At 30.8% G+C, this 57,671-nt stretch carries 59 protein-coding genes (2 of these 59 only partly in view); 54 read left to right on the forward strand and 5 right to left on the reverse strand.

The genetic code is table 11. The features are described 5' to 3' along the window. From BN1865_RS19030 to BN1865_RS15290, 11 genes are all read left to right on the forward strand, one after another. Nucleotides 1–773: the 3' portion of a GNAT family N-acetyltransferase gene (locus BN1865_RS19030; RefSeq protein ID WP_050638116.1), read on the forward strand. Its footprint begins 64 nt before the window's first position; only the last 773 of its 837 coding nucleotides appear in the window; its start codon lies off the left edge, out of view; its stop codon occupies nucleotides 771–773. A 90-nt stretch (nucleotides 774–863) separates the two neighbouring features. Continuing rightward, nucleotides 864–1,484, forward strand: a complete 621-nt coding sequence (locus BN1865_RS15245; RefSeq protein ID WP_050638117.1) for a TetR/AcrR family transcriptional regulator — start codon at nucleotides 864–866, stop codon at nucleotides 1,482–1,484. A 66-nt stretch (nucleotides 1,485–1,550) separates the two neighbouring features. Beyond that, nucleotides 1,551–2,249, forward strand: coding sequence for an ABC transporter ATP-binding protein (locus tag BN1865_RS15250; RefSeq protein WP_050638118.1), 699 nt, complete (start codon nucleotides 1,551–1,553; stop codon nucleotides 2,247–2,249). A gap of 9 nt (nucleotides 2,250–2,258) precedes the next feature. Continuing rightward, the gene (locus BN1865_RS15255; protein ID WP_050638119.1) at nucleotides 2,259–4,505 is read left to right on the forward strand and encodes an ABC transporter permease; all 2,247 of its coding nucleotides are present in this window, start codon (nucleotides 2,259–2,261) and stop codon (nucleotides 4,503–4,505) included. 99 nt (nucleotides 4,506–4,604) lie between these two features. After that, nucleotides 4,605–5,375 (forward strand): MurR/RpiR family transcriptional regulator, encoded by a 771-nt coding sequence (locus tag BN1865_RS15260; protein WP_050638120.1) that lies wholly within the window; start codon nucleotides 4,605–4,607, stop codon nucleotides 5,373–5,375. Next, the gene (locus BN1865_RS15265) at nucleotides 5,359–6,909 is read left to right on the forward strand and encodes a hypothetical protein (RefSeq protein ID WP_050638121.1); all 1,551 of its coding nucleotides are present in this window, start codon (nucleotides 5,359–5,361) and stop codon (nucleotides 6,907–6,909) included. Before BN1865_RS15260 ends, BN1865_RS15265 begins: the two co-directional genes overlap by 17 nt. 396 nt (nucleotides 6,910–7,305) lie before the next feature. Further along, nucleotides 7,306–8,184, forward strand: coding sequence for a DUF4261 domain-containing protein (locus BN1865_RS15270; protein ID WP_050638122.1), 879 nt, complete (start codon nucleotides 7,306–7,308; stop codon nucleotides 8,182–8,184). Nucleotides 8,185–8,202: 18 nt separating this feature from the next. After that, entirely contained in the window at nucleotides 8,203–8,949 is a 747-nt protein-coding gene (locus BN1865_RS15275) for a hypothetical protein (RefSeq protein ID WP_050638123.1), read from the forward strand. 161 nt (nucleotides 8,950–9,110) lie between these two features. Next, on the forward strand, nucleotides 9,111–10,592 hold the full coding sequence (locus BN1865_RS15280; protein ID WP_050638124.1) for a UbiD family decarboxylase: 1,482 nt from the start codon (nucleotides 9,111–9,113) through the stop codon (nucleotides 10,590–10,592). 12 nt (nucleotides 10,593–10,604) lie between these two features. Next, on the forward strand, nucleotides 10,605–11,330 hold the full coding sequence (locus BN1865_RS15285; RefSeq protein ID WP_050638125.1) for a DUF554 domain-containing protein: 726 nt from the start codon (nucleotides 10,605–10,607) through the stop codon (nucleotides 11,328–11,330). A 1-nt stretch (nucleotide 11,331) separates the two neighbouring features. Next, a complete protein-coding gene (locus tag BN1865_RS15290; RefSeq protein WP_050638126.1) occupies nucleotides 11,332–11,892 on the forward strand; it encodes a UbiX family flavin prenyltransferase in 561 nt (186 codons plus the stop codon). 26 nt (nucleotides 11,893–11,918) lie between these two features. Here the strand turns inward: BN1865_RS15290 and BN1865_RS15295 are convergent, their stop codons facing one another. Beyond that, nucleotides 11,919–12,797, reverse strand: a complete 879-nt coding sequence (locus BN1865_RS15295; protein ID WP_050638127.1) for a LysR family transcriptional regulator — start codon at nucleotides 12,795–12,797, stop codon at nucleotides 11,919–11,921. A gap of 77 nt (nucleotides 12,798–12,874) precedes the next feature. Here BN1865_RS15295 and lpdD point away from each other — a divergent pair, with 77 nt between their 5' ends. The 30 genes from lpdD (at nucleotide 12,875) to BN1865_RS15450 (ending at nucleotide 42,018) form a co-directional block, all read left to right on the forward strand. Beyond that, the gene (gene lpdD / locus BN1865_RS15300; protein WP_082190041.1) at nucleotides 12,875–13,183 is read left to right on the forward strand and encodes a prenylated flavin chaperone LpdD; all 309 of its coding nucleotides are present in this window, start codon (nucleotides 12,875–12,877) and stop codon (nucleotides 13,181–13,183) included. Between the two features lie 120 nt (nucleotides 13,184–13,303). After that, a complete protein-coding gene (locus BN1865_RS15305; RefSeq protein ID WP_050638129.1) occupies nucleotides 13,304–13,651 on the forward strand; it encodes a TIGR04076 family protein in 348 nt (115 codons plus the stop codon). A 17-nt stretch (nucleotides 13,652–13,668) separates the two neighbouring features. Beyond that, nucleotides 13,669–14,142 (forward strand): hypothetical protein, encoded by a 474-nt coding sequence (locus BN1865_RS15310; RefSeq protein WP_232780415.1) that lies wholly within the window; start codon nucleotides 13,669–13,671, stop codon nucleotides 14,140–14,142. Nucleotides 14,143–14,319: 177 nt separating this feature from the next. Beyond that, nucleotides 14,320–15,036: an SMI1/KNR4 family protein gene (locus tag BN1865_RS15315; protein WP_050638131.1), complete on the forward strand. Its 717-nt coding sequence runs from the start codon at nucleotides 14,320–14,322 to the stop codon at nucleotides 15,034–15,036. Nucleotides 15,037–15,076: 40 nt separating this feature from the next. Beyond that, nucleotides 15,077–15,451 carry a hypothetical protein gene (locus BN1865_RS15320; RefSeq protein WP_198527293.1) on the forward strand — a complete coding sequence of 125 codons (375 nt, stop codon included), beginning with the start codon at nucleotides 15,077–15,079 and terminating at the stop codon, nucleotides 15,449–15,451. Nucleotides 15,452–15,516: 65 nt separating this feature from the next. After that, entirely contained in the window at nucleotides 15,517–15,777 is a 261-nt protein-coding gene (locus BN1865_RS15325) for a TfoX/Sxy family DNA transformation protein (RefSeq protein ID WP_050638133.1), read from the forward strand. Nucleotides 15,778–15,852: 75 nt separating this feature from the next. Then, nucleotides 15,853–16,776 carry a hypothetical protein gene (locus BN1865_RS15330; RefSeq protein ID WP_050638134.1) on the forward strand — a complete coding sequence of 308 codons (924 nt, stop codon included), beginning with the start codon at nucleotides 15,853–15,855 and terminating at the stop codon, nucleotides 16,774–16,776. Nucleotides 16,777–16,900: 124 nt separating this feature from the next. Continuing rightward, nucleotides 16,901–17,908 (forward strand): virulence RhuM family protein, encoded by a 1,008-nt coding sequence (locus tag BN1865_RS15335; RefSeq protein ID WP_050638135.1) that lies wholly within the window; start codon nucleotides 16,901–16,903, stop codon nucleotides 17,906–17,908. Nucleotides 17,909–17,957: 49 nt separating this feature from the next. Beyond that, nucleotides 17,958–18,497, forward strand: a complete 540-nt coding sequence (locus tag BN1865_RS15340; protein WP_050638136.1) for a DUF7010 family protein — start codon at nucleotides 17,958–17,960, stop codon at nucleotides 18,495–18,497. 61 nt (nucleotides 18,498–18,558) lie between these two features. Further along, nucleotides 18,559–19,119 (forward strand): DUF5714 domain-containing protein, encoded by a 561-nt coding sequence (locus tag BN1865_RS15345; protein WP_050638137.1) that lies wholly within the window; start codon nucleotides 18,559–18,561, stop codon nucleotides 19,117–19,119. A gap of 127 nt (nucleotides 19,120–19,246) precedes the next feature. Next, nucleotides 19,247–19,564: a hypothetical protein gene (locus BN1865_RS15350; protein ID WP_050638138.1), complete on the forward strand. Its 318-nt coding sequence runs from the start codon at nucleotides 19,247–19,249 to the stop codon at nucleotides 19,562–19,564. A 63-nt stretch (nucleotides 19,565–19,627) separates the two neighbouring features. Next, nucleotides 19,628–20,971 (forward strand): transglutaminase-like domain-containing protein, encoded by a 1,344-nt coding sequence (locus BN1865_RS18825; RefSeq protein ID WP_232780416.1) that lies wholly within the window; start codon nucleotides 19,628–19,630, stop codon nucleotides 20,969–20,971. A 57-nt stretch (nucleotides 20,972–21,028) separates the two neighbouring features. After that, nucleotides 21,029–21,388, forward strand: a complete 360-nt coding sequence (locus BN1865_RS15360) for a hypothetical protein (protein ID WP_050638139.1) — start codon at nucleotides 21,029–21,031, stop codon at nucleotides 21,386–21,388. A 47-nt stretch (nucleotides 21,389–21,435) separates the two neighbouring features. Next, nucleotides 21,436–21,843 carry a DUF6678 family protein gene (locus BN1865_RS15365; protein WP_050638140.1) on the forward strand — a complete coding sequence of 136 codons (408 nt, stop codon included), beginning with the start codon at nucleotides 21,436–21,438 and terminating at the stop codon, nucleotides 21,841–21,843. Between the two features lie 47 nt (nucleotides 21,844–21,890). After that, nucleotides 21,891–22,643, forward strand: coding sequence for a GNAT family N-acetyltransferase (locus tag BN1865_RS15370; protein WP_050638141.1), 753 nt, complete (start codon nucleotides 21,891–21,893; stop codon nucleotides 22,641–22,643). A gap of 113 nt (nucleotides 22,644–22,756) precedes the next feature. Beyond that, a complete protein-coding gene (locus BN1865_RS15375) occupies nucleotides 22,757–23,221 on the forward strand; it encodes a helix-turn-helix transcriptional regulator (protein WP_050638142.1) in 465 nt (154 codons plus the stop codon). A gap of 697 nt (nucleotides 23,222–23,918) precedes the next feature. Continuing rightward, nucleotides 23,919–24,482 carry a restriction endonuclease subunit S gene (locus BN1865_RS15380; protein ID WP_232780417.1) on the forward strand — a complete coding sequence of 188 codons (564 nt, stop codon included), beginning with the start codon at nucleotides 23,919–23,921 and terminating at the stop codon, nucleotides 24,480–24,482. Nucleotides 24,483–24,486: 4 nt separating this feature from the next. Next, on the forward strand, nucleotides 24,487–27,552 hold the full coding sequence (locus BN1865_RS15385; protein ID WP_050638144.1) for a type I restriction endonuclease subunit R: 3,066 nt from the start codon (nucleotides 24,487–24,489) through the stop codon (nucleotides 27,550–27,552). Between the two features lie 38 nt (nucleotides 27,553–27,590). Further along, complete coding sequence (locus BN1865_RS18110) at nucleotides 27,591–28,835, forward strand: restriction endonuclease subunit S (protein WP_082190011.1); 1,245 nt, start codon at nucleotides 27,591–27,593, stop codon at nucleotides 28,833–28,835. Nucleotides 28,836–28,855: 20 nt separating this feature from the next. After that, the gene (gene fic / locus BN1865_RS15400; RefSeq protein ID WP_050638145.1) at nucleotides 28,856–29,464 is read left to right on the forward strand and encodes a protein adenylyltransferase Fic; all 609 of its coding nucleotides are present in this window, start codon (nucleotides 28,856–28,858) and stop codon (nucleotides 29,462–29,464) included. 59 nt (nucleotides 29,465–29,523) lie between these two features. Further along, nucleotides 29,524–31,146: a type I restriction-modification system subunit M gene (locus BN1865_RS15405; RefSeq protein WP_050638146.1), complete on the forward strand. Its 1,623-nt coding sequence runs from the start codon at nucleotides 29,524–29,526 to the stop codon at nucleotides 31,144–31,146. A gap of 101 nt (nucleotides 31,147–31,247) precedes the next feature. Next, nucleotides 31,248–31,637 (forward strand): type I restriction-modification system subunit M N-terminal domain-containing protein, encoded by a 390-nt coding sequence (locus BN1865_RS15410; RefSeq protein WP_050638147.1) that lies wholly within the window; start codon nucleotides 31,248–31,250, stop codon nucleotides 31,635–31,637. A 25-nt stretch (nucleotides 31,638–31,662) separates the two neighbouring features. Next, nucleotides 31,663–32,697: a type I restriction-modification system subunit M gene (locus BN1865_RS15415; RefSeq protein WP_304438557.1), complete on the forward strand. Its 1,035-nt coding sequence runs from the start codon at nucleotides 31,663–31,665 to the stop codon at nucleotides 32,695–32,697. Continuing rightward, nucleotides 32,694–33,743, forward strand: a complete 1,050-nt coding sequence (locus tag BN1865_RS15420) for a restriction endonuclease subunit S domain-containing protein (RefSeq protein ID WP_198527294.1) — start codon at nucleotides 32,694–32,696, stop codon at nucleotides 33,741–33,743. The genes BN1865_RS15415 and BN1865_RS15420 overlap by 4 nt, the downstream gene beginning before the upstream one ends. Nucleotides 33,744–34,648: 905 nt before the next feature. Then, nucleotides 34,649–35,509: an alpha/beta hydrolase gene (locus BN1865_RS15425; protein WP_050638150.1), complete on the forward strand. Its 861-nt coding sequence runs from the start codon at nucleotides 34,649–34,651 to the stop codon at nucleotides 35,507–35,509. Nucleotides 35,510–35,602: 93 nt separating this feature from the next. Then, nucleotides 35,603–36,889: a PTS sugar transporter subunit IIC gene (locus BN1865_RS15430; RefSeq protein WP_050638151.1), complete on the forward strand. Its 1,287-nt coding sequence runs from the start codon at nucleotides 35,603–35,605 to the stop codon at nucleotides 36,887–36,889. Then, nucleotides 36,882–37,610: a ChbG/HpnK family deacetylase gene (locus tag BN1865_RS15435; RefSeq protein WP_050638152.1), complete on the forward strand. Its 729-nt coding sequence runs from the start codon at nucleotides 36,882–36,884 to the stop codon at nucleotides 37,608–37,610. Before BN1865_RS15430 ends, BN1865_RS15435 begins: the two co-directional genes overlap by 8 nt. 81 nt (nucleotides 37,611–37,691) lie before the next feature. Next, nucleotides 37,692–38,819 (forward strand): GGDEF domain-containing protein, encoded by a 1,128-nt coding sequence (locus BN1865_RS15440; RefSeq protein ID WP_050638153.1) that lies wholly within the window; start codon nucleotides 37,692–37,694, stop codon nucleotides 38,817–38,819. 245 nt (nucleotides 38,820–39,064) lie between these two features. Continuing rightward, complete coding sequence (locus BN1865_RS15445; protein WP_050638154.1) at nucleotides 39,065–40,498, forward strand: 6-phospho-beta-glucosidase; 1,434 nt, start codon at nucleotides 39,065–39,067, stop codon at nucleotides 40,496–40,498. Between the two features lie 116 nt (nucleotides 40,499–40,614). Further along, nucleotides 40,615–42,018 (forward strand): glycoside hydrolase family 1 protein, encoded by a 1,404-nt coding sequence (locus BN1865_RS15450; RefSeq protein ID WP_050638155.1) that lies wholly within the window; start codon nucleotides 40,615–40,617, stop codon nucleotides 42,016–42,018. 14 nt (nucleotides 42,019–42,032) lie between these two features. Here the strand turns inward: BN1865_RS15450 and BN1865_RS15455 are convergent, their stop codons facing one another. Then, on the reverse strand, nucleotides 42,033–42,578 hold the full coding sequence (locus BN1865_RS15455; RefSeq protein ID WP_050638156.1) for a TetR/AcrR family transcriptional regulator: 546 nt from the start codon (nucleotides 42,576–42,578) through the stop codon (nucleotides 42,033–42,035). Between the two features lie 159 nt (nucleotides 42,579–42,737). Between BN1865_RS15455 and BN1865_RS15460 the strand changes: the two genes are divergently transcribed. From BN1865_RS15460 to BN1865_RS15480, 5 genes are all read left to right on the forward strand, one after another. Beyond that, nucleotides 42,738–43,004, forward strand: a complete 267-nt coding sequence (locus BN1865_RS15460) for a hypothetical protein (protein WP_050638157.1) — start codon at nucleotides 42,738–42,740, stop codon at nucleotides 43,002–43,004. Nucleotides 43,005–43,130: 126 nt separating this feature from the next. Then, on the forward strand, nucleotides 43,131–44,111 hold the full coding sequence (locus BN1865_RS15465) for an asparaginase (protein WP_050638158.1): 981 nt from the start codon (nucleotides 43,131–43,133) through the stop codon (nucleotides 44,109–44,111). Next, nucleotides 44,101–44,976 carry a DMT family transporter gene (locus BN1865_RS15470; protein ID WP_050638159.1) on the forward strand — a complete coding sequence of 292 codons (876 nt, stop codon included), beginning with the start codon at nucleotides 44,101–44,103 and terminating at the stop codon, nucleotides 44,974–44,976. Before BN1865_RS15465 ends, BN1865_RS15470 begins: the two co-directional genes overlap by 11 nt. Beyond that, nucleotides 44,966–45,511: a uridine kinase family protein gene (locus BN1865_RS15475; RefSeq protein WP_050638160.1), complete on the forward strand. Its 546-nt coding sequence runs from the start codon at nucleotides 44,966–44,968 to the stop codon at nucleotides 45,509–45,511. Before BN1865_RS15470 ends, BN1865_RS15475 begins: the two co-directional genes overlap by 11 nt. Nucleotides 45,512–45,555: 44 nt before the next feature. Beyond that, a complete protein-coding gene (locus BN1865_RS15480; RefSeq protein WP_232780418.1) occupies nucleotides 45,556–45,942 on the forward strand; it encodes a hypothetical protein in 387 nt (128 codons plus the stop codon). Between the two features lie 11 nt (nucleotides 45,943–45,953). Here BN1865_RS15480 and BN1865_RS15485 read toward each other — a convergent pair whose 3' ends face one another. Next, nucleotides 45,954–46,532 (reverse strand): ATP-dependent Clp protease proteolytic subunit, encoded by a 579-nt coding sequence (locus BN1865_RS15485; RefSeq protein WP_050638162.1) that lies wholly within the window; start codon nucleotides 46,530–46,532, stop codon nucleotides 45,954–45,956. Between the two features lie 296 nt (nucleotides 46,533–46,828). Here BN1865_RS15485 and gap point away from each other — a divergent pair, with 296 nt between their 5' ends. After that, nucleotides 46,829–47,845 carry a type I glyceraldehyde-3-phosphate dehydrogenase gene (gene gap, locus BN1865_RS15490; protein WP_050638163.1) on the forward strand — a complete coding sequence of 339 codons (1,017 nt, stop codon included), beginning with the start codon at nucleotides 46,829–46,831 and terminating at the stop codon, nucleotides 47,843–47,845. Between the two features lie 106 nt (nucleotides 47,846–47,951). Here gap and BN1865_RS18475 read toward each other — a convergent pair whose 3' ends face one another. Both BN1865_RS18475 and BN1865_RS15495 read right to left on the reverse strand, forming a co-directional pair. Continuing rightward, entirely contained in the window at nucleotides 47,952–48,119 is a 168-nt protein-coding gene (locus BN1865_RS18475) for a hypothetical protein (protein ID WP_157844079.1), read from the reverse strand. Nucleotides 48,120–48,121: 2 nt separating this feature from the next. Beyond that, complete coding sequence (locus tag BN1865_RS15495; RefSeq protein WP_232780323.1) at nucleotides 48,122–49,573, reverse strand: ISL3 family transposase; 1,452 nt, start codon at nucleotides 49,571–49,573, stop codon at nucleotides 48,122–48,124. A gap of 269 nt (nucleotides 49,574–49,842) precedes the next feature. On the opposite strand from BN1865_RS15495, the gene BN1865_RS18480 reads away from it, so the two are divergent. The 7 genes from BN1865_RS18480 to uvrA form a co-directional block, all read left to right on the forward strand. Then, a complete protein-coding gene (locus BN1865_RS18480; RefSeq protein ID WP_157844080.1) occupies nucleotides 49,843–50,076 on the forward strand; it encodes a hypothetical protein in 234 nt (77 codons plus the stop codon). A gap of 360 nt (nucleotides 50,077–50,436) precedes the next feature. Then, complete coding sequence (locus BN1865_RS15500; protein ID WP_050638164.1) at nucleotides 50,437–51,216, forward strand: ZIP family metal transporter; 780 nt, start codon at nucleotides 50,437–50,439, stop codon at nucleotides 51,214–51,216. A gap of 40 nt (nucleotides 51,217–51,256) precedes the next feature. After that, the gene (locus BN1865_RS15505; RefSeq protein ID WP_050638165.1) at nucleotides 51,257–51,625 is read left to right on the forward strand and encodes a metal-dependent transcriptional regulator; all 369 of its coding nucleotides are present in this window, start codon (nucleotides 51,257–51,259) and stop codon (nucleotides 51,623–51,625) included. Between the two features lie 257 nt (nucleotides 51,626–51,882). Beyond that, a complete protein-coding gene (locus BN1865_RS15515; RefSeq protein WP_050638167.1) occupies nucleotides 51,883–53,319 on the forward strand; it encodes a S41 family peptidase in 1,437 nt (478 codons plus the stop codon). A gap of 13 nt (nucleotides 53,320–53,332) precedes the next feature. After that, nucleotides 53,333–55,306, forward strand: a complete 1,974-nt coding sequence (gene uvrB, locus BN1865_RS15520) for an excinuclease ABC subunit UvrB (RefSeq protein ID WP_050638168.1) — start codon at nucleotides 53,333–53,335, stop codon at nucleotides 55,304–55,306. Then, on the forward strand, nucleotides 55,306–56,652 hold the full coding sequence (locus tag BN1865_RS15525) for a CCA tRNA nucleotidyltransferase (protein ID WP_050638169.1): 1,347 nt from the start codon (nucleotides 55,306–55,308) through the stop codon (nucleotides 56,650–56,652). The genes uvrB and BN1865_RS15525 overlap by 1 nt, the downstream gene beginning before the upstream one ends. After that, nucleotides 56,639–57,671, forward strand: partial view of an excinuclease ABC subunit UvrA gene (gene uvrA / locus BN1865_RS15530; RefSeq protein WP_050638170.1) — the 5' portion only. 1,793 nt of this gene lie beyond the right edge of the window; 1,033 of the gene's 2,826 nt are visible here — the first part of the coding sequence; it begins with the start codon at nucleotides 56,639–56,641; its stop codon lies off the right edge, out of view. Before BN1865_RS15525 ends, uvrA begins: the two co-directional genes overlap by 14 nt.

A 57,671-nucleotide genomic window follows, 5' to 3' on the forward strand; every position in this document is an offset into this window, starting at 1 on the left:
ATTCAAGAATTCATGAAGATTTGAGTCAAACAATAAACTATCCTCGCTGGCCTCGAGGAATTTATCCAACTGAAGAATCTGCTCAAGAAGCAATGGATAAAAAAGAACTCTATGTTTTAAAGGAAAATCAAACAATCATTGGTTCAGTTATTTTAAATCATGATCAAGATTTAGGATATGAAAATGTAGATTGGCAAGTTGCTGCAAAAGAAGATGAAGTTATGGTTGTTCATACGCTTGCGATTGATCCTAGATTGAAAGGAAAAGGATATGCAGGAATTATGATTCAAAAAATCAAGTATCTTGCAAGACAACAAAACTGTTTAGCTTTACGTTTAGATTTAACGCAGGGGAATTTACCAGCAAGAAATTTATATCAGAAACATGGTTTTTATTTTACAGGTATTGCTGATTTACATCGTCAAAGTGCTGGTATAGATTATAGTGAAATGTTTGAATATAATTTGAAAAAGCCACATGATCAATTAGAAATGATTGAAAAAGTGGTAGATGATTTTGTGACAGAACGTGATTGGCATAAATATCATACAGCAGATAATCTAGCTAAATCAATTATTATTGAAGCAGCAGAATTATTGGAATGTTTTCAATGGGATGATGAATATGATCAGGAACATGTTTATGAGGAATTGGCGGATGTCATGATTTATAGTTTTCAATTGGCTCAGTTTTTTGATGTTGATGTGAAAAAGATGATTTGTTCAAAGATGCTTAAAAATAAAATGAAGTATCCTGTTGAAGAGAATTTATAATGATTATATGAAATATTTTAAAGTCTATGGATGTCCTTGACACAAGATACTGTTAATGATAAGATAACAGTGTTATGTGAGGTGGGAACTATGGTTCATAAAGATGATACAAGAGAAAAGTTACTAGCATGTGCAAAAACTGAATTTTTAGAATGTGGTTATCAAAAAGCATCACTTCGTCACATATGTAAAGAAGCAGGTGTGACAACAGGTGCACTTTATTTTTTCTTTAAAGATAAAGCCGATCTTTATGAGACATTAGTTCATGATTTTGCATCTGAAATGATGGAAATGTTAAAGAATCATACAACTCAAGAAGATCAAATGTATCAACAGACTTTTCAATATGAAAAGGATTTTGATATTGCATTTGGACAACAGTTAATTTCTGCTTATTATGCTCATCAGGATATTGGACAACTATTGATTCATTGTTCACAAGGAACACCGTATGAGCATTACTTTGACCAGATTATTGATTTTTTAGAAGAACATAACCGTAAAGTGATAAGTCATTTGACAGGAATAAGCCAGTCAGTTTTTAATGAATGTACTATGCATTGGTTGTCTCATTTACAAGTCGAAGCATTCTTGCATGTTTTATCTCATGATTTTAGTGAAGAAAAAGCACTTGCACAAATAGAAATTGTTGTGACTTTTTTAAGAGGTGGATTTAATGCACTGATGCAAGAAGCATTACAAAGGAAGTAATTCCTTTTCTTTTTCAACATAACATAACACTGTTATGTTATTCAAAATATGATAGGAGGGGTTTGAATGTATTTAGATATGAAAGATATTAAAAAGTTTTATGGTCAAGGTGAAAGTCGCATGATGGTTTTAAAAGGGATTCAATGTTCAATTGAAAAAGGTGAGATATGTGTTTTGTTAGGACCTTCTGGTTCAGGAAAGTCAACATTATTAAATTTAATTGGTGGAATTGAAGAGATTGATGAAGGAAATCTTTTCGTTGGTCAACAGGATTTAACTGTGATGTCTTCAAAAGAGTTGGGACACTATCGTCGAAAAACATTGGGATTTATTTTTCAATCCTATCATCTTGTTCCTAATTTAACTGTTAAAGAAAATATTGAATCTGGAGCTTATTTAAGTTCTTCTCCGATTGATGTTCAAGAACTTTTGCAAAAATTAGGATTAGAGGAACATAAAAATAAATATCCTAATCAGCTATCAGGTGGGCAACAACAAAGGACTGCAATTGGACGTGCACTCGCAAAAAATCCAAGTCTCTTATTGTGTGATGAACCTACCGGAGCTTTAGATTATTATACATCAAAAGATATTTTGCAACTTTTGGAAAGAATGCATCAAGATTATGGGACAACAATTCTTATTGTGACACATAATGATGCAATTGCTAAGATGGCTCATCGGGTTATATATTTAAAAGATGGTCAAATCATTGATATTCAGGTAAATCCTCATCCTATGGCAGCGAAAGATATTGAATGGTAGGTGAGAATGATGAGAAATCCACTTAATAAGGCTCTTAAAAAAGAGTTTAAACAAAATATAGCAAGATATTTATCAATTATGATTATTTTGATTGTAATGATTAGTGCTGTTTCAGGCTTTTTAACAGTTGCTTACGGATATCAAGATGTTTTAAAAGATAATCAGATATCTAGTCATGTTGAAGATGGACAATTGACTGTTACAAATAAAATCAATCAAAAAACAATTCATGAAATTGAAGAAAAATCTTTACAACTCTATGAAAATTTCTACAGTCAACAAGAAATAAATGATGAGACAACACTTCGCTTATTTAAAAATCGTGACTATGTCAATCAAGCAACAGTGCATAGTGGTCGTTTACCAAAAAATAATCATGAAATAGCACTAGATAGACTTTTTGCAGTCAAGAATAACTATGAAATTGGAACAACAATTCGCATTAATCATTATAGTGTGACCATTGTAGGATTGATATCTGTTCCTGATTATAGTTCCTTAATTGAGAAAAGCAGTGATTTAATGATGGATCCTATTCATTTTGGAATTGGAATTGTAGATGATAAAAGTTTTGATAAATATAGTGAGTTCAATATCAATTATCAATATAGTTATATCAATACATCACCACTTAGTGAAAAACAAAATTATGATCAGTTAACCAAACTGAAAGATATTTGTCAGCAAAATGGTTATCAGATTACACAGATGTTAACATCTGAGATGAACCAATGTATTTCGTTTCTTCCTAATGATATGGGAAGTGATATTCCCATGATTCAAACATTACTTTATATTATGGTTGTTATTCTGGCATTTATTTTTGTGGTGATTAGTCAGACAATTATTGAAGAACAAGCTCCAGTTATAGGAACATTATTATCTAATGGATATACCAAAAGAGAAATCGTTCATCACTATATGTTATTACCTATGATCATAACAATAATTGCATCTATTATTGGGAATATTATAGGATATACACTATTTCCACCATTGTTTATGGATATGTATAAGAATAGTTATTGCTTACCACCATTAGATATTCATTTTATGAAGGAAGCATTTATCTCAACAACTTTCATTCCTTTTATTTTTATGATGGTTGTTTTGTATCTGATATTAAATTATAAAATGCGTATTTCACCTTTACGCTTTTTAAGACGTGATTTACGTAAATATAAAAAACGAAAATATATTCATTTAAAAGAGAAATCGTTTATAAAACGTTTTCAAAAACGTATTATTATCCAAAATAAAGGAACATATGTTATGTTGTTTTTAGGTATCTTTTTTGCCAGTTTCATCTTTCTGTTTGGTTTTATGATGACACCGTCAATCAATCGATATCTTGATCATATGGAAAAAAGTATTCATGCTCATTATCAATATATTTTAAAGGCTCCATTGGAAATTAAAAATGCGGAAAAGGCAACAATGACCACTTTAAAAACCTATTATCAACAAGGCGATTTGAATTTGGATGTAACACTTTATGGATTAAGTGAGGATAGTCAATATTATCAAATGGATTTGCCAACTCAAGAGAATCATATAATTTTGAGCTATGATTTAGCACATAAAATGAATGTTCAAAAGGGTGATATGATTCGTTTCACGAATCCTTATACAGAAAAAAATTATGATTTGATTGTTGATGGTATGAATGAAGATAGAGGAATGCTTGCAGCCTTCACATCACAAGAATTGTGTAATAAACTTTTAGCAGAAGATCATGATTATTTTAATGCTTATCTTTCAGACCAAAAATTGGATATTGATGATATGTATATTTTATCAACAATAACAAAAGACGATATGATAAAAATTGGTGAACAGATGACAACAACCTTTGCACAATTGATTCCTATTATGACAAGCGTTTCTTTAGTTGTTTATTTTGTGGTTATCTATATATTGACAAAATTGGTATTAGATCGTAATACACTTTATATGTCATTTTTAAAAGTGATGGGATATGAAAATAAAGAAATTAAAAAACTCTATTTACAGGCGACAACCTTTATTGTCGTCATTTCTTTAATAGTTTCGATACCATTATGTAGCATTGGTTTAAATCAATTGTTATTATTTGCATTTATGCAATTTTCAGGTTATATAGAAGCTTATATTCCTTATGAATTGTATGGACTGGTATTTATTGTAGGATTATTGACTTATTTTATTGTCAATTATATTTTAACAAAACAAATTGAAAGAGTGAATTTAGGTGAGTCATTAAAAGATATGGAATAACACGATGTGTTATTCTTTTTGCAATATTTTTCTTTTTGAAATTAGTTTTGGAATGTATTCACAAATAAGGTATAATAAAGAAGTAAAGAGGAGGATATTATGGACTTTTTATCAAATATTAATTTAAAGAAAAATACTTTAACAAAGAATGAATTAAAAGCATGTGAATTGATTTTGAATGATTTAAATAAGGTACAGATGTATTCATTAACAGAAATGTCAGAAAAGATTCATATCACCAAAACAACAATACTGCGCTTTTGTCAAAAGATGGGATATAGTGGATATACTGAATTTAGATATGACTGTGTTAAATATGTGAATAGTTTAAGCAATGCTGAACGAGTTATTGAAGATGAAAATGAGAAGATTATTAATGTTGAAAAGATATATATGGATACAATTAAATTGTTGCATTATACATTAAAAGATGAAGATTTGAAACTTTTAGCAAATATGATTATAACAGCAAGAAAAGTCAGATGTGTAGGAGAGATTAATTCTGAAGTTACATGTTTGCAGTTAAAATATGCTCTTGCAATGTATGGTATCGATGCTGATGTTTTACCAGGAACAGCCAATGTCAAAGCAATTGATCTTATCACGAATCATCAGGATTTATTAATTGTCATGTCAGCGAGTGCGAATAGCCATATTGTTAAGGAAGCTTATAATTTAAAAGAAAATAATGGCTGTAAGATTGCTATTGTGACAATGAATCCTTCAACATCATTAGAAAGTGAATCAGATCTCTTCTTATTACTTCCAAGTGTTGCGCCATTAAAGAATAAGTCATTGTTGGATAGTGTCCCAATTTATTCGATCTTTGTGGAAATATTATTGCATTATTTAAATGAAAATGATCAATAAAATGTTTTCTCATCAACGTAAGATTCCTGATTATATCATAGAATCTCTTGAAATATTAGAAACCCATCCCAAAGATTGGTTATCTCTTTATGCAAGAGCATATCAGGCTTTAAGTTATGATCATCCAGAGGCAATCATTCGACTTGGTAAAATTGGATATCATTATCTTTCAGGTTTAACAATTCCACAAATCTTAAAAGTTGAAGAACAATGGCGTAGTTATACGTCTATGCTTTGGTCAATCAATTGGCAAGATATTGATATACAGGCAATGTCTATATATTTTGACAATGACATAGGCTATGAGAGTTTACTGATTATGGGAAGTTTTCATCCAAGTGGTTATTTTAGAGAAAAATGTTTAAAGTTATTATCTGCTTATCCTCATACATTATCTTTTATATTCATGAGAATGAATGATTGGGTACCAGAAGTTCAAAATGCTGCTTATCGAATCACAAAATCTCAATTATCTGAGTGTACAATAGAAGAATTCATTGAATTATCTTATGTTTTTATGAAAGTAAAAAAATCTTTGCGACGTCAACAAGATCAATTTGATGATATGGAAAAGCTTTATATAACTTATTTAAAAGAATGTCTTACTCTTTTGGATATCCATTATTTGTGTCATTTAGATGTTTTTATTCGTAAGACTTTTTATCAAATTTCAATTGAACATTCTCTTTTATCCATTGATATTGTTGAAGAATTATTAACGAGAGAAAAAGATTCTTTCTGTTTGTTGATGTTAACAAGATATTTGTTACAAAGTGAACAGTTAGATATGAGTCAGCTGCAATTGTATTTACATCATCCTACTTTTTATGTAAGAAAAGAAGCAATTTTTCGTTATTATGCTATTGTTCAAAATGTTTGGGATGGGATTGAAGACTTCTTGTTAGATAAAAGTTATGCAATAAGAGACTACATTCGTTTTCTTTTGAAAAAACATACGGAGTTTGATTGTTTATCTTTTTATCTTCAACATCTCAATTATCGAGTAGGAATATTAGGTGTTGGTGAATGTGGAACGCAGCAGGACATCCCAGTTTTAATACCATTTTTAGAGCATCATGATGAAAAAATAGTCAAAGTGACGATTCAGGCATTAAGTCATTTGATGAAAGACAATGGATTTCAAATTTATTGGCGTTTCTTATTAGATGAGAGGGTATCATTATCAAAAGCTGCTTATCAATCAATTATCAAATATAAAGTTCATTATGGAGCAAAGTGTGTTTATGAAGAATATTTAAAAGTTTCTTGTGAACATCAAAAACGTTATTTGTTACGGATTTTGTTAGCAGAAGATTCTTGGGAAAGATTGCCATATTTATTAGCAATGTATAACTATCCAGATGAAAAATTTTGTCATCATATTCAAATCAAAGTGAGCCAGCGCAATCCTTATAAACATGTTTCTCAAACATTAAAAGCAGATATTATTGATAGTTTGACTCATCAAGATAATCATATTCCCCAAGCGGTTATTGATTCAATCATGTTTGATTTAAAGTTTGTATGTAAATAATTATATACTAGAGATATAAAAGTTAAAATTTCGTTTAAAAATATCATAATTCATCGAAATAAATATATAAAATAAAAAGTTATTTTGTTGTATCGAAATAACTTTACTATTTGTAGGAAAAAGAAAGTGCTTGAATGTAAATTTGGAAGATTTATTTAATTATCTGAAGCGTGTTTAATCTATGGATAAGATTAATCATTCTTGCAGTGGAATTATTCATATAAGTATTATTGATTTTTTTGGTGATGAAATATAGAAAGTATAAAGATTCTTGATATTGATTTTACAAGTATTTTGGTGACTTTTGTTTCATAGATGAGTAAGTTGATTTATGAAGATAATAGGAAGAAATAAAGATCCAATATAGAGTTGGGTTCATTAGGGAGGACATAACATATGAAAGAGAAAAGACAATCAGTTCGTATGGATGAATTTGCAGAAAAATTCGCCAATGTTTATTATATAAAATTGTTATTTAAAGAAACTATCAAAATACCACATGAGATATTATATACAAAGTTAAAAGAACATTTTGGTGAAGTTGATAAAGTTTCAACTGGAGAATTATCGACTTATGCATTACGCAAGCATGTTGTCACTTATCAAGGTGGAGAGCAGGTACCAATGCAAGTTATGATTACCAATGTTATTCCTTTTGATCAGACAACTATTCCTGAAATGGCACTTTATCAATGTTGGACATGTGATGATGCAAAGGAACTTTTACAGGAGTGTCAATATGAACTTATGGTTGGTGATTTCATGGCTGGAGGACTTGATCACATAGAAAGAAGTCAGATTCTTTCTCAATATATTGATATTTTATTAGAACTTCTACCAGAATGTGTTGCATTATATTGGCCTCATTCTCAAAAGTTGATGCCAGTTACAGCTTATTTACAAAGTCAATGGAATAATCCAGATTTGCATTTCTTAGATGGTGGATTAAATGTCCGTTTTTTCAATATTCAAGATAGTGAAGATATGCTGGTAGATACAACAGGATTGATTTCATTAGGAATCCCAGATTTACAAATACATTTTCATGGTTTAGATCATCATTTTGTGATTCAATATATTCATAATTTTGCATCTTATTTGTTTATGAATGGTGATGTTATTAAAGATGGAGAAACCATGGATGGACGTGATGAAAATGAACGTTGGGTATGTCAACATGAAGAGAGTCTCATTGCCCCTAAACGAGTTGTCTTGGATATTAATGCGAATCAGTTTGCAGCTGGAAATAGAAATCAAAATGATTCTATTCATTAACGATAAAGTAGGTGAAAAATGAAAAAACAATTTGGTTTTGTTAAAATAAAAAGTGGCACACATAAAGGGAGAATAGCTCGTTATATTGGTCATGATGAAAAAGGAAAAGCTCAAATAACTTTTAGTTATGATCAAGATTTTTTAACATGGCCCATCTCTTCACAAGTTTCGCAAAATGTTCTTGATGATGATATATCTTTAATTGATATTATAGATCGTTATTATGATGTTGTGGGTGATTTAAATAAAATATCATTAAAAGGTCATCCTAAGATAAAAAAGTATTCTGCAAAACATAATGAACTTATTTGTGAAAGTCATTTGTTACGTTGTTTGTTAAAGGAATATACAGCGATTCATCAACTTCAATTTAAAGAGAAGGAAACAAATATATATATGATGAGTTCTTTTCAAGATTTACTCCTCGTGAATGATTTGATAGCTGAACTATCTTTTAATCATTGGCATGTTTGTCATAATGATCATGAAATACATCATGGTTATCAGCTGGAACAAGCTTTGTATATGTGTAGTCAGTTTGTATTTGTTTTATCACAACATTATGATAAAAAAGATATGTATCAAGAATATCAGGAAATTTTAGCCAAGAAGAATGATTTGCAACAGGTGATTATTATCACTCTTGATCAGGAAATTCATTTAAATGAAGATGATTTGTATATTGATAGAAAGAGTGATAGCGATACACTTCGTAGAAAAGTTATCGAGTTAGAAAAAAGATTTATAAATTGTGATAGTCATTAATGAAAGTATAATTGAAAAGTTATACTTTTTTCTATTCCATTTTGGAATAGAAAGCATCTAAAGAAGAATTGTTTGAGAAGCTTTGTAAGTGTTAAGATAGATAAGGCTAAGAGGGGAAAACAGAGTTGTACCTTCAAAATCATATAGAGAAGGAGAAATATATGTCAAAGAAAAAAGTGAATGATTTACGTTCAGCCTTAGAATTGTTACAGTCTATTGATGGGCAATTGGTTGAAACAGATATAGAAGTTGATCCATTAGGAGAGTTATCAGGTGTTTATCGTCATGTGGGAGCAGGAGGGACAGTTATGCGTCCAACTCAAGAAGGTCCTGCCATGATCTTTAACAATGTGAAAGGTCATCCAGGAGCAAAAGTGGCGATTGGGTTACTAGCAAGTCGTACCAGAGTAGGATATCTATTAGATTGTCCATCAGACAAATTAGGCTTCTTATTAAAAGATTCAGTAAACAATCCAATAAAACCGATTGTGGTTCCTCAAGAACAGGCAAAATGTCAGGAAGTGAAATATTTTGCTGATGATCCTGATTTTGATATTCGTCAATTGGTACCTGCACCAACGAACACTTTAGAAGATGCAGGACCTTATATTACACTTGGAATGTGTTATGCATCTTCACCTGAAACAGGTGAATCTGATGTTACAATTCATCGTATGTGTTTCCAATCTAAAGATGAAATATCTATTTTCTTACAACCAGGAGCACGTCATATTGGATATTTTAGAGAATTAGCAGAAGCGAAAGGTGAAGCTTTACCTATTTCAATTAGTATTGGTGTTGATCCAGCAATTGAAATTGCATCATGTTTTGAAGCACCAACGACACCTCTAGGATATGATGAATTACAAGTTGCTGGCGCAATAAGAAATGAACCAGTTGAACTTGTTCAATGTTTAACAATTGATGAAAGAGCAATTGCGAATGCTGAGTATGTCATTGAAGGAGAAATATTACCAGGAAGACGTATTCGAGAAGACATCAATTCTCACACAGGAAAAGCTATGCCAGAATTCCCAGGATATTGTGGACCTGCAAATCCAGAGTTACCAATTATTAAAGTTAAAGCTGTCACAACGAGAAAAAATCCAATTATGCAAACATGTATTGGACCAAGCGAGGAACATGTTTCAATGGCAGGAATTCCGACAGAAGCCAGTATTTTAACAATGGTAGATAAAGCAATGCCAGGGAAGTTACAAAATGTTTATTGTGCTTCTAGTGGTGGTGGAAAATATATTGCAGTCATGCAATTTAAAAAATCTGTTCCATCGGATGAAGGTCGACAAAGACAAGCCGCTTTATTAGCATTTAGTGCTTTTGCTGAATTGAAACATGTTTTCCTTGTTGATGAAGATGTTGATCCATTCGATATGAAAGATGTGATATGGGCAATGACAACACGTTTCCAGGCTGATTTAGATTTGATTACGATTCCTGGTGTACAATGTCATCCTTTGGATCCATCAAATGATCCCCAGTATTCTTCACATATCAGAGCACGTGGTATTGCTTGTAAGGCAATTTTTGATTGTACAGTTCCATTTGATCAAAAAGATCGTTTTGAAAGAGCAAAGTTCATGGATGTTGATGTCAAGCATTGGCTACCAGATATGTTTAAGTAAGGAGGAAGAAAAATGCCTACAGGAGTGATTATTAATGCTTGTTCCGTTTTATTTGGTGGAATAGCTGGAGCATTAGTTGGACATAAACTAAGTCCAAAATTTAAAACAGAGATTAATCTTATTTTTGGTGTTTGTTCGATGGGGATGGGAATCAGTTCAATTGGACTGATGAAAAATATGCCTGCTGTTATCTTTGCGATTATTATTGGAACAGCAATCGGATTATTGTTACATTTAGGGGATTGGATTCAAAAAGCAGCAACTTTGATGCAAAAACCAATCGCTAAAGTTTTTAAAAACAGTTCTGAATTAAGTGAAGAGGAGTTTTTAACACAATTAGTGACAATTATTGTTTTATTTTGTGCTAGTGGAACAGGTATATATGGCTCTTTAACTGCTGGAATGACGGGTGATAATTCTATCCTCATTTCAAAATCAATTCTTGATTTCTTCACAGCAGCCATCTTTGCCTGCAACTTGGGATATGTTGTTTCTGTTATTTCCATTCCTCAATTCTTTATTTTCTTTGTATTATTTTTATGTGCTGGTTTCATCTTCCCAATGACTTCACCAGATATGATTGCTGATTTTAAGGCGTGTGGTGGCTTTCTCATGTTAGCAACTGGTTTTAGAATGGTTAAACTCAAGAATTTTCCAATTGCTGATATGATCCCTGCAATGGTCATTGTCATGCCATTAAGTTATATTTGGATGGCTTATATTATGGCGTTGGTGTAATATGAAAAAAATTGTTGTGGGAATAAGTGGAGCGAGCGGAATGCCACTTGCTATTCATTTATTAAAAGTGTTACGAACAAATCCAGACGTTGAAACCCATTTGGTTATCAGCACTGGTGCACAAATGACAATCTTGCAAGAAACGAATATGGCAATTGCTGATGTACTGGCTTTAGCTGACTATGTTTATGATAACCATAATGTTGCAGCAAGTATTGCCAGTGGAACGTTTGAAACAGCAGGGATGATTGTTGTGCCATGTTCAATGAAGACAGTTGCAGGAATTGCGCATGGGTATTCTGATAATTTACTATTGCGAAGTTGTGATGTGACAATTAAAGAACAAAGACAATTAATATTAGTGACCAGAGAATCACCTCTGTCACCAATCCATTTAGAGAATCTGACACATTTATCTAGATTACATCATGTCATGATTATGCCGCCTATGCTAACATACTATAACTTACCTCAAACAATTGAAGATATGGAAATACATATGATTGGTAAAATCCTTTCTCAATTTGGTATTGAAGTTGATCAGTTTAAACGCTGGCAATAAGAAAAGCAGCCTTCATGACTGCTTTTCTAAAATTTTATGGGTTGTAAAGTTTGAACAAATTTTTCAATAGCATCTCTATGTTGAGAATTTAATGAATAATAAAGTTGAATATCACCATGAATATTTTCAGTGAATGGAAGAATTTTGACTTGATTGAGATGAAAGATATGTAATGATTTTTTCATTAATAATGCAATCCCATTGTTTTCACTAGCCCCGCTTAAAATGGTTTCCATTCGTCCATGTCTATTAATAATAGGATCAAAGCCAGCTTGATGACATGCTTCTATTGCAAGATTAGAAATGCTCGTATAAAGAGGTGGCAATAACAATTTTTCATCTTTTAACTGGGCTATTGATAATTGTTGAAGATGTGATAAAGGATGTTGTTTAGAAACAGCAGCGACTAAACTATCTTCATAAAGTAATATATGCCCAAAAGAATCAAGTTCTTCATAATGTCCTCTTAAAATATAAATATCATAATCATGATAATCTAATTTATGATGTAAGTCACGCTCTTCAATTTCATCTATTATCAAATGAATATGGGGATATTTTTGGGTAAATTCATTTAATTTATGTGCCAAGTCATAATGTGAGAAGATTGGAAGCATGGCTATTTTGATTGTATTATGTTGTTTATCTTTTATGGAGTGTAAATGGTCTAACATTTTTTCATGGTCTTTCAAAATGACTTTTACATCTTTTAAAAGGAGTTGACCTTCATGTGTAAGAGTAATCTGACGATGACTGCGATCAAAAAGCAAAAGACCTAGTTCTTCTTCTAATTTGGCAATTTGTTTAGATAAGGCAGATTGTGTGATGTTCATTTCTATTGCAGCTAGTGAAAATGTTTTATGAACACTCACTGCATAGAAATATTGTAATTGTTCAATAGTCATAATATTCACCTATTCCTTAGAAAAATATTTTATCATAATTTGTAAAGAAAGGAAAAGAAAAGATGAGAGAGAATCGTATGGAAAGGACATTCAAATGGCTGGGGAATGACCTGGTTATTTGTGTCTATAATCAAAATGCACATATTGGTAGTATCGTCACTGGACAACCTTATATTAAGGAAAATGAAGTTCATGTCACTTTGAATACATGGAATCAATTAGGACATAAGGATGATATCATTGCAACAATGTATGTGAAGGCAGCAGTCAAGAAGTATCGTTGTGTTGTGAGTTGTATTTGTGGAATTCATTTAGATAATATAACTGATGCACAAATGCAGGCGATATTTGATTGGGTACAAGAAGATATAAAAACATTGTCATAATCACTTTCTATAATAAGAGAAGTGATTATTTTTTTCAGTTAGAAAAATAGTCTTTTCATTATATAGGTATGCTATAATATATGTATATTTTGCAGTTGCAAAAGAGAGGGGAGAATTATCATGAAAAAATGGTATGATGAGGAATATGAATGGGAAATTGAAGTTATTGGATTTCTTCGCAGTGATCATACAGAACGATATTGTCGTAATGGAGAAGAAATAGGGGATAAGTATACATGTACATATGGTTGCCCCGTAAATCAGGATGGGCAGGGTATCTGTTCAAAAGTCATGACAGTGATGTTTCCTATTATGGAAGCTGTCAGAAGTGGTGGGGATTTAAGAAATATCGGTGGCGATACTCCATATAGTAAAGATATCGTTTGTCCAGATGGCTGTGTTTTGTTTAGAATGACAGCAAAGAAACTTGATAATGAGAATTTTTATAAAGGTAAATTTTTTGATTAAGACAATTATCAAAAAGAATGGAGATGAAGGATATGCAGGATTTCTTTCAAGCATTAATAAGTGATAAAAAAAGTGAGGCAATTCCTCAAGAATATAATTATTTTGAAAAGTTAATTGGACAATGGCAAATAGATTATTTTGATAGTCAGATTTCACATGTTATAAAAGGTGAGTGGCATTTTGCATGGGTGCTTGAAGGAATGGCTATCCAGGATATAATTATCTTGCCTGAATATGAATATGGAACATCATTACGTATTTATAATCCTAATACACATGCATGGGATGTTGCTTACGGATATACAGGAAAAATAATCCGACTTGAAGCGAAAAAGCAAGATGATCAAATTGTTCTTACATTTATAGATGACGAGACAAGAAAATGGGTTTTTGTTAAGATTGAGGATAATTATTTTCATTGGCAAAATATTACAGTAAAAGATGATGGTGAATGGCAGATAAATGCAGAAATATATGGTAAGCGTATGTAATGAATGACCATATCAAAGAATGAAGAGAATATTTATAGGTATCATATTATGTTAAATTAAAAAAGTGTGTAACATATGAAATATTGACTAAGTTTTTATTGAAATGTGATGAAACTTAAATAGTTTAGAGAAAAGATGTCTGTAGATATGAAGATGAAGGGGAGGAAAAACAAGCATATGAATATAGAAAATGAACAAGAGTTTATTCAAGGCGCCTTTTTTGAGTTATTAAATAAAGGATGGATAAAAGGGGATTTGAAGCCATCACTTATAACAAAACAAGATATTGAAAAATTAGAAGAAAAATATCAAATAGAGATACCATCACTTTATAAAGAATTTTTAATGGCCTATCAACTTCCAAAATCAATTGTTAATGATCATTTATTTAAAATAAGTGGTATAGTTAATAGGGATAAAGTTGAGGGATTGGAGCCATTATGGTTAATATTAAATCGTATTAAAGATGTAAAATCTTTAGAAAAAATAATTGATGAGTTCAGGTCAATAGCTATTGATTATTGTGAAGCACCAGAAGGTTCCTATCTTCATTTTTTACCTATTGGTGATTGGGGCGCAGGATGGGGACCATTGTGTATTGATTTGAAACTTGCAAAAAAGAAAGCAAATAAAGATGATGAATCAACATGGTCACTTGTTTGGTTTGATCATGAGGAGTTTGATTGGAAAGAAGAATATTTAAAAGAAGATGGATTACTGTATGGAAGACCTGCAGTTCCAGATTTTCAAACATTATTAGAATGGTATTTCATAGGTACACTTGAACAGGAGTTTGAAAATCAATATCAGTTAAAGTTGGATGTTCAAAAACTATCAAGCTTTGAATTTTGTGGATCCTATTGGGAAGATAAATGGAAAGATAATGATATGTAATGAGATATTATAAATGAGAATTTTATGGAGGAAAAGAAATATGGATTTCATGAATGAACTTTTGAATTGTCTTAACCGCATTGACTACGATGCATTTGATGAAGACTATCTAGATGAATGTCTTGACAGTAGAGATTGTGACCCATTTGATACTGAATGGTGTCGAGTTGATGAAGAAATAAAAGCATTGAAAAATGCTCAGAGCTATACTCATAAAAATAAAGAAGAACAAGATAAAATAAGAGAAAAAGCATTCATGATAATTGAGGAAAATATCGAGGGTGAACTGTCGGATTATGTTTCCGATGATTTTGGATTAATTTATGACAGTATTGTATTAAACTATAAAGATGAATGGCTTAATAAACTTATTGCAGCATATAAAAATAAAAAAATTCCTACTGGAGAACTTTAATGCAATTCTAGTTTATAGAAGTTATAAAGATGAGAAAGAATGAAAATTTGCAAAGGAGATATTTTATGGGAAGTTTAGATAGTATGTTAAACATTGGAAAAGAAATGAAAACAAAACTTTTTTCAATTGGTGTTGCTTCATCAGAAGATTTAATGAGGCTAGGGAGTAAAGAGGCGTTTTATCGATTAAAAAAACAATATCCAAATGTATGCTTAGTTCATCTATATGCATTACAAGGTGCTATTGATAATGTTGATTATGATAAACTTTCAGATGAAGTTAAAGTTGATTTAAAGCGATTTAGTGACAGTATTAAAGAAAAATAGAAGTGTACAAATTCGAGTTTCCTGATGAAGAGTGATGAAAATTAGAATTTGTAAAAGAAAGACAGGTATTGAGTCATGGGAGCATGGATAAACTTTTCTAATGTTATTAATATAGGAAACAAAACAACATCTAACGGTGTTATTAATACATTATCTTATAAAGATATAGATAAAAATAAAATTCAAGAAATTGTAAATAACAATAAAATTGAAGTGCTTCAAATTGAAAGTAATTTACCTAAAAAAGCATTTAATGTTATTGATAAAATATTAGAATTAAGACCAGATATCTCATTTAGAGTATTTAATATTATGGGAGATAATACTTTTGATTTAGATGATCTTTCTAATATGAAATATTTAACAAAATTAAAGTTAGATGGACATCTAGCAAATAATCCTAAAGCAATTGAGATTGAAAAGGTTTGTAACCTTAGTAACATTAAAGAATTATCAGTTAATTTATTTGATTTAAAAGATTATAGTTTTATTAAAAATTTAAATCCCAATCTTGAAAGTATTACAATAATTGCTGATACAATGAGAGGCACACCATTATTTGATTGTAAGTGGCTATTGCCATATAGAAATCTTAAAAATGTTTTTCTGGGAAAAAAAGCAAGGAAAAATTTAAAAAAAATTAATGAATTACCGAATTTAAATAGATTGATTCTTCGAGGAATAAAAATTGATGACTTTTATTTTTTAGAAAATACTAATATAGAATTATTATCGATACTATGGTGTAGTGTAAATGATTTTAATTCAATAGAAGTTTTAAAAAAATTAAAGTATTTGGAATTATGGAGAATTCCAAAGTTAGAAGATATTTCTATCATTGAAAAAATAGAAAGTTTAAAAAGTTTGAAATTACAAGATTTAAAACATCTACAAGTATTACCAGATTTTTCTAGTATGGATAATTTAAAAGATATATCTATAATAAATACGCCAATTGATAAATCTAAAATACCATCTAAAATAAAAATTTTAAAATAATTACTCGTTCAATTAAAATTTATAATATATAATTCATAGAATGATTACAAGTATTATATGAGCAGTAATGAAAGAGGATTTTGGTTGTTATTTTCAGTAGTTATTTAAAAGGAGGAACATATTAATGAAAAATAAATTCCAGTTTTTAATTTATAAAATTCCTAATGATGAAATGTCAGTAAATGCGCTAATAAAAGATGAGACAATTTGGTTGACTCAAAAAGGAATGGCAGAATTATTTGGAGTTGGTATTCCTGCAATAAGTAAACACCTAAAGAATATATTTGATGAGCAAGAATTAGATGAAAAAGTGGTTATTTCCAAAATGGAAATAACCACTCAACATGGAGCAATGAGTGGCAGGCAACAAAAAAAACTAACACGATTTTATAATTTAGATGCCATTATATCAGTTGGGTACCGAATTAATTCAAAACGAGCTACAAATTTTAGAATATGGGCAACAAGTATTTTAAAGGAATATATGATAAAAGGATTTGTGTTAGATGACGAAAGATTGAAACAGGGTGAAACAGCGTTTGGAAAAGACTATTTTAGAGAACTTCTTGAAAGAGTACGTTCAATTCGCGCGAGTGAAAGAAGAATATGGCAACAGATCACCGATATATATGCTGAATGTAGCATAGATTATGATAGTGAGTCCCCAACTACTCGTGATTTTTACGCAATGGTTCAAAATAAGTTTCATTATGCTATTACTGGTCAGACTGTTGCAGAGATTATTTTTTCAAAAGCAGATCATAATGAGGATAATATGGGATTAACAACATGGAAAAATTCTCCTGATGGACGTATTTTAAAAAGTGATGTTACTATTGCTAAGAACTATCTAAGTGAAAAACAAATAAGACAATTAGAACGTACTGTCACTGGATATTTTGATTATATTGAAGATTTAATTGAAAGAGAAACCACTTTTACTATGAATGATTTTGCGATAAGTATTAATGAATTCTTATCTTTTAGAAAATATGATATATTACAAGGTAAAGGTTCTATTTCAAAGAGTCAAGCAGACAAGAAAGCTATATTAGAATATGATGATTTTAATAAACATCAACATATAATATCGGACTTTGATAAAGAACTTAAAAAGTTAATAAAAAAATAGGTGCTTTGATTTATTAGATAAATTAGAATTTGTAAAGGAGATAAACGCTATGAATTTAGAGGAGTTAAGAATAGATTGTGCAATAAAGCAAAAGAAAGGTATTCATTTTATTTCAGCTTCTATTATTATCTGGATTTTAGTAACAGTGATACAAATATTAGATTTACCAATTCTTACTAAGAACTTGTTTACATTTTGTTGTACTGCGCCATTATTACCTTTAGCATTTTTGATGTCTAAATTTTTCAAAATTCAATTTCAAGACAAAACGAATCCACTAAATAATTTAGGTATATTATTTTCAATTAATCAAATGTTATATTTGTTAATTGCAATGTGGGTTTATCCAACAGTACCAGAGAAAATGCTCATGGTTATTGCCATGATTTTTGGGGCGCATTTGTTGCCTTATGGCTGGCTATATAAATCAAAATCTTATGTATTTATGTCTGTTATTATTCCTATTGCATCATTAATTGTGGGCTGCTATTCTACAAGATATGTGTTAGCGTTGATGATGATAGTTTTTGAAATTATATTTACAGTATTGCTCATAATAGAAAATAGGAAAATAAGAAGTTTAACATAACATTGCTACAAATTACAGATTATGGAAATTATAAAAATTTATACGTATAGAGGATAAATATATGGACGAAAAATATAAGTTAATAAAAAATGAATGTCTAAATTCAGATATAAGAAATCCAATTGAATTGATTTTAAGTATAATGAAGAAAGATTATATTCATATGCATGGACCAGAACATCATGTATTAGATGGTTCTTGCTTTTTAACAGCTATGCATAATGCAGGTGTTGAATTTGATTTAGATAAAGCATTAGATGAAATGATAGTGAGAGGTCAGAAAATGCCAGGGGCTACCTGTGGTCAATGGGGAATGTGTGGTTCTTCTGCTTCTGTTGGAGCAGCGTTAGCAATTATTCATGAAACTGGACCTTTAAGTCATAATCAATATTACAAAGATAACTTAAATTATGTGTCAAAAGCATTGGGAAAAATTGCAGATATAGGTGGTCCAAGATGTTGTAAAAGAAATGCATTTTTATCTATATTAACTGCTATTGATTTTGTTAAAGAGCAATATGGAATTGAATTAGTTAATCAAGAAGTCAAATGTACATTTTCAAATAAAAACAAGCAATGCATAGGTATAAGATGTCCGTTTTATAAGGATGGAACAGAATGATTAAGTGCTATTTTTGAAATAGATATAGTAGTCATCAGGGGATATCATGTTGATTGTTTATATCTTCCTTGTTTGCATAGAGAAGATCTAACTGGTGATAAAATTTGTAAATGTGGAGAGAAAAGATATGAAAAACAAAGAGGAGATGCAAAAGATTATTACATTTGGTGATTATACAATTTTAATTGAACTTCCTAATAGGAATAAAGATTTAAGTTATTCAAAAGACAATAATATTATTTGTTTTAAATCAGGAAAAGTCGTTTGGCAAATACAGCAATTGCTTGAAGAATTTTCAATAAATAATCATTTAAATTACTTTAGTGATATATATTTCGATATTACAAAAGAAGATAATGGCGAATTAAAATGCATTGGTTTTACAAATCATTGTATTATTGATGTATATCAACAAAAGATTATTTCCATTATCAATAATCGTTAAATTATCATTTGTGGAATTGGATAAGCAGATGTAAAATATTGTGTTGAAAAGGACGTTACAGATATGACAAGAGAACAACAAAGACAATTAAGAGAACTAAAGAAAACATTACCTAAGATATTGAAAGAAAAAATCAAGAAATATAAATTTAAGAAAAAAGATTATATGATCTGGTTTCAAAAAGAGGATATGTTTTTAACATGTTTGATAAATGTTGGCTTTACAATGGATGGAAGATTTATCTGTGATACAAAAGAAAATATTAAACCTCTTTGGATTGATGATTTGTTGTGGAATTTCTTAAATATGTCAAATAATAAAAAAGAGCCATTGAGCTTACGTGCCGTTGGTGCTTTTACTGTACATGGTGTAGAGATATATCAAAGGTATGATGAATTACCAAATGGAAGCTTACAAGAATTAGAAGAATATGTTGAGGAGTATTTGGAGCATTTTTATCAAACTATTCAGACAATTCAATTAGATTCATTTTATGAGGGTATTTCCAATTCACCTTATCACGAAGAATTAAGAATTGCTTTAACTTATGTATATCATCAACAATATGATAAAGCTATCTCGTATCTTGAAGATAAAGGAGATGGCATTTTCTGTAATTGTAATTTATGGATTCATGACGGCATCAGAGAATTTTGTGAGAGTCAATTATCTAATCATCAAATTGGAATTTATAAGGAAGAACAAATGGAACAGTTTTTAAAAGAAACACCTATGCTCAATTTTTCTGCACATAATATTCAGCAATTGATAACGAAGAGAGAATGGAATAGGGTTGATGAATATCAGAGAGTAAAACAAATCTATAATTTTGTCCGTGATGAAATTCTATTTGGTTATAATGTAGATGATAGTATTCCTGCATCAAAAGTACTTGATGATGGATATGGACAATGCAACACAAAGGGAACTTTATTTATGGCTCTGCTTCGAGGAGTTCATATTCCTTGTCGAATACATGGTTTTACTATTGATAAGAAATTACAAAAAGGAGCAATGACAGGTCTTATATACAAACTTGCTCCTCAAGATATTTTTCATAGTTGGATTGAAGTCTATCTAGATGGGATATGGTATGAATTAGAAGCATTTATATTGGATAAAAAGTACCTTTCACAATTACAGCGTATAAACTCACAATGTACAGGTGCTTTTTGTGGCTATGGTGTCGCTGTGAAGAATTTTCATAATCCTGTTATAGATTTTGAAAAAAACAATACTTATATTCAAAGCGAAGGCATTAACCAAGATTTTGGAAATTATGATTGTCCAGATGATTTGCTTAAAGAACATCATCAAGAAATGTCGGTACTGAAATCTTTTTTATATAGAAATATGGGAAGACATTTCATGAATAAAAATATCAGAAAAATCAGAAATGCAAAATGATAATTCTTATAGATTTGATTTAAAACTAATAAATGAGGATTAAGGAGTACTATAGAAATGGATTTGATACAATTAAAAATAAAAAATGATCATTCAATTATTAAATACATTAAAATTATGAGAAAGTTTGATAGTTCTCTATCTGTTGGGACTATAAAAAAGAGGATAGAAGACAATGATTTTGTGATAGCATTTGATTTAGAGTATTATGATGTTGTAGAAGATATTAATGGAATTGATAAAAAAGAACTTTTTGACAATATGATAAATGAGCTCAGTCAGGCAGGAGCAGAAATTGATATATATCAAAATGAAGAGTTAATAACCTTAGAAGTTTTTCATAATTGGCTAGAATCATTAAAGCAAACAAGTCAACAAATAGAATGTGATATAGATAGAGAGTTAAATTCTCATTGAGTGAAAGAATAATGATAATAAGTAGAGAAGAGTATGGGTGATAAAGAATGCCAAAATGTTTAAAGGAAAAAGTTCAACGCATTATCAGTGAACGTCATTTATGTAGTTATATGAATAATACGAAATGGAATGAGTTAGTTACAGCAATCAAACAAGAAATGCCATTTCCTCCACCATTTGATATAAAATATCTCACCGAAGAGAATACGTTTTGTCATTATCTTGATGACGGTGATGTTGATTATTGTGGTGATTGGAGTAGTGCATTTCCACCTCAAGAGTATTATTTTCAGATTGAATGGATTCATGTTCGTCCTCGTTATTTAAAATATCGTGGGAGATTGGTTGAACCAGAAGTTATTGATGGGAGTGAGATATTTGAATCTATCTTAAAAAGATATCATATTTTCTATGAAGAAAAAGATGGATTATATTGTATCTATGGTTATCGTTAAATTTGAATTATTTATCAATAATGATTAAAGATGAAAAGGAGACTTATATGAATCATGATTTTATTAATTTAACAACAGAGAATCTTGCTGATGAACATCTATGTTGTATTATTCGTAGTAAAAAAATTCATCCAGGAATAGAAGCAAAAAAACAATGGTTATCTGAACGATTAAAAGAAGGACATGTTTTTAGAAAACTCAATGAAAAAGCAACAGTTTTTATTGAGTATGCACCACTTGAAACAGCGTGGGTTCCTATTGTTGGAGATAATTATTATTATGTATATTGCTTATGGGTTTCTGGAAATTATAAGGGACAAGGCTATGGCAAAGAGTTAATGGAGTATTGTTTGACAGATGCCAAAGCAAAAGGGAAATCTGGAATTTGTATGTTGGCATCAAATAAACAAAAACATTGGCTTACAGATCAAGCTTTTGCTAAAAAATTTGGATTTAAAGTTGTAGATACAACTGATTATGGATATGAATTACTTGCTCTTTCATTGGATGGAACATTGCCACAATTTACCCAGAATGCGAAGAATGGTGTGATTGATCGTCAAGAATTAACAATTTATTATGATATGCAATGTCCTTTTATCTATAAAAACATAGAAATTATTAAAGAATATTGTGAAACAAACAGTGTTTCAGTATCTTTGATTCAAGTTGATACATTACAAAAAGCAAAAGAATTGCCATGTGTTTTTAATAATTGGGGTGTATTCTATAAAGGAAAATTTGAAACAGTGAATCTCTTGTTGGATACTGCTGCATTGAAGAGAATTCTAAAAAAATAAGCATTTCAATTGATTATGTTAAAGAAATGAGCATTTTTGACAATTGCCATTGGTAGAGTTTATCCTTATGAAACGATATAATATAGAATATAAAAAATAAGGAGGAAATAACAATGAATCTAGGAAATAGTTTATTTCATGCGAGAAAAAGATGTGGACTTTCTCAAGAAACAGTCGCAGAAAAACTAGGAGTGAGTAGACAGACAATATCCAAATGGGAAACGAATGAAACACTTCCAGATATCCGTCAGTCGAAGAAAATGGCAGTTCTTTATAACATGTCATTAGATGAACTCATTGATTTTGATGTTGATATCAAAGACATTCAAGAGATTATTGAAAAAACCAGTGAGGAAACAGAAGCAAAAATTGATTGGACAAAAGCGTGGGGAAAGAAATATCCTATTTTGCTTCATTATCAAAATCAAGTCAATATTCCCTATTATGCTCATGGTATAAGTCAGATGTTAGATGAATTACGACGAGAATATCAATTGAATGAATTAGATGCAATGCTAGTTCTTAAAGACATTTTGGCAAATGTTTGGAAAAGTCGTCAGAATCAATCCAAACAATAAATGGTACTCATTTCAAGAAAAGTAAAGAATACCGTTATGATGAATTCATAACGGTATTATCAATTTTTTAAAACAATTATAATGAAATAGAAAATTGCCAGGTTCTTTAAAAAACATTAATATCCAAACTTAGAATAATATCTCATATATTTATCAAGTAGTTTCTCTTGTTTGCAATTCTGATAAGAAATATAATAATAAAAAAGATGTACAATCTTTAAAAAAGAATAAATAAAGATTTGATGATTGTCGATGAGTGTTTTATGAAGCTCTATCCAAAACTTATGGTAAATGAAAATTCTTAATCTGATTGCTGGGACACTCTTGGGGTGGAATACTTTCGTATATACATTATATTTTTTGTTTTATGATTGTAGGTTTATTAAGTAGTGTTTTTTTAATTGCTTAGACATTTAGGGAACTTTACTTATAATTGGTGTTTGATAAAATACTAGTAAAATGAAAATTAGAGTTTTTAAGATGTGTAAAAAATGAATAAAAGGAATGATGGGGCTGATGTGTACTAATTCCTTTATACATATTAAATTTATAAAATTTAAAAATAAATATTTTTCGAAATATTTTAATATTACAAAAAATATTGACATAATATGATTGGACGACTATAATGATGAAGAAAGGAAATATACAAATATTTCATTAAATTATATTTTAAGATTGGGAGGAGATAATTTTGTTGGAAAGAAAATTGAGCGAATTTGTAACATTTATTCCTGGAGTTAATTCTACACGTGTTGAAAAACAGTTTGATTTACAGGATATAGAATATTATGATCAGACTTCTTTTGAAAGAGATCTGAATTATGATGAAACTGATGAGAATAATATTTTATTTTATGCCGATCACGCTTTAAAGCAAGGAGATGTTGTTATAAGTAATTCTATGCAGCTAGCTACGATGATAGGTAAAAATAATGCTGGAAAAGTTCCTACACTTAATTTTACGAAAGTAGAATTTAAGAATAATAATTTAGATAAACAATATTTTATTTATTTGTTCAATTGTTATGATGAAGTTAAGCGACAAAAAGAACGAGAACTTCAAGGAAGTACTATAGCTAGAATTCCAATTAAAGCTTTAAATGAATTGGTTATTCCTGTTGTCTCAATAAGCGAGCAAAAGAAAATTGGTACAATCTATAGTGAGATAATAAAATTACAGAATAAATTAGGAAAATATGCAACTTTAATAGAACAATTCACAAAAACGATACTTGATGATAATTTAAAAGGGAAGTGAGAATATGAGTAATTATAAAAGCAAATCAGAATTAGAGTTTGAAAGTGAAGTTATAGATTATCTTACAAAAATTGGTGGAGTAAAACAATGGGAGTATAAAAAGAATATTAAGACAACAGAACAACTTTGGAATAATTTTAAATTGATTTTAGAACAAAACAATCAAATGAGATTAGATTATCCTTTATCAGTAACTGAATTTGCTCAAGTTAAAAAAATTATTTCAAGTATTGATACACCATATCATGCTGGACAGTTTTTATACGGAGTTAATGGTGTATCTGAAATAGAAATTGATCTTGACAATGGAAAACATGTTTTTTTGACCGTTTTTGACCAAGCTCAAGTGGGTGGAGGAAACACTGTTTATCAAATAGTTAATCAAATTTTCCGCCCTAAAATTCTAGATGGTAAAAAGGATTGTCGTTTTGATATAACATTACTTATTAATGGGTTACCAATTATTCAAATTGAGTTAAAAAAAGCACTTCATAGTACTACAGAATCTTTTAATCAAATGGAACAATATATTGCTGAAAAGCAGTATAGTGGAATTTTTTCAACTTTACAAATTCTTGTTGCAATGACACCATATGATATTCGTTATATGGCAAATACAAAATTAGAAGATTTTAATCGAGCTTTTGCATTTAATTGGCAAAATGAAGAAGATGCTCATCCAGTACGTTCATGGAAAACATTTGCAGATAATGTTCTTTCGATTCCTATGGCACATGATTTAGCAACGCGTTACATGGTTTTAGATGGAACTAAGAATAAAGAAAGTATCAAAGTTATGAGACCTTATCAAGTTTATGCGACAAAACGAGTCCTTGATAAAGTGCGTCAATTTGACTTTCAATATGATGATGGAAGATTAGGATATGTTTGGCATACGACTGGATCTGGTAAGACGATTACGAGTTTTAAAACTGCGTGGCTTGCAAGTCGTTTGTCTAATGTAGATAAAGTTGTATTTTTAGTGGATCGTATTGCTTTAACTCGTCAGACTGCTTATGCGTATCAAGCATATGATCCTGTGGCAGGTTTTGAAGGAAATTCAGGGGTGGTAAGTGATACTGCAAATATATCAGACCTTCATCGTAAACTGATAAGGAAAAGTGATAAAAATATTATTGTAACAAGTATACAGAAAATGTCTCGCTATGTGGGAAAGAATAGTTTTAAACCATTAAGTGAAAGAATTTTATTTATAGTTGATGAAGCGCATCGATCAACTGGTGATGGAACAGATAATGAGGGTATGCTTGAAAGTATCCGTAATGCTATTCCTAATTCTGCTTGGGTTGGGTATACAGGAACACCAAAGTTCCCTGCAACCCGTGAGATATTTGGTGATATATTGCATGCATACACAATCAAGGAGGCTATAGCAGATAAGAATGTTCTAGGGTTTAATGTAGAGTTTAAGGAAACAATTGAAGCACCAGAAACATCTACAGAAGATGATATAGATGATACTATTCGAGGAAGTGTATATGATTTCAGTCCTGAACATGTTAAATTAGTAGCTAAAGATATATTTGATAATTGGAAAGAACGTTCTAATAATAAAAAGTATAATGCTCTTTTTACAGTCCATGTGGGTGGAAATAAAGCTTCTACTCCAAGAGCGATGGAGTACTTTGATGAGTTTGCGGTTTTAAATGCCAAAAGACCAATAGAAGAACAGTTAAAAGTAGCAGTTAGTTTTTCAACTGATACATCTAATAGTGATCATCAATTAAAAACAAATCAAAACTTACATAGAGCAATTATAGCATATAATGAATTGTTTGGCACAAAATTTGATATGAAAACAGTTAAGCAATATACTGATGACTTGATCCGACGTCTTAATAAGACGGTAGATGATGGTAACTATTTGGATTTGGTTATTGTTGTTGATCAACTTTTAACAGGATTTGATGCACCAGAATTAAATACGCTTTATATTGATCGTACTTTAAAGGGAGGCAACTTAATTCAGGCATATTCACGTACAAATCGTATACATCATTCTGATGATAAACCATTTGGTAATATTGTTAATTATCGTTGGCCTCAGCAAAATGAATATGAAATGAACAAAGCTTTTGCAGTATATTCAAATCGTGCTTCTGCAGATGAACAATTAACACTTGAAGAGTTAAAAGTAGACAATGAAAAATTTGGAATCATATCAAAATCATTTAGTAAAGTTCAATCAGAAATTCAGGAAGTCATACAGAAACTTTCAACATTAACAGATGAATTTGTGCAATTGCCTCCAAGTGAAAAAGCACAAGATGAAGTTTATGAAAACCTGAAAGAATACAATCGATTGCTAAGTCAATTAAAACAGTATACTCAAGATGATGATGGAAATCCGGTTTCAGCGTATGATAATCCAGAGGAGTTTTACAATCTTTTGGGGATTACAGAAGAACAGGAAGTAATGTTGACAACTGTTATTGCTGGAGAACTTAAAGAACGACGAGCAAAAAGAGAAGATATTGATATTTCACAGATTAATCTTTCGATGATACATATTCATGAGGTCACAATTAATTATGATTATTTAGTTGATTTAATTGCAAAAATGGCTGATGAAGTTCATGATAATAATATGAAGCAAGCAAAAAATACACGTGAAGAAATTCATATTGAAATTGCAAAATCAGATAATGAAAAAGAAAAATCTAAGATACGTAATTTTGTGTCTCAAATTTATTCAAAGGAATTTGTATTTGATGACTATCCTGCACCACGTAATGTTGAGAAAATGAATCAGGCAATGGATCGTGCACGAAATGATACTGTTAGACAATTGATTACGAGTTTCATTCGTACTTGGGGATTGGATAATAGTATAAAACCTAAAGAATTAGAAAAATTGATTGGAAAGCATAGATTTGGACAAGAGGATTTAGATAAACAGGGGGAATTAACTGCAATTATGAATGATGCTAGAAATGATTATGAAGAAATTGCAGCTAAAAATATCGCAAAATTATCATGGGTAAAATATCGTATTGAGTTACGCAAAGCATTTTATGCCATGGCTGATCAAATCAAGAGTGGAGAGTAGTATCATGATAAGATGTATACTCCAAAAGGAGGATTGGAATGAGTAACAGTGAAAAAAAAGAGCCTCAAATTAGATTTAGAAAATATACTATCACATGGGAACAGCGTAAGCTCCTTGATTGCATAGAAAAGATTACAGATTTTAGAGGTCGTACTCCTAAAAAACTTGGTATGGATTGGAGTGAAAGTGGTTATTTGGCTCTTTCGGCATTGAATGTAAAAGATGGATATATTGACTTTATGCAGGATGTCCATTATGGAAATCAAGAATTATATGATAAATGGATGACAGGAAATGAATTGCATAAAGGACAGGTGCTATTTACAACTGAAGCCCCGATGGGAAATGTGGCTCAAGTGCCTGATAATAGGCAATATATTCTAAGTCAAAGAACTATTGCTTTTAGTGTAAAAGAAGATTTAATTACGGAAAATTTTCTTGCAACTATCCTACGTTCTCCTAATGTTATTGTTGCTTTGACAGCCCTATCAAGTGGTGGAACTGCAAAAGGAGTGAGTCAAAAATCATTATCAGCAGTAGAGATAATAATTCCAAGTGATTTAGGAGAACAAGAACTACTAGCAAATACGTTTTTAGAATTAGATTACCTTATCACTCTTCATCAGCGTAAAATAAAACTTTTGAAAAAAGCGAAGAAGATGTTATTAAATAAAATGTTTCCAAAAGATGGAGAAAATATTCCTAAACTGCGATTTTATGATTTTACTGATGCTTGGAAACAAGAACGTTTAGGAAAATTGGTCAATGTTTATGATGGAACACACCAAACTCCAGACTATAAAACTAATGGAGTTATGTTCCTGTCAGTAGAAAATATTGAAACATTAAAATCTGAAAAATATATTTCTAAAGAGGCATTTGAAAGAGATTTTAAGATTAGGCCAGTAAAAGGTGATGTATTAATGACTCGTATAGGTAATGTAGGCACTGCTAAAGTTGTTGCTTCAAATGAGTCTGTTGCTTATTATGTAAGTCTTGCGTTGTTGAAAAAGAAAGATTTGAACCCATATTTTTTAGAATTTTCTATTCATTCATCCACTGTACAAAATGAAATTTGGAAACGTACTTTGCATATTGCCTTCCCTAAAAAAATAAATAAAAATGAGATTGAAAACATCTTAATTAATTTTCCTGAGGATCGTGAACAAGAAATAATTGGTTTATTTTTCAGAAGTTTAGATAGACTTATCGCCCTTCATCAACAAAAGTTAAAAAAATTGCAGGATATGAAAAAATCTATGCTCAAAAAAATGTTTATATAAAAGAAAGGAATATATATAAAATGTTAGAAAATAAACTTGGTATCAATAATTCAGCTGAACTTGCACGCAAAGAAGAACATATTAGTAAGACAAAAGCGGTAGAACTATTTGAAAATGGGTTGCTTGATACTTTTGAAGTAGGTACTTTTAAGGGATTAGCAGAAATACATCATTATCTTTTTAGTGATATTTATGATTTTGCTGGAAAAATGAGAGACGTGAATATTGCTAAAGGTGGATTTCGTTTTGCGCCAGTAATGTATTTAGATGCAGCATTAAAAAATATTGATAAAATGCCACAATCTGATTTTGATGAGATTATTGAAAAATATGTAGAGATGAATGTGGCTCATCCTTTTCGTGAAGGTAACGGTCGAAGTACAAGAATATGGTTAGATTGTATTTTGAAAGAAGAACTAAAATGTGTTATTGATTGGAATGAAGTTAATAAAGAAGATTACTTATTGGCAATGGAGAGAAGTCCGATTAAAGATGTGGAAATTAAAGTTTTATTAAAGAAAGCATTAACTGATAAAATTAATGACCGTGAAGTATATATGAAAGGTATTGATGCAAGTTATTATTATGAGGGATATAATATTTATAAGACTGAAAATGTGAAAAAATAGTATATTCATTAACGTTGTTAGAATATATAATGAACTATATGAAAAAGGAGACAGCATATATGAGTAAAGCACAAGATATAACAAAAAAACTTTGGGAGATGGCAAACAAACTGCGTGGAACTATGGATGCAAGTGAATATAAAAACTATATTTTACCATTTATGTTTTATCGTTATTTATCAGAAAATCAACATAAACATCTGCTAGATAATCATTTGGAAGATTTTTATAATGTAATAGATAGAGAAGAAAAAGAACAGTATCTTGAAGAATGCTCTAGAGGAATTGGATATGCAATTGCTCCAGAGTATACATGGGACAAAATTGTATCAAAAATTGAAACACATAAAATAAAAGCTAGTGATTTCCAAGACATGTTTGATTCATTTAATACGAATGCTAGACGTAATCCTATTGCTGCATCTGATTTTGCTGATGTTTTTTCAGATGTTAATCTTGGTGATACGCGTCTTGGTTTAAATACTAATGAACGTGCAAAAGCACTTAATGATATTGTACTCATGATTAATGAATTTAATTTTAAAGATGAATCAGGGCATGATATTTTGGGTGATGTTTATGAATATTTAATAGGTCAATTTGCTGCAAGTGCTGGGAAAAAGGGTGGGGAGTTTTATACACCACATGAAGTGAGTCAAATCTTAGCAAGGCTTGTTACTATCAATGTGAAAAAAAATGATGATCAATTTAGAGTATATGATCCTACAATGGGATCAGGTTCTTTGCTTTTAACAGTTCAAAAAGAATTACCATATGGGAATGAAGAGGGGAGTGTTGATTTTTTTGGTCAAGAATTAAATACAACCACATATAATTTGGCACGAATGAATTTAATGATGCATGGTGTTAACTATAAAAATATGGAATTAAGACGTGCAAATACATTAGATGCTGATTGGCCATTTGCTGAAAAAAAAGGAATTCAAATTCCTCGCAAGTTTGATGCAGTGGTTGCTAATCCACCATATTCACAAAAATGGGACATAAAGAATGTTGATCGTGAAAAAGATACGCGTTTTAAAGGATTTGGTGTTGCACCTGCATCAAAAGCAGATTATGCATTTGTTTTACATGGACTTTATCATTTAGAAAAAACTGGAACAATGGCTATTGTATTGCCACATGGTGTTTTATTTAGAGGAGCATCAGAAGGTAAAATACGAAAAAATATCATAAACGAAAATCTATTAGATGCTGTTATTGGATTGCCTGCGAATCTTTTCTATGGAACTAGTATTCCAACATGTATATTGGTTTTTAAAGGGCGTGAAGCTCGAGGAAAAAGAAAAGATATTCTTTTTATAGATGCTTCTAAAGATTTTAAAAAAGGAAAAAATCAAAACAAACTTACTGGAGATAATATTGACAAAATTGTTAACACATATAAAAAACGTATTGATGAAGATAAATATGCTCATGTAGCTACTTTAGAAGAGATTAGAGAAAATGATTATAATTTGAATATTCCACGTTATGTTGATACATTTGAAGAAGAAAAGATTATACCGCTGCCAAAAATAGCTAAGGAATTGAAAGAATTAGATGCAGATATTAAAAGATCAACAGATGAATTGTTTCAATTATTAAATGAGTTAACAGGTACAACAGAAGAAGCCAAAAATGAATTGAAAGAGTTTGTTAATATACTAAATAAAAAATAAAAGAGTGTAATTAAGGTGATCTATGGTTTAATTAAGCTAAATAATATAGAGATTTATTTCAATATACTTAAAAAATCTGATAGTAAGTAAGGAGTAATAAAATGGTTGAAGCACACGGAAACAAAGGATACAATATATTTAGATTATTATGGGAAAAAACAGAAGTATTGCTTACTGAGATGGATAGAAATGAAATTCGTGATTTTTTAATGGGACTACTATTTTATAAATATTTATCTGATACTGTGATTTGCTATGTTGGCAATTATTTTGAAATGCCAATAAATAATTTGGAAGAAATACAGAAAACTTATGAAGAAAATTTCAAAAATAACGATGTAGCTAAAGTGCTTATTGCTGATATGAAAAAAGAATTGTCATTCTATATAGAACCCGATTTAACATTTATTTATTTTGTAAAAAATTTAAATTCTTCAAATTTTGCACTGATTAAACTACTATGTGGATTAAAAAAAATAAAAATCGAATGAATTTTTTGAAATTGTTATTAAGAGTATTGAATTATATAACTCTAAAGTTGAAAGTATTTCAAAAAGAGTTCATGAAGCAATTTGTGATATCATAAGAGAACTTTCAACGATGATTGTTTTAGAACGAGATTCCAACTTTTTGGGTGATGCATTTGAATATTTAATACATATGTTTCTATATAATTCTCAAACAATACAACGTCAATTTTATACTCCATCTGAAGTATCAGATATGATGGTACGAATATCGATGATTGGGAAAGAAAATGAAAAAAACGTTTTTGTTTATGATGGTTCGTTGGGTTCAGGAATATTATTGTTTAGTATCTTCAAACATATAGGTAATACTCATAATCTTTGCTATTATGGACAAGAATATAATGATTCAACTGTTTATGATATTGCACGAATTAATATGATACTTCATGGTATACCTATGAATAAGGTCAATCTACACATGACAACATCATTAAATGAAAACTGGCCTAGTAGCGTTGAGAACTCATTGAAGTTTGATGTCGTATTAATGAATCCACCATTTTCAATGAAATGGACACCAGAAAAACAATTTTTACAAGATCCAAGATTTTCAACATATGAATGTCTTGCTCCTAAATCAAACGCAGATTTTGCTTTTATTTTGCATGGCTTGTATTATCTTAAAGAGACAGGCACAATGGCAATAATTGTACCTTATGGTGTCTTAACAAGAGGTGGTGTAGAACATAAAATTAGAAAAAAACTATTGGATAAGGGGGCAATATATGCAGTAATATCTATGCCAGACAGAATTTTTTATAATACTGCAACAGCCACAACAATATTGGTTTTAAAAAAGAATACAAAACTTAAAGATGTATTATTTATAGATGCTTCTAGAGAGTTCAAAAAGGTTAAAAATAGAAATGTTTTAACAGAGAATTGTATTCAAAAAATTGTAGATACTTATACTAAAAGAAGATGTTTTGACAAATATGCTTATTTAGCTAGTTATGAAGAAATAAAGGAAATGACTATAATCTTAATATATATAATTATATTAATTTGTTTTCAGATATGATTGGGGAAGAAAGAAATTTGCTTAAGGATATTGCTGATATATATACTAGTTGTGATTGTGAAAAATCGGAAGGACTTTTTTTGAAATATAGTGATTTAAAATATCCAATTAAAAACAATTTCTCAAGGCAATACGATTATGGTATAGTTTTAAAATATGGGGATATAATTATATGTCCAGGTGGAAGAAAGTTTTTATTTTATGAAAAAAATAATGAAAACTTTGTGTTATCAAAGACAGCAAGGAGTATTCTAGTTATAAGACCAAAAAATATTTGCTCAGAGGTCCTGTTTCTTTATTTAGAAACGAAAGAAATATCTGATTACTTATCTAATTTAAGTGGGAGGACAGTGATACAAAGAATCAGTAAAAAAAATTTAGAAAACTTGCCTTTATCTAAAGAATTACCTCCTTTATCAGCTCATATATTAAATAAGCCATATATTGATTTGTTTATAGAAAAATATATTAGTAAAATAAATACTGTTTATTTATCAGATTTGTTAAAAACAGTAAACAAAAGATTGGTAGAAAGAACTAGTGATATATCAAAAGAATGTATAGAGTTAATAGAAAAACAGTCAGAGGGAATTTATTGGGATTTCAAGTTGAAACATTATGAAAATACTGCGTATTTATTGCACGATATTTTATGTATGGCCAATAATATTGCAGATAGAGATTCATATATTATTATGGGCGTCGAAGATAAAACGTGTAGAGTGATTGGTGTAGAGCATGACAATGGAAGAAAAGATTCTACTTATTTCAATTCGGTTCTTAAAACAGCTAATTTTTTTGAAAATAATATACCATTATTTAATTTGCATACCTTTATATATAAAAATCATGAGATTGATGTTCTAATAATTAAACATACTACTAAAAGGCCTTATTTTCTAATTGAAAATTATAGAAAGGGTAAGGTTGATGTTAGAGCTAATTTTATTTATGCACGAGAATCAGATTCTAATACAGATATAGATAAAACGGCATCAGCTAACGCTATAAAACATCTATGGGAGGAAAGAATTAATAATTCGTAGTTTTTAACTGAAAATGAAGTGCTATGTAAATACTTATAATTAATGGTTTTTAGTAAAAATAATTTTAGTTCTGTATTGAAGGTAGTGGATAAATAATTTGCTTTCTAGTTTCTTCTATAATTTGATATCCAAATCCAAAATGAATAAATATTTTCCTTAGATTCTTGCTGTTATAATATAATGTTAATAATCTATATGAAATATATTATCAATTTGGTTTTCTTCAGATAATTTTATTCCCAGTATGTATTTTATAAAACTTATTTGTAGGAAAAAATATATTTTTGAAATATTATGTTATAGAGAAGGTAAAAAATAAACTTTAAGAGATTTTGACAATTTTCATTGTATTGGGATATTCATACATGCAAGGATAAAATTGCAAATAGCATTCTTTTTGTGTAAAAAGAGTTGTTTTTTCTGATTTATTGGTTATAATATAAGTGAAAGGAATAATCGATAGACGGTTATGCCTTGGATTTTGCCTTTTAAATAACTACCAAAGTTTTCCGAGGACAGTGGTAGTTATTTTTTGTTTTCCTTTATAATTTCAAGGAGTAGTTTCACAATGATTGCGATGATAGCTATCATTAAAGATAAAATCTCATAATCGCTCATGTTTCACCACCTCCGTTGTTTCAAATTTCTCAAAAGAGATATCTATATCAACAGAGTTTCCGATCTCTGATCTTTCGACCAAAGCATAACCACCTACCGTTATGATTATTCCATGACAATATTATAGCACAAAGCAAATTTAAACACTGATTTTTATTTGCAATTTGCATATATTATTTTTGCTTTTTTTGTTTGAATTTCTTTTTTTAAAATAAAATGGAATAAATTCCAAAAATAACTTGATTTATGGAATTTGGTGTATTATACTGTAGGTGTGAGGTGAGAAGATGAAAGAAAGAAAAAAGATTGATGTTAAGAACTATAGTGGTTATTTTGATGTTCAATACAGTCCAGCATCCCAAACTTGCTTAATGGATATTTTTTTACCAGCAGGAGAAGGTCCGTTTCCAGTGATTGTTTCTATTCATGGTGGAGCATTTAAGAAATGTGATAAACGTGATGAAGAAATGATTCTGGATATGTTGCATGGACTTGATAAAGGGTATGCAGTTGTTGGTGTGAATTATCGATTGAGTCAAGAGGCACAATTTCCAGAGCCAGTTAAAGATATCAAACAAGCCATTCGCTTTATCAAAGATCATGCAAATGACTATCACTTTGATAAAGAAAAAATTGTTGTTTGGGGAGGAAGTGCGGGTGGTTATTTTACACTTATGTCTGGACTCATTGATTGTTTTGATCAATTTGATGATGAGTATTCTTCAAAAACAAATACCAAGATTCAAGGGTTAGTTGCTTGGTTTCCACCAGTTAACTTTAAGAATATGGACCATCAATTGAAAGAATCTGGGTTATTAAAACACTATCCTGATCATGATGCTGATGATTCTCCAGAATCATCATTTATAGGAGTACCAATTGTGAGATCAGATGATTTGGTTCAAAAAGCCAATCCAGAAACTTATTTACATGCTGATGTTTGTCCAATGTTGATTCAACATGGAAGAGTAGATGAAGTGGTTCCTTATCAACAATCATTAGAATTTGTTAAAAAGGCAAAAGAAATTTGTGGTGAAGAAAAGATTATTTATGAAATTATCGAAGGTGCTAATCATGGTGATCCATTATTTAGTACACCGGAGAATTTACAAAAAGTTTATGCATTTATTGAAAAGTGCTTTGAGTAATACCAACTGTTGTTGGTAAAAAAATTTGGTTTAAATTGGAATGAATTCCAAATTTAAATATAAAAAGGAAAATATAAAGAGAGAGGGAAAGAAATGGAAACTTTAACAAATGTATTAGAGAAGTTTTTGATGCCTATTTCATCATGGGTATCACGTAACAAATCATTACAGGGAATATCAAAAGGATTTATGAGAATATTGCCAGTAACGATTTTAAGTTCATTGTTTTATTTAATTGCCAATTTTCCAGTTACAGCCTGGACAGATTGGTTAGCAAGTTCAGGTATAGGAAATTATATTTTAATTCCTTATAATGTTACGATGGGGTTGTTTGCTTTGTATGCTGCTTTTGCAGTCGCATATAGTTATGCACAAAATGAAAAATGTGATGCTCTGTCTTCTGGAATTATTTCACTTATCTGTTTCTTGGTTTTAACACCTTATGCAACAGATGTTGCTGGGGCGTTGTTTGCTGAAGGTGATTTGGCTTATAGTTTTGGTTGGTTAGGATGTAAAGGCTTATTTGTTGCGATGATCGTTGCCATTGTCGTTGCTAAGGTTTATTGCTTATTTGAGAAAAAGGGTTGGACATTTCATATGCCTGAAGGTGTGCCACCTTATGTTGAACAATCATTTGCTTCATTAATTCCTGGCTTTATTTGTGCTGGGGTATGTGGCATTATTGCTTATGCATTTAGTATGACATCATTTGGTAATATTCATGAATTGATTTATCATTATTTACAAATCCCTTTAACAGCATTAGGTGGATCTATTTGGGGATATTTGATTGCAACTGTTTTGATTCAACTTTTATGGTGGTTTGGAATTCATGGTTTCAATGTTGTTATGGGAGTTATGATGCCTATTTTCCTAGGAATAGATATGGCAAGATTGGCTGGCGAAACAACCAATCCAATTGGTATGAGTTTGATGACCGTTGTTGGTCAATCAACAATTTGCTGTTGTATTATTATGTTGTTTTTCTGTAAGTCTAAACAGTTAAAACAGATTGGAAAGATTGCAACACCTGCTGCTATTTTCAATATTGGTGAACCAATTGTCTTCGGTGTACCAAATGTTTTAAATCCATATATGTTTATTCCAACAGTTCTATTAGTTCCAATTGTGACAAATTTGTTTTTCTATTTTGGTTTTGTCAGTGGCATTGTGACACCATTATCTGGGGCACAAGTTTCTATGCAGGTTCCAGTTGTTCTTTATGGATTGGTTCAAGGAAATTGGATGGTTGCTTTATGGCAAGCATTAGCAATTCCACTAGGGGTTATCTTGTTCTTACCATTTTATAAAATGTATGACAAAACACTGGTTGAAAAAGAACAGATGACTGAAAATCAAAAGGCTGATATCAATGTCTAAAAGACTAATTCTTAATGCTGATGATTTTGGTTTGACATCAGGAATTAATTATGGCATTTTACATGCCTATCTTCATCACTCTATTTCATCTATCAGTTTAATGGTGAATGCACCTCAAACATTAGAAGCGGTTGAAATCATAAAAAGATATCAAATAAATTGTGTTGGTATTCATGTCAATATAACACTTGGAAAACCAGTATCTGCTCCATGTGATGTTCCTTCCTTAATTAATGAACATGGATATTTTCATCAATCAGATTGGTGGTTTCAAAATCGTGCTCAAGAAGATGAATTGATACGTGAATTTGATAATCAAATCCAACTTTTTGAAAAATTGACTGGTCAAAAACCTAATCATATCAATTATCATCATCGTTATGATTTTTATCAATATTATCCGGCTTTAGTAAAACATCTTTTTGAAAAATATCAATTACCCATGCGTTTAGAAAGAGATTATGCTGATTATCCATATGAATATGCTTTAAATCAGAGCTTCTTTATAGATACACAAGGAAAACTCATTGATTATTTGACTGCTGATTTCATTGAGATGCCTTGCCACATTGGTTTTGTTGATCAAGATATCATGGAGTTAAGCAGTCTTAATCTTCAGCGTATGAAAGATAGTTATCTGGTTAATTCTCAGGCATTTCAATTAGAATATCAACAAATGGGATATCAACTCGTTGGATGGGATATGATTAAAAATAAATAACTATAATAAGAGGATTTGTTATCCTTTTGTTATAGTTCTTTTTGTATAATAAAAGAATAATTTAAGAAGGAGCGACTCATTATGTCATATATTTGTAATCTGATAGACTATCATTTCAAAGAAAAGGCTATGTTAAAAGACAATGCACAAGAAATAGAAAAATTGAATCAAAGAATGTTATATAGAACTTTGTTGGTTGCTGTTATGTGTTTTATTGTTTTGTTTACCCTCTCTTTGTTTGTTGAAAGTTATAAAGATTATCATGAAATTTATATCGTGCTGATTTTAACAATGAGTTGCTTTGACCTTTTTGTTCATAAAGTGAATTTCCAGATTCCTTCTATTTACTTTCTGTATTTTGCGTATACTATTGCTGTAAGTTATGCAACATATTCCAGTGCAATTATGGCACCAGATTATATATCTGTTTTTATTTTGGCTTGTCTTTTTGCCATGCCAATTATTGGAATTGATGCAAGCTGGCGTGCCTGCTTTGTTGAAATCTTTTTGGGTATATTTTATCTGCTCATTGTTTTCTATTATAAGGTTGGAGGTTTATTTGCTGATGAATTGATTAATGTTTGCATGTTTACTTTTTTAGGTTTGTCTTTTGGAAGTTCATTACGAAAAATCCGAATTGAAAATCTTGAAATGCGTAGACTTGATATGATACGTGAAAATATCGATTCTTTAACCCAGACACTAAGTCGTCGTAAGTTATTCACAGATTTAAGTGAATATAAAGACTTAGATAAGTTAAATCAGTTGATTGGTATTATTATGATTGATATTGATAACTTTAAAATATTTAATGATACTTATGGTCATGTTGCCGGTGATAAATGCTTACGCGAAATTGGAAAATGCTTTAATCAAATTGGACTGATTAATGATATGAAGTTTTATCGTTATGGCGGTGAGGAATTTGTTGGATTGATGTATCATGGAACAAAAAATGAAATGATAACATTATGTGAACAGATTAATCATGCTATATTTGATTTAAAGATTCCCAATGAACAGATAGATTATCATTATGTGACAATAAGTGCTGGATTGATTTTGGTTGATGAGAGGTACGCTTCACTTCCCTATGATAAATGGATTACGCAGGCAGATATTGCTTTATATAAAGCAAAAAGTGAAGGAAGAAATAGAGTCGTTGTTTATCAGGATGGAATGATGATGGGAGATAAGATAAAAGTTTAAAGATATTCAGATAAAAGAATCTTAAAATGTGAATAGATAAGAATGATGAGTCATTCAAGAAACAGACGAAAGATAATGGATAAGAAATTATCTTTTTTGTTGTTTATAGATGAATGTTTTTTTAATGCTGGATATGTGATAAAGATAAAATTTGATTGTATGAAATGGTTAAAAATACAAAAAAAGATAAGGCAAGATTATATTTTTCGTAGTATAATATAAACATAAGTAAAGGAGGAAAAAATATGGCATTAAGAGAAGATTTTTTATGGGGAGGAGCGATTGCTGCGCATCAGGCCGAAGGAGCTTGGCAGGAAGGTGGCAAAGGTGTCAGCTGTACTGATGTAGAAACAGCAGGAGATAATGTGACTGGAGCACCACGTCGCTTAACTGATGGAGTTCTTCCAGGAGAAGATTATCCTAATCATGTAGGAGTGGATTTTTATCACCATTATAAAGAAGATGTCAAATTATTTGCAGAAATGGGATTTAAATGTTTTAGAACTTCAATCGCATGGACAAGAATTTTTCCAAGAGGTGATGAAGACAAACCAAATGAGGAAGGTTTAAAATTCTATGATGATTTATTTGACGAATGTCATAAATATGGAATTGAACCTGTCATTACATTATCACATTTTGAAATGCCTTGGGCTTTAGCAAAAGAATATGGTGGTTTTACAAATCGTTCTGCCATTGATATGTTTGTTAAATTTGCGAAAGTCTGCTTTGAAAGATATCAGCATAAAGTCAAATATTGGATGACTTTTAATGAAATTAATAATCAGGCAGATGTCAATCAACATAACTTAATTCAAGAAGGAGCCGTGCTATTAAAAGAAGGTGATGATGCTGAATATTTAATGTATCTATCAGCTCATTATGAATTGGTTGCTTCCGCTTTAGCTGTGAAAGCTGCTCATGATATTAACCCTGATTTACAAGTAGGTTGTATGATTGGGATGAATGCTGTTTATCCAGCTTCACCAAAACCAGAAGATGTAATGAATGCTTTAGGGGCTATGCATCAAAAATATTGGTATGTAGAAGTTCATGCAAGAGGTCATTATCCTCAACATATCTTACGTAAATTTGAAAGAAAAGGTTATGATTTCATTACTGAAGAAGATAAAGTTGCATTGGCAGCTGGAAAAGTAGATTATATTGGTTTTTCTTACTACATGTCTTTTGCAACTGAATATCATGGTCATAATGAAAAAACATTTGATTACATACCAGAAGACTTTGTCAGAAATACTTATTTGAAAGCATCTGACTGGGGTTGGCAAATTGATCCATTAGGATTACGTTGGGCTTTAAACTGGTTCTATGATCGTTTTGAACTTCCTATGATGATTGTTGAAAATGGTTTTGGTGCATTTGATAAAAAAGAAGCAGATGGAACAGTTAATGATCAATATCGTATTGATTATTTAAGATCACATATTCAAGCAATCAAGGATGCTGTTGATTATGATGGTGTTGATTTATTAGGTTATACAATGTGGTCACCAATTGATATTGTGTCAGCATCAACTGGTGAATATGATAAACGTTATGGTTTTATCTATGTGAATTATAATAATGCTCATGAAGGTGATTTTTCAAGAAGTAAGAAAAAATCATTTGACTGGTATAAGAAAGTTATCGCTACCAATGGTGAAGACTTATCAGATTAGTGCCTAGTGGGCACTTTTCTTTTTATTTCTCATTTTGAAAATGCATTTCATATCATGAAAAAAGTGAAATCATCATTTCATCTTCATGTATACTGATATTACGAGGTGAAAACATAATGAAAAAATTAAGAAAAGATTTTTTATGGGGAGGAGCGATTGCAGCTAATCAAGCTGAAGGAGCTTATCTTGAAGATGGTAAAGGTGTGAATGTTACTGATGTTTCAAGAGGTTTAATGTATGAAGCAGATGAAAAAGTTATTGAAGGAAAATATTATCCATCACATGAGGCTATTGATTTTTATCACACATATAAGGATGATTTAAAATTAATGAGTGGTATGGGGTTTAATTGTTTTCGAACAAGTATCTCATGGGCTAGAATTTTTCCACATGGTGATGAGACAGAACCTAATGAAGCAGGACTACAATTTTATGATGATATGTTTAATGAAATGTTAGAATTGGGAATGGAACCAGTTGTAACGATTTCTCACTATGAAACACCACTTTATTTATATGATACTTATGGTGGTTGGGAAAATAGAAAATTAATTGATTTCTTTGTTCACTATTGTGAAGTGCTTTTTGAAAGATATAAACATCAGGTCAAATATTGGATGACATTTAATGAAATTAATAATGTGCATACAATTCCTTTTGCTGCCGCAGCAATCAAGCCAGAGAAAACGAATCATCCTATGCAATGTAAGTTTCAAGCCGCACATAATATGTTTGTTGCCAGCAGTAAAGTCAATAAACTCTGTCATGAAATGATACCTGAAGCTCACATTGGATGTATGTTATCATTAAGTGGTGTGTATCCCAATACATGTAAACCAGAAGATGTTTTAGGTGCCTATAATTTAAGAAGACGTTCATTGTTTTTTAGTGATGTTATGATGCGTGGTTATTATCCAAGTTATGCTGATCGCTGGTTTGAAGAATATGATGTTCATTTAGATATTCAGCCAGGTGATTTAGAAATTATGAAAGAATATCCAAGTGATTATCTAGGTTTTTCTTATTATCGAACAACAACATATAAAGAAGGTATGCCTATATTAGGACATACTGGTGGTATTGTTGGTGAAAAGAATCCTTATTTAAAGGAAACACCTTGGGGTTGGCAAATCGATCCTGTCGGTTTTAGATATGTATTAAATGAATTATATGATCGTTATCAAAAACCTTTATTTGTCGTAGAAAATGGTATGGGAAATATTGATGTTTTAGAAAATGAAACAGTTAATGATGATTATCGTATAGATTATTTAAGAGAGCATATCAAAGCGATGAAAGAAGCCGTTGCTGATGGGGTGGATTTGATTGGTTATACTTATTGGGGACCAATTGATATTGTCAGTGCAGGAACAGGAGAAATGAAAAAACGTTATGGTTTTATCTATGTGGATAAAGATAATGATGGAAATGGAACTTTAAAAAGATATAAGAAAAAATCATATGACTGGTATAAAAAAGTTATTGAAAGTAATGGAGAAGATTTAGATGAGATGGTTTAAAAAGAACCATCTTTTTAAATGATGGTTCCTTGATGAATAAGTCTTGATAATGTTTTGACATAATCTTCCATTGATTCAAAATTAGGATTTTCTAGCCATTCCCTCAATAACATAATAAATCCTCCAATATAAATATTTAAGCTTCTTTCAATTTCTGCAGAAACAGCGTATTCTTGAGTTAATTCCCTTAAAATAACTCTTTTGACTTCATGATAAAAATCAAAAGAAAAATCTTGATTTGCTAATACACAATATGTTTCATAATCATTTTTAAGAATATCAATGGTTTTATTTAATAATAAATCAATCTTATCAACTAATAATGTTTCCTTATGTTTTTCAGTAAAGTGAATTAACTGGTCTAGAAAATCTCTTTGAAAACTTTCCCATAAATCAAGAGTATCTTTATAATGAGCATAAAAAGTTCCACGACTAATATTTGCAATCTGAATAATATCAGTCACAGTAATTTTGCTCGCTGGTTTCACTTTAAGCAATTGAATAAATGCATTTTTAATAGAGACTTTAGATTTGATTGCATTACGATATTCTGTACGCATAATTTTCCCCCCCAATACTATACAATTTTTATGATTTTATCTAAAATTAAATAAATCTTAACAGATTGCATATTGTTGTTTTATTTTCTTAACATTATAATATAAATAGAATAGAAAAGGTATAGTTTTTATAAAAAATACCTGAAAGGAGGGAGTTTTATGACAAATTGGAGTCTCATGAATCATCGTTTACAAGGTATCACATTAAAGGTTTTTAAACGAATCTGTCGTAGTCATGATATAGTGATAGGAGATGGTGATTTAAAAATTATTCTTCGTATCATTAAAAATAATCCTTATCCAGTATTGAATGATGAATATACTCCAATTCTATTATTTGAAATTTCAAAAGAGACGAATGAGAAGACATGTCATGATTTCAAACCAATAATTGAACAAAAATATTTAATTCATGAAATAGAATAATGGAGGCTTTATGAGCAAGGATGATTGGTAGAAGGGCACTTTTTTAAAAATGAGAAAAGTGTCCTTTTATGTTGTGTATAAAAATACAAAATGATAGAATAACAAGAGTATGAAAGGATGAGAAACATGAAAACAATTGCAATTGTAGCGACTGGCGGAACTATTGCTGGAACAGGAAAACAGGGAAAGACTGTTGCTTATCGTGCTGGTGAAATGAATGTTGATGAGATTATTCAGTCAATTCCAATGATTCAGGATATAGCCAATATTAAAGAATATCAATTAATGAATATTGATAGTAATGAAATGAATCCACAAAGATGGATAGAATTATCTCGTATTATTAATGAAATTGTTCAAGATGAACATATTGATGGGGTTGTTGTTACACATGGAACTGATACATTAGATGAAACAGCATATTTTTTAACATTAACAATTCATAGTGCAAAACCAGTTGTCATGACTGGAGCTATGCGTCCAGCTACAGCAACCAGTGCGGATGGACCATATAATTTATATCAGGCTGTTTGCTTAGCGACACATGAAGAAGCACACCACCAAGGTGTTATGGGGCTTTTTTCAAATACAATTTATTCAGGAAGAGATATTCAGAAAGTGAATAATTATAAAATAGATGCTTTTGATCAGAAGGCTTTTGGCTGTTTAGGTTATATGCAGGACCATGAAGTTTATTTCTTTTCCAAAACATTCAAAACACATACATTGAATTCTCTATTTTCAAAATCTTCATATCATGATTTACCATCAGTTGGTATCGTTTATTTTTATGCTGGTGCATCATGTCAGTTATTATATGATATGGCTAAAAATCATCATGGTATTATTTTAACGGGGTCAGGTAGTGGTAATTATAGTGAGGAATGGTTATCAGCAATTAATGATTTATCATCTCAAGGAATTATTTTTGTACGTTGCTCACGTGTTGCTCAAGGGATTGTTTTTGATGATGATATTTTTGATCCACATCATTATTGTATTTCAGGGAACACTCTTACTCCCCAAAAAGCAAGAGTCCTCTTGATGTTAGCATTGACACAAACAACCAAACGTGAAGAGATAAGGAAGATTTTTAATGAATACTAAACAAAAAGGGATTGTCTTTACAGTCATTTCTACTATTATATTTGGTATTACGCCAGCGATTGGAAAAATGACATATGCAATGGGAAATAATGGTATTCAACTTGCTTTTTTAAGACATTTATTTGTTGTACCTCTATTTTTATTAATTGTTTTCTATCAGCAGGTCTCTTTAAAATTAACCAAACAACAATTAAAAGATGTGATAAAAGTAGGTTTTTTTGGAAATACGTTGACTGTTGTTTTACTTTATTCATCTTATAGTTATATTGGAGTGGGAAGTGCAACTGTTCTTCATTTTCTTTATCCACTATTTGTATGTGTTATCAATTTCTTGTTTTATCAGCAATCCTTAAATAAGAAACAGATTGTCTGTTTAATAATAGCAATTATTGGGATTTTATGTTTTATAGATTCGTCCTCATCATCTTTGATAGGTTTTCTTTGTGCTATTTTTTCAGGTGTTTTCTTTGCTTATTATATGATTGGGATGGATCATTCCACAATTCGTTATATCAATCCATATGTTTTTAACTTTTATTTAGTTGCTATGAATGCCATAATTATCTTTATATTTGCATTGATAACCCATAATCTTTCAATGATGCCTATTGAAGGATATTTGCTAGCTATGATTGTAGCCGTTTTTACATCACTGATAGGTGTTGTTCTCTTTCAAAAAGGAATCTGTTGTTTAGGAGCATCTTTAACAGCCATTCTTTCGACTTTAGAACCGATTACAAGTATTATTGTAGGAATGATTTTTTTAGGTGAAAGTTTGACAATTATGAAAATGATTGGATGTGGCTTAGTTCTTATTTCAACCTTTATTCTTGTAAAAGCACAAGGAGGCAGTTATGAAAATTGATGAACTTGTTTTTCAATTACAACAAGCAGAAAGTTTTATATTGGCGATTGATGGTATGTCAACTTCTGGAAAGACAACATTAGCAACTCAATTGCAAGAACAATTAGGTGGACATGTATTTCATATGGATGATTTCTTTTTACCGGCTGAAAAAAGAACACCGCAAAGACTTGCCGAGCCTGGGGGAAACGTTGATTATGAAAGATTTTTAGAAACTGTTTTAAAACCATTAAGTCAAAAACAGACAGTAAGCTATCAGCCATTTGATTGTTCAGTTATGGCATTAGATAAAACAGTGCATAAAATTTCATATCATCCCTACAATATTATAGAAGGAAGTTATGCATTGCATCCAGAACTCTTGCCTTATTATACTCATCAAGTTGTATTAAGAATTGATTCTAAAACTCAGCTTCAAAGATTACAAAAACGTAATCCTAAACAAATGAATCAATTTATAGATATGTGGATACCATTAGAAAATGATTATTTTACTTATTATCATATTTTTGAAAAGTATCCAGTGATTGATTGACGACATATTCTTTGATTGGATTCATATAATATATGGGTGAGAAAATGATTTTAAATGAAAATGAAGTGAAAACTTGTTTAGAATATGGATTAAAGCCATTCTTAAATAAATATTCAATATTTATAAAAGAATCCCATTTGGCGATTCGTGATTTTATTGAAATGCAGGCTGTGGTTGCTTATCAGGAACATGTTTTTGATATGAGTGCGACATTTGCATTGTCATATCAAGATGGTCGGTTGGGATTTGAAAAGGTGACAGGGAAAGTTGAATATTTATTTTTACAATTAGGTTTATTAAGTGCTTTGAAACAAATGATCCATGATGAACATTTATTATTTAAGGATGATGCCTGTTATTATCTTTGTGATTTACCTATTGAAAATCTTTTTATTGAAAATAAGCATTTATGTATTGAATTAAAAAAGTAAGCAATTGATGCTTACTTTTTTAAAACTTCATCTATAAGACCGTATTCTAATGCATCATAGGCATTCATAAAATAATCACGATCAGTATCTTTTTTAATACGTCGTAATGGTTGACTGGTCATTTCTGAAAGCAGACGATTTAATTTCTCTTTTTGCTTTAAAATGTGTTTTGTTGTGATTTCTATATCGCTTGCTTGACCATTTGTCCCACCTAGTGGTTGATGAATCATGATTTCACTATTTTCTAAAGCATATCTTTTGCCTTTTGTTCCAGCTGCTAATAAAAATGCACCCATACTTGCAGATAGTCCAATACTAATTGTTGAAACATCACATTTAACAAAATTCATTGTATCAAAAATAGCTAAACCAGCTGATACACTTCCGCCTGGAGAATTAATATACATGTCAATATCAGCATTAGGATCGAGTGATTCTAAATATAAAAGTTGGCTGACAATTGAACTCGCCATTTCATCATTGATTTCTCCACATAACATGATAATACGATCTTCTAAGAGCCTTGAAAATATGTCATAAGCATATTCTTTTGAATGTTTTTTTAAAATAACTGTTGGTATAAAGTTCATAAATGTTGACCTCCATAGTTCATTATAGAGTCTTTTGAGATGATTATTCATTAAATAGATGAGTTTGTTAACTTCTTATGATGAAAACACAATATTTGTAAAAAAATTATAACGATATTGGAAAAATGTGTTTATTTCAACAAAAGAGATGTAGGAAAAAGTCTTTTTGTGTTTGGAAGAGGTTACATTCATATCCATGTGAATTTTTTTATATAATACTTACAACTTTTATTGATTTATTTTGGTTTGTAGACTATAATAGAGGCATAAAATAAATCAAGGAGGATGTCAGAGAAATGGCAGTAAAAGTAGCAATTAACGGTTTCGGACGTATTGGACGTCTAGCATTTAGACAAATGTTTGGTGCTGAAGGATATGAAGTAGTCGCAATTAACGATTTAACTGATCCAAAAATGTTAGCACATTTATTAAAATATGATTCAGCACAAGGGAGATATGCTTTAGCAGATAAAGTAGAAGTTAAAGAATCTTCTATCGTTGTAGATGGAAAAGAAATCGAAATCTACAAAGAAGCAGATGCTTCTAAATTACCTTGGGGAGAATTAGGTGTAGATGTTGTTTTAGAATGTACAGGATTCTATGTATCTAAAGCAAAATCTCAAGCTCATATTGATGCAGGAGCTAAAAAAGTTGTTATTTCTGCACCAGCAGGAAATGACTTACCAACAGTTGTATTTGGTGTAAACGAAGGTATCTTAAAAGCTGATGATACAATTATTTCAGCAGCTTCTTGTACAACTAACTGTTTAGCACCTATGGCTAACGCTTTAAATAACTTAGCTAAAATCAAATCTGGTATCATGTTAACAGTACATGCTTATACTGGTGACCAAATGGTATTAGATGGACCTCATAGAAAAGGTGATTTAAGAAGAGCACGTGCTGCTGCAGTTAACATCGTACCTAACTCAACTGGTGCTGCAAAAGCAATCGGATTAGTTATCCCTGAATTAAATGGAAAATTAATTGGTTCAGCTCAACGTGTACCTGTTCCTACAGGATCTACAACTATCTTAACTTCAGTTGTTGAAGGTGAAGTAACAGTTGAAGAAGTTAATGCAGCTATGAAAGCAGCAGCAACTCCATCATTTGGATATACTGAAGAACAATTAGTATCTTCTGATATCATTGGAATCAACTATGGTTCATTATTCGATGCAACTCAAACTATGGTTAAACCATTAGATAATGGAACTACTGAAGTTCAAACAGTTGCTTGGTATGACAACGAAAATTCTTATACTTCTAACATGGTTAGAACTATTAAATATTTCGCTGAATTAACTAAATAATGCAATGAAAAGGGGGTAATCTAAAATAACTTGGGATTTCGTGAATCTCATCTATCAAATAAAGTGGGGCTTAACTGACCCCACTTTTTTGTATAGACTTTTTTAATTAGAATCGTTCATTGGATTTTTCTAAAATCTTATCTACTTTTGAAGATATTATCATGATTCTTCTATACATATTACTTATGTCTTCCAGTATTTCTTCCAGAACTTCATCTTCTTCAAGAATCCTATTCTCATCGTCCTCCAGAATAAGCTTGTATGTCTTTATCATTATTATTTGTCCTCCTTTTTTATAATATTGAGATAATAGGTTGTATCACTGTTAAGTGAAAATAAGATTTTGTTTCTGAAACGTTCCCAGTTCAGGTATCCATTTGATGCATGTTTGATCAGCTTGATGCTTTTATTGCGGTTCTCTACAATCGCAGTATTCATCTTTCTGTTTTTCTCCCTGTCTACAATCATAAAGGAATTGATGATTTCCTGCTTCCATCTTGTCAGAGTGTTGGCGAACTGGCTCATCTCTTCTATAGGACAGCACCTGAAGTCGATAATGATTTCTTCCAGTTTTTTCTTTGCGTCTTCATAATGACACTGTCTGTAGAAACGGGTAACACTGTCCTTAAGGTCATAGGCGATATCAAGTTCTCTGTCATACTTCACCATATAATCAAACAGATCATAATAGTTGTAGTATCCTTCCAGTCTTCTGTTGTATCTCTTTTCCTCATTGGGATCAAATATTCTGTTGTCAGTTGAGATGAACATCCAGTTAAATTTTTTAAGCACATAGTAGTGTCTGGATGCTTCCTCGTATATATATTCCTCTTCTTTTGTAAGGCCGATATTCTTCTTTTTTTGTTGAAGTTCCCTGATCTGTGTCATGTACTTTTTCTGAGCTGATATTCTGACTTTATCCATTCTTCGCCCCAGTTCCTGAACAACATGAAACTTGTCGATACAGCAGCTTGCATTGGGAAAGACGTGTCTGGCAACAATCCTGTAGGTTTCCCACATGTCAAACGAACAGTACAGCACCTTTTCACGCTCTTCTCTGGGAATAAGCATAAAGTAGCTGATCAGGTCATCCTTTTTACGTGTTGGCAGGACATCAACAATCTTCTGGTCAGTACAGTCAACCAGCACACAGACAAATTTGCTTTTATAAGTCTTGAATGCATAAACCTCATCAATACCCAGACATGCAGGAAGAGGTCTCCTGGAAATACGGACATGATCATCAAAGATATTGATGACGGAGGTTACTGAAACATGATAACGCCTGGCAACAGATGTGAATGTTTCATTGGGAAGCTTAAGATCTCTGAGGATATTGGATACAGTCGCTACAGAGATTCTGGAACTTCCAAATACAAAGGGATTGTGTTCAAAGAATGTTTTGTGACAGTGAGGACAGCGATATCTTCTGGCTTCGTATATGATAAAGCACTGGGAATAATTAAGAACGGAATGAATAATCTTTTTTTGAGAATAATCCTTAATTTTATCAGTCATCTGACCACATACAGGACACTGATGATATTTGACATTCAGTCTGATGCAGATGTAAATTCCATCTGACTGATGGGTGATTCTGAATTCCTGAATATCATCTTTTTCAAGATTGAAGAACTTGAGAATATCATTTTCGGAAATAATAGGCATAATGGTAGTATTGAGCAGTTCACCATCTTCCAAAAGAGGTGGTGCATCGATAGCCTTCATATAAAAATCTCCTTTCATCTTGTTTCTAAGACAAAAGTAACATAGAAAAAGGGAAAGGCATACAAAAGTCATGTGGGAAAATAGAAAAGACAAGGATGATTTCTGCGGTTCATCCAGCATAAGGTTATGTATCTAAGGGGGATATCGTGATATTTATGGATGAGAAAAAAGCGATGAGAGGAATAAGTGAACTGAGAATAATTGACAGATGAACAGATAACAGAGAAATCGGCAATTGAATAGGGAATCATTTCCTGAATAAGAACTGCATGAGTCACACCGCAATCAGTGCATTGAACTCTCAGTATTCTGATAACAATATCTCTATTGAAGAAATCAGTATGACGATCATAGTAGGCATGAAAAGTCCAGCTGTGGGAATGACAACTGGAGCACTCAATTTTATTGAAGTTGATGCTTCTAATCAATCTGTCATAAACAAACTGATTGAAAGGCTTGATTTTTTTGTGAGTTTGAATTATTATCATAGTGTTCTTCAATAGGACAGGATAAATAATCAAACTTTGGTCGGGGCGATTGTTTATCCATTTTCTTTCTGTAAATTTTATAAAATAATCATATAATGATTTAGAGAAAATATAAAGAGAAAGAACCCCATAGAAATGAAAAGAAGAAACAATATAAAAAGAAAAGGCACCCCAATAAATTTGAGTGCCAGTAAAAACCCCAGAGATATTTAATTACTCGAAAAGGGCACATAGGTGCTCTTTTTTTGATAAAATCATCATTTTTAATGAAATATGCAAGGGAAAGGACAATAAATTCTTTTCTTTTGCATATTTTTTGACCAATGAAAAAAGTTATAGTATGATAAGAAAAAAGAAATGAAAGGAGGAAAAAACATGGATACATCAATTGTATTAGGTTTACTCATTCCTTTTTTGGGAACAACATTAGGATCAGCCTGCGTCTTTTTTATGGCACGTAAGATGAGCACACTTATTCAAAAGGTTTTATTAGGTTTTGCTTCTGGTGTTATGATTGCAGCGTCAGTTTGGTCATTGTTGATTCCGGCTATAGATATGTCAGCATCTTTAGGAAAATTTGCATTTATGCCAGCAGCAGTTGGTTTTTTGTTGGGAATTGCTTTTTTACTTATTTTAGATCATACGATACCTCATATGCATTTAGATAACGAGGTTGAAGGTAAGCAGGCACATTTGAAAAAAACAACGATGTTGGTTTTGGCAGTAACGCTTCATAATATTCCAGAGGGGATGGCTGTAGGTGTTGTATTTGCTGGAGTTATGATGGGAAATAGTGAAGTTTCTGTGATGGGGGCTATGGCACTAGCGATTGGGATTGCTATTCAGAATTTTCCAGAAGGAGCCATTATATCGATGCCATTGAGAAGTGAAGGAATGTCAAAAAGAAAAGCATTTCTATATGGAACAGCTTCTGGGATTGTTGAACCAATTGGTGCTTTTATCACAATTTTGTTATCTAAATTAGTTGTTCCTATTTTGCCATATTTATTAGCATTTGCTGCTGGAGCAATGATGTATGTTGTTGTTGAAGAACTGATCCCTGAGGCGTCTGAAGGTGAACATTCTAATATTGCAACAATAGGATTTGCGATTGGATTTGTTGTGATGATGGTTTTGGATGTGGCATTAGGCTAGTAAGTTATGCTATAATAGATGAAGATATGAGGTGACAAAAATGGATTTACATGAATCAGGAGAAATGTATTTAGAAACAATACTCATGTTGAAACATAAAAATCAGTATGTACGTTCAATTGATATTGCACATGAGATGAATTTTTCTAAGCCAAGTGTTTCAAGGGCAATCAAACTGCTTAAAGAATCAAAATTGATTGAAGTAGATAAAAAAGGTTATATTGAATTTACTGATGAGGGTAGAAAAATTGCTGAAAAGGTTTATAATCGTCATACAACATTAACCAATTTCTTTATAAGTTTGGGTGTGAGTGATGCTCAGGCAGAGGATGACGCATGTCGATTAGAACATATTATTAGTGAAGAAAGTTATCAATGCATACAAAATTATTTAACAAAGCAGTCTTAGAGATTGCTTTTGTTGTTTATAAAGAAAAATGTTGCGCATTTATATATAAATATGCAACATTTTGTGATATAATGCTTTTGCTAGACATAAAAATGCATGAAAGAAGTTTTTATGTATTACATTATGGGAAGTTTTCTACATTTACATAAACAGATATATTTTATGAAAATCATACGTGATGATGCTTCGTAATAAATATGACTTGTAGGTTATATTTTCGTGAAATATATGGTAAAATAAGGAAACGAGGTGTAAATATGGATGATTTTAATTTTGAATATGAAAATAAAAAGAAAAGAAAAATGAGGAAAGAACCTCTATATATTATTTTATGCATTATTTGTCTTGTTGTAGGAGGGTTTGGTGGTTATTTTTTACGTGGAAGCGAAAAAAAGGAAACAAACTCAAAAGAATCAATTTATGATCAGATAGCACAAATTATTGCTAATGATTTTGTTGATACAACGGATACACAGTTAACATTGCAAGAACGTTTATTAGGTGGAATGGTTGCAGGATTGGGAGATCCTTATTCTTCTTATATGAATCAACAGCAATCACAAAGTTTGGAAACACAAATTAATGGGACTTTTCAAGGTATTGGAATTACATATACGACCATTGATGGTAATGGTGCATTGGTTTTAGATGTTTATCAAAATACACCAGCAGCACAGGCTGGTCTTTTAGCTGGTGATATGATTACACATGTTGAAGGAACTTCTATTGCTGATTATACATCTGAAAAAATAAAAAATGTGATTCAAGGTGAGAATGGAACAAATGTATCACTAAGAATTCTAAGAGATGGAAAACCAAAAGACATAATAGCAAAACGAGCAAGTGTTGATACTTCAGTTGCTTACCAGATTAGACAATCAAACGAGACGAAGATTGGTTATTTACGAATTACAACATTTGGTGAAGGGATTGCAATCCTTATTGAAGATGCTTTAAAGGATTTTCAAAAAGCAAAAGTAGAGAATATTGTGATTGATTTGCGTGGAAATGGTGGCGGTTATTTACAGGCGGCCCAGAATATTTTAGATTTATTTATTGATGATGGAAAAGTGCTTTTTAGAACTGAGTCAAAACAAGGAAAAGAAGAGGTCTATAAAGCAACAAATCGGGAAAAATATACATTTGAGCATGGCTATATTTTGGTTAATGGAGAGAGTGCAAGTGCTTCAGAAGTTGTTACATCTGCTTTAAAAGAAGTTCTTAAATATCAGGTAGTTGGTGAGACAACATATGGAAAAGGAATTGCACAGTCACAAAAAATATTATCTGATTCTTCTATTTTGAAGTATACGAATGCAAAATGGTTAACTTCACAAGGAGAATGGATTAATGGAGTAGGAATTAAACCTGATTATGAAGTCCATACAATGTCAATGAGTGATTTTAAAGTGAAGAAAGTAGAAAAGACATATCGCTATGATGATGTAGATGAAAGTATTGAATATATGCAGGTCATGCTTAAAGAATTGGGATTTGATGTGGATCGTCAGGATGGTTATTTTTCTAAAAAAACAGAAACAGCATTAAAAGCTTTTGAAAAAGCTTATCAGTTAAAAACAGATGGTCAATATGATAAAAACGATGCATTGATATTACTTAATGCTTTAACATATCATATTTACCAAAAGGTAGAGGATAAATGTTATCAGAAAGTAGAAGAATTAGTAAAGTAAAGGGGTGTTAGAAATGGAGAAGTTTAAACTTGTTTCGCAGTATTCACCAATGGGTGATCAGCCAACGGCTATTAAACAATTGGTTGAAGGTATTCAGGCAGGGAAAAAAGAACAGGTATTATTGGGTGGTACAGGGACAGGTAAGACTTTTACTGTTTCTAATGTGATTGCTCAAGTGAATAAGCCAACTTTGGTTTTAGCCCATAACAAGACTTTAGCAGGACAATTATATTCTGAATTAAAAGAATTTTTTCCTGAAAATAGAGTTGAATATTTTGTTTCAAACTTTGATTTTTATCAGCCAGAAGCATATATTCCTAAAAGTGATGTTTATATTGATAAAAATGCACAAACCAATTATGAGATTGAGATGTTACGTTCTGCTGCAATGAATTCTTTGTTGGAAAGAAGAGATACAATTGTCGTGGCATCTGTAGCTTCTATTTATGGACTGGGAAATCCAGAACAATATAAGGAAATGATTTTTTCTTTACGAGTAGGGCAGGAAATTGATCGTAAAGAATTATTGATTTATTTAGTTGATCGTCAGTATCAAAGAAATGATATTGAGCAATCAAAAGGAACATTTAGAGTTCGTGGAGATGTTATAGAAATTGTGCCAGGACATACAGAAAGTTGGTTAATTCGTATTGAACTTTTTGGTGATGAAGTTGAACGTATCAGTGAAGTTGATCCTTTAACAGGAAAAGTTTTAGGAAGCTATCATACATATACTATTTATCCTGCTTATGGATATGTTACAAAAAGAGAACAGATGTTACATGCATGTGAAACAATTTCAGCTGAACTGAAAGAGCGTTTGCAATATTTTGAGGAGGGTATGAAACCCTTAGAGTATGAACGATTAGATCAGCGTACCCGTCATGATATTGAAATGTTAAGGGAAGTTGGTATGTGTCCAGGAATCGAAAACTATTCTCGACATATTGATGGACGTCAAGCTGGACAAAGACCTTATACATTAATTGATTACTTCCCAAAGGATTTTTTAATGATAGTGGATGAAAGTCACGTGATGTTGCCACAAGTTCGAGGAATGTTTAATGGTGATCGTAGTCGTAAAGAAACACTTGTTGAATATGGATTTCGTCTACCAAGTGCTTTAGATAATAGACCTTTGCGTTTTGAAGAATTTGAGAAAATTATTAATCAGGTCATTTATGTTTCCGCAACACCTGGTGATTATGAATTAGAAAAAACACATGGTGAGTATGCTGAACAGATCATTCGACCAACTGGTCTTTTAGATCCAGTGATTGAAGTTCGTCCATCTAAGAATCAAATAGATGATATTATTAGCGAAATTAATGATCGTATTGAAAAGAATGAAAGAGTTTTAATTACAACTTTAACGAAAAGAATGGCTGAGGATTTGAGTGCATATTTAAAAGAAGTAGGATTAAAGGTTGCTTACTTGCACTCAGATACCAAAACCTTAGAGAGAACAGAAATATTGAGGGATTTAAGATTAGGAAAATATGATGTTTTGGTTGGTATTAATCTTTTAAGAGAAGGGTTAGATTTACCAGAAGTTTCTTTGGTGTGTATTCTTGATGCTGATAAGGAAGGTTTCTTAAGAAGTGAACGTTCTTTAATTCAGACTATTGGACGTGCGGCAAGAAATGCACATGGAAAAGTTATTATGTATGGAGATCATATTACTGATTCGATGCGTAAGGCATTGGATGAAACATCACGCCGTCGAGAAATTCAAGAAGCATATAATAAGGAACATCACATTACACCACAAACAATTCATAAAGAGATAAGAGACTTAATACAAGGTAAAGAAACAGTTGATGAAGCAACATCATTGCTTCAAAAAGGTAAAAAAGCTGATAAGAAAGCAAAGAAGAAATTAATTGATGATCTTGAAAAAGAAATGAAACAGGCTGCTAAGATTCTTGATTTTGAACGTGCTATGGAATTAAGAGATATTATTATGGAATTAAAAGGTGAAAAGTAATGGAATTGAGTATACTTGCTAAGACTGTTTTTGATGATATTATTCAAAATGGTGGATATGTCTATATTGTTGGTGGAAGTGTTCGTGATGATATTTTAGATATTCATGATGAACAGGATATTGATGTTGAAGTCTATCATATGACATGTCAGCAGTTATATGATGTTTTATCACATCATGGACAGGTAAATACCTTTGGTGTATCATTTGCCATTATGCAGCTAAAAGAATTACCAGGATATGATTTTGCATTGCCTCGTAAAGAATTAAAAAACGGAAATAGACATCAGGATTTTGAAATCATGATTGAACCTGATTTACCTATAGAAAAAGCTATTCAACGACGGGATTTAACAATGAATGCGTTAATGTATGATTATCATCAGAAAAAAATTATTGATATGTGTGGAGGTATTTCAGATATTCAAAATAGACTGATTCGTTGTGTTAATCCTGATACATTTAAAGAAGATCCATTAAGAGTATTAAGAATTGCTCAATTTGCTGCGAGATTTCAAATGTCAATTGATTCTCAAACATTTCAATTGTGTCAGGAAATGGTAAAAGAGGGTATGCTAAAACATCTTTCAATTGAGCGTGTTTATCATGAATATTGCAAGATTTTGATGTCGCCTAAACCTTCAATTGGCTTTGAGTTTCTAAGAGATATCAAGGCTTTGCCAATATATCTTGAGGCTTTAACGACAACAGGACAGCGTCTTGATTATCATCCAGAAGGAGATGTTTTTACTCATACTATGCTAGTTTTAGATATAGCGGCACTCAGTAAAGATAAAATAGATGAACCGTTATCTTTTATGTGGTCATGTTTACTACATGATATTGGTAAACCTATAGTAACAACATCGGATGGTCATGCACCTGGTCATAATGAGGCAGGTGTAGACGTATTTAAACAGGTTGATTTGATTACTTCAAAAAAGCAACGACAATATATTTCAACGATGATCATGTATCATATGCATCTTATGAATATGGCGCGAAATCATGGTAGGGATATTTCTTATTTACGATTGCTGAAAAAGATTGAAGGAAAAGTTTCAATGAATGATTTAGTCTATATGAGTTGTTGTGATAAATTAGGTCGAGGCAAAGTTGCACAATCTCAATATGATGCATTTTTAGAGTTTATTAAAGATAAAAGAGAACGATTATCAGATCATGCTCCAGTAGCTTTGGTGAGTGGGTTTGATTTGTTAGAGATTGGATTGACCAATGAAAAGAAGTTTAAAGTTATATTGAATGAAGCTTATGATTTACAACTTCAGGGATTGGATAAAGAGAGAATATTAAGGAGTTTAAAGAAAAAGTATGATAAAAGATAAAATTATTATCAAAGGAGCTAGAGTCAATAATTTAAAGAATATTGATGTTGAAATTCCACGTGATAAACTTGTGATTATGACAGGATTATCTGGAAGTGGTAAAACATCATTAGCTTTTGATACGATTTATGCTGAAGGACAGAGACGTTATGTTGAATCTTTAAGCGCTTATGCGAGACAATTTTTAGGTGGAGTTGAGAAACCTGATGTTGATAGTATCGAGGGATTATCTCCTTCTATAGCGATTGATCAAAAAACAACTTCTAATAACCCACGTTCTACAGTGGGAACAGTGACTGAAATATTTGATTATTTGAGATTGCTTTATGCAAGAGTTGGACATGCTTATTGTCCTGAACATCATGTATTAATTGAATCACAAACGATAAAACAAATGGTCGATACTGTTGATACTTATGAAGATGGGACAAAGTTACAAGTACTAGCAAGAATGTGTAAAAATCAAAAAGGAACTCATAAAGATTTATTAGAGGACTTAATGAAAGATGGTTTTGTTAGAGTTAAAGTTGATGGTGAAACAAAATTATTAGAAGAAGAAATTGTTTTAGATAAAAATAAGAAACATAATATTGATGTTGTAGTTGATAGAATTGTAAAAAAAGAAGGTTATCGTTCACGTTTAGCAGATTCTTTGGAAACCGCTTTGAAATTAACTGGTGGAGAAGCGATTGTTGAAAATTTAAATGAAAAGACAGAAAAATTATTTTCACAACATTTGGCATGTCCACATTGTGGATTTAGTGTTCCAAAACTAGAACCACGATTGTTTTCTTTTAATAATCCGTTAGGAGCTTGTCCGGATTGTAAAGGAATTGGTGTGAAAAATGAAGTTGATGATGATTTATTGATTCCTGATTGGTCTTTAAGTATTAATCAAGGTGGATTACGTTATTTTAAGACATCTGTTGGAACGGATCGTATTGAATGGCAAAGATTTCTTGTTTTATGTCGTGAGTATCATATTGATTTAGATAAACCGCTTAAAGATTTTTCTAAGA

This window comes from Candidatus Stoquefichus sp. SB1 (assembly GCF_001244545.1).
In the GTDB taxonomy this organism is placed as follows: domain Bacteria; phylum Bacillota_I; class Bacilli_A; order Erysipelotrichales; family Coprobacillaceae; genus Stoquefichus.

Excerpts from the sequence above, each read along its gene's own strand:
- BN1865_RS15245 (WP_050638117.1), top strand. The coding sequence starts at position 864 with ATGGTTCATAAAGATGATACAAGAGAAAAGTTACTAGCATGTGCAAAA.
- BN1865_RS15250 (WP_050638118.1), top strand. The coding sequence starts at position 1,551 with ATGTATTTAGATATGAAAGATATTAAAAAGTTTTATGGTCAAGGTGAA.
- BN1865_RS15255 (WP_050638119.1), top strand. The coding sequence starts at position 2,259 with ATGAGAAATCCACTTAATAAGGCTCTTAAAAAAGAGTTTAAACAAAAT.
- BN1865_RS15260 (WP_050638120.1), top strand. The coding sequence starts at position 4,605 with ATGGACTTTTTATCAAATATTAATTTAAAGAAAAATACTTTAACAAAG.
- BN1865_RS15265 (WP_050638121.1), top strand. The coding sequence starts at position 5,359 with ATGAAAATGATCAATAAAATGTTTTCTCATCAACGTAAGATTCCTGAT.
- BN1865_RS15270 (WP_050638122.1), top strand. The coding sequence starts at position 7,306 with ATGAAAGAGAAAAGACAATCAGTTCGTATGGATGAATTTGCAGAAAAA.
- BN1865_RS15275 (WP_050638123.1), top strand. The coding sequence starts at position 8,203 with ATGAAAAAACAATTTGGTTTTGTTAAAATAAAAAGTGGCACACATAAA.
- BN1865_RS15280 (WP_050638124.1), top strand. The coding sequence starts at position 9,111 with ATGTCAAAGAAAAAAGTGAATGATTTACGTTCAGCCTTAGAATTGTTA.
- BN1865_RS15285 (WP_050638125.1), top strand. The coding sequence starts at position 10,605 with ATGCCTACAGGAGTGATTATTAATGCTTGTTCCGTTTTATTTGGTGGA.
- BN1865_RS15290 (WP_050638126.1), top strand. The coding sequence starts at position 11,332 with ATGAAAAAAATTGTTGTGGGAATAAGTGGAGCGAGCGGAATGCCACTT.
- BN1865_RS15295 (WP_050638127.1), bottom strand. The coding sequence starts at position 12,797 with ATGACTATTGAACAATTACAATATTTCTATGCAGTGAGTGTTCATAAA.
- lpdD (WP_082190041.1), top strand. The coding sequence starts at position 12,875 with ATGGAAAGGACATTCAAATGGCTGGGGAATGACCTGGTTATTTGTGTC.
- BN1865_RS15305 (WP_050638129.1), top strand. The coding sequence starts at position 13,304 with ATGAAAAAATGGTATGATGAGGAATATGAATGGGAAATTGAAGTTATT.
- BN1865_RS15310 (WP_232780415.1), top strand. The coding sequence starts at position 13,669 with ATGGAGATGAAGGATATGCAGGATTTCTTTCAAGCATTAATAAGTGAT.
- BN1865_RS15315 (WP_050638131.1), top strand. The coding sequence starts at position 14,320 with ATGAATATAGAAAATGAACAAGAGTTTATTCAAGGCGCCTTTTTTGAG.
- BN1865_RS15320 (WP_198527293.1), top strand. The coding sequence starts at position 15,077 with ATGGATTTCATGAATGAACTTTTGAATTGTCTTAACCGCATTGACTAC.
- BN1865_RS15325 (WP_050638133.1), top strand. The coding sequence starts at position 15,517 with ATGGGAAGTTTAGATAGTATGTTAAACATTGGAAAAGAAATGAAAACA.
- BN1865_RS15330 (WP_050638134.1), top strand. The coding sequence starts at position 15,853 with ATGGGAGCATGGATAAACTTTTCTAATGTTATTAATATAGGAAACAAA.
- BN1865_RS15335 (WP_050638135.1), top strand. The coding sequence starts at position 16,901 with ATGAAAAATAAATTCCAGTTTTTAATTTATAAAATTCCTAATGATGAA.
- BN1865_RS15340 (WP_050638136.1), top strand. The coding sequence starts at position 17,958 with ATGAATTTAGAGGAGTTAAGAATAGATTGTGCAATAAAGCAAAAGAAA.
- BN1865_RS15345 (WP_050638137.1), top strand. The coding sequence starts at position 18,559 with ATGGACGAAAAATATAAGTTAATAAAAAATGAATGTCTAAATTCAGAT.
- BN1865_RS15350 (WP_050638138.1), top strand. The coding sequence starts at position 19,247 with ATGAAAAACAAAGAGGAGATGCAAAAGATTATTACATTTGGTGATTAT.
- BN1865_RS18825 (WP_232780416.1), top strand. The coding sequence starts at position 19,628 with ATGACAAGAGAACAACAAAGACAATTAAGAGAACTAAAGAAAACATTA.
- BN1865_RS15360 (WP_050638139.1), top strand. The coding sequence starts at position 21,029 with ATGGATTTGATACAATTAAAAATAAAAAATGATCATTCAATTATTAAA.
- BN1865_RS15365 (WP_050638140.1), top strand. The coding sequence starts at position 21,436 with ATGCCAAAATGTTTAAAGGAAAAAGTTCAACGCATTATCAGTGAACGT.
- BN1865_RS15370 (WP_050638141.1), top strand. The coding sequence starts at position 21,891 with ATGAATCATGATTTTATTAATTTAACAACAGAGAATCTTGCTGATGAA.
- BN1865_RS15375 (WP_050638142.1), top strand. The coding sequence starts at position 22,757 with ATGAATCTAGGAAATAGTTTATTTCATGCGAGAAAAAGATGTGGACTT.
- BN1865_RS15385 (WP_050638144.1), top strand. The coding sequence starts at position 24,487 with ATGAGTAATTATAAAAGCAAATCAGAATTAGAGTTTGAAAGTGAAGTT.
- BN1865_RS18110 (WP_082190011.1), top strand. The coding sequence starts at position 27,591 with ATGAGTAACAGTGAAAAAAAAGAGCCTCAAATTAGATTTAGAAAATAT.
- fic (WP_050638145.1), top strand. The coding sequence starts at position 28,856 with ATGTTAGAAAATAAACTTGGTATCAATAATTCAGCTGAACTTGCACGC.
- BN1865_RS15405 (WP_050638146.1), top strand. The coding sequence starts at position 29,524 with ATGAGTAAAGCACAAGATATAACAAAAAAACTTTGGGAGATGGCAAAC.
- BN1865_RS15410 (WP_050638147.1), top strand. The coding sequence starts at position 31,248 with ATGGTTGAAGCACACGGAAACAAAGGATACAATATATTTAGATTATTA.
- BN1865_RS15420 (WP_198527294.1), top strand. The coding sequence starts at position 32,694 with ATGATTGGGGAAGAAAGAAATTTGCTTAAGGATATTGCTGATATATAT.
- BN1865_RS15425 (WP_050638150.1), top strand. The coding sequence starts at position 34,649 with ATGAAAGAAAGAAAAAAGATTGATGTTAAGAACTATAGTGGTTATTTT.
- BN1865_RS15430 (WP_050638151.1), top strand. The coding sequence starts at position 35,603 with ATGGAAACTTTAACAAATGTATTAGAGAAGTTTTTGATGCCTATTTCA.
- BN1865_RS15435 (WP_050638152.1), top strand. The coding sequence starts at position 36,882 with ATGTCTAAAAGACTAATTCTTAATGCTGATGATTTTGGTTTGACATCA.
- BN1865_RS15440 (WP_050638153.1), top strand. The coding sequence starts at position 37,692 with ATGTCATATATTTGTAATCTGATAGACTATCATTTCAAAGAAAAGGCT.
- BN1865_RS15445 (WP_050638154.1), top strand. The coding sequence starts at position 39,065 with ATGGCATTAAGAGAAGATTTTTTATGGGGAGGAGCGATTGCTGCGCAT.
- BN1865_RS15450 (WP_050638155.1), top strand. The coding sequence starts at position 40,615 with ATGAAAAAATTAAGAAAAGATTTTTTATGGGGAGGAGCGATTGCAGCT.
- BN1865_RS15455 (WP_050638156.1), bottom strand. The coding sequence starts at position 42,578 with ATGCGTACAGAATATCGTAATGCAATCAAATCTAAAGTCTCTATTAAA.
- BN1865_RS15460 (WP_050638157.1), top strand. The coding sequence starts at position 42,738 with ATGACAAATTGGAGTCTCATGAATCATCGTTTACAAGGTATCACATTA.
- BN1865_RS15465 (WP_050638158.1), top strand. The coding sequence starts at position 43,131 with ATGAAAACAATTGCAATTGTAGCGACTGGCGGAACTATTGCTGGAACA.
- BN1865_RS15470 (WP_050638159.1), top strand. The coding sequence starts at position 44,101 with ATGAATACTAAACAAAAAGGGATTGTCTTTACAGTCATTTCTACTATT.
- BN1865_RS15475 (WP_050638160.1), top strand. The coding sequence starts at position 44,966 with ATGAAAATTGATGAACTTGTTTTTCAATTACAACAAGCAGAAAGTTTT.
- BN1865_RS15480 (WP_232780418.1), top strand. The coding sequence starts at position 45,556 with ATGATTTTAAATGAAAATGAAGTGAAAACTTGTTTAGAATATGGATTA.
- BN1865_RS15485 (WP_050638162.1), bottom strand. The coding sequence starts at position 46,532 with ATGAACTTTATACCAACAGTTATTTTAAAAAAACATTCAAAAGAATAT.
- gap (WP_050638163.1), top strand. The coding sequence starts at position 46,829 with ATGGCAGTAAAAGTAGCAATTAACGGTTTCGGACGTATTGGACGTCTA.
- BN1865_RS18475 (WP_157844079.1), bottom strand. The coding sequence starts at position 48,119 with ATGATAAAGACATACAAGCTTATTCTGGAGGACGATGAGAATAGGATT.
- BN1865_RS15495 (WP_232780323.1), bottom strand. The coding sequence starts at position 49,573 with ATGAAGGCTATCGATGCACCACCTCTTTTGGAAGATGGTGAACTGCTC.
- BN1865_RS18480 (WP_157844080.1), top strand. The coding sequence starts at position 49,843 with ATGAGTCACACCGCAATCAGTGCATTGAACTCTCAGTATTCTGATAAC.
- BN1865_RS15500 (WP_050638164.1), top strand. The coding sequence starts at position 50,437 with ATGGATACATCAATTGTATTAGGTTTACTCATTCCTTTTTTGGGAACA.
- BN1865_RS15505 (WP_050638165.1), top strand. The coding sequence starts at position 51,257 with ATGGATTTACATGAATCAGGAGAAATGTATTTAGAAACAATACTCATG.
- BN1865_RS15515 (WP_050638167.1), top strand. The coding sequence starts at position 51,883 with ATGGATGATTTTAATTTTGAATATGAAAATAAAAAGAAAAGAAAAATG.
- uvrB (WP_050638168.1), top strand. The coding sequence starts at position 53,333 with ATGGAGAAGTTTAAACTTGTTTCGCAGTATTCACCAATGGGTGATCAG.
- BN1865_RS15525 (WP_050638169.1), top strand. The coding sequence starts at position 55,306 with ATGGAATTGAGTATACTTGCTAAGACTGTTTTTGATGATATTATTCAA.